The sequence below is a fragment of the Kocuria sp. HSID16901 genome (assembly GCF_003989425.1).
GTDB lineage: Bacteria > Actinomycetota > Actinomycetes > Actinomycetales > Micrococcaceae > Rothia > Rothia massiliensis.
Window position 1 is genome coordinate 230,686 of sequence record NZ_RBLM01000004.1, and the last position, 57,671, is coordinate 288,356.

At 61.8% G+C, this 57,671-nt stretch carries 46 protein-coding genes, 1 tRNA gene and 2 riboswitches (2 of these 49 only partly in view); of the genes, 14 read left to right on the forward strand and 33 right to left on the reverse strand.

Annotated features, from left to right (window positions below):
• The 11 genes from D8M21_RS07670 to sdhC all read right to left on the reverse strand — a co-directional run.
• On the reverse strand, positions 1–963 hold the 5' portion of the coding sequence (locus D8M21_RS07670; RefSeq protein ID WP_048679607.1) for a thymidine phosphorylase. It extends 345 nt beyond the left edge of the window; only the first 963 of its 1,308 coding nucleotides appear in the window; the start codon lies at positions 961–963; its stop codon lies beyond the left edge, outside the window.
• On the reverse strand, positions 956–1,435 hold the full coding sequence (locus D8M21_RS07675; protein WP_048679609.1) for a cytidine deaminase: 480 nt from the start codon (positions 1,433–1,435) through the stop codon (positions 956–958). Before D8M21_RS07675 ends, D8M21_RS07670 begins: the two co-directional genes overlap by 8 nt.
• Before the next feature lie 4 nt (positions 1,436–1,439).
• Positions 1,440–2,750: an ABC transporter permease gene (locus D8M21_RS07680; protein ID WP_048679611.1), complete on the reverse strand. Its 1,311-nt coding sequence runs from the start codon at positions 2,748–2,750 to the stop codon at positions 1,440–1,442.
• Complete coding sequence (locus D8M21_RS07685) at positions 2,747–4,060, reverse strand: ABC transporter permease (RefSeq protein ID WP_048679613.1); 1,314 nt, start codon at positions 4,058–4,060, stop codon at positions 2,747–2,749. Before D8M21_RS07685 ends, D8M21_RS07680 begins: the two co-directional genes overlap by 4 nt.
• Positions 4,057–5,616: an ABC transporter ATP-binding protein gene (locus D8M21_RS07690; RefSeq protein ID WP_048679615.1), complete on the reverse strand. Its 1,560-nt coding sequence runs from the start codon at positions 5,614–5,616 to the stop codon at positions 4,057–4,059. The genes D8M21_RS07685 and D8M21_RS07690 overlap by 4 nt, the downstream gene beginning before the upstream one ends.
• Positions 5,617–5,631: 15 nt before the next feature.
• Positions 5,632–6,747 (reverse strand): BMP family lipoprotein, encoded by a 1,116-nt coding sequence (locus D8M21_RS07695; RefSeq protein ID WP_048679617.1) that lies wholly within the window; start codon positions 6,745–6,747, stop codon positions 5,632–5,634.
• Between the two features lie 139 nt (positions 6,748–6,886).
• Positions 6,887–8,104, reverse strand: coding sequence for an amidohydrolase (locus D8M21_RS07700; protein ID WP_048679619.1), 1,218 nt, complete (start codon positions 8,102–8,104; stop codon positions 6,887–6,889).
• A gap of 131 nt (positions 8,105–8,235) precedes the next feature.
• Positions 8,236–9,027 carry a succinate dehydrogenase iron-sulfur subunit gene (locus D8M21_RS07705; protein WP_048679620.1) on the reverse strand — a complete coding sequence of 264 codons (792 nt, stop codon included), beginning with the start codon at positions 9,025–9,027 and terminating at the stop codon, positions 8,236–8,238.
• The gene (gene sdhA, locus D8M21_RS07710) at positions 9,027–10,787 is read right to left on the reverse strand and encodes a succinate dehydrogenase flavoprotein subunit (RefSeq protein ID WP_048679623.1); all 1,761 of its coding nucleotides are present in this window, start codon (positions 10,785–10,787) and stop codon (positions 9,027–9,029) included. The genes D8M21_RS07705 and sdhA overlap by 1 nt, the downstream gene beginning before the upstream one ends.
• Positions 10,788–10,867: 80 nt before the next feature.
• The gene (locus D8M21_RS07715; protein ID WP_048679625.1) at positions 10,868–11,353 is read right to left on the reverse strand and encodes a succinate dehydrogenase hydrophobic membrane anchor subunit; all 486 of its coding nucleotides are present in this window, start codon (positions 11,351–11,353) and stop codon (positions 10,868–10,870) included.
• Positions 11,354–11,356: 3 nt separating this feature from the next.
• Positions 11,357–11,737 (reverse strand): succinate dehydrogenase, cytochrome b556 subunit, encoded by a 381-nt coding sequence (sdhC, locus tag D8M21_RS07720; protein ID WP_082156683.1) that lies wholly within the window; start codon positions 11,735–11,737, stop codon positions 11,357–11,359.
• 351 nt (positions 11,738–12,088) lie between these two features.
• On the opposite strand from sdhC, the gene D8M21_RS07725 reads away from it, so the two are divergent.
• Positions 12,089–13,198: a mannose-1-phosphate guanylyltransferase gene (locus D8M21_RS07725; RefSeq protein WP_048680067.1), complete on the forward strand. Its 1,110-nt coding sequence runs from the start codon at positions 12,089–12,091 to the stop codon at positions 13,196–13,198.
• A gap of 92 nt (positions 13,199–13,290) precedes the next feature.
• Here the strand turns inward: D8M21_RS07725 and D8M21_RS07730 are convergent, their stop codons facing one another.
• The 6 genes from D8M21_RS07730 to glyA form a co-directional block, all read right to left on the reverse strand.
• Positions 13,291–13,857 carry a 2'-5' RNA ligase family protein gene (locus D8M21_RS07730; RefSeq protein ID WP_082156684.1) on the reverse strand — a complete coding sequence of 189 codons (567 nt, stop codon included), beginning with the start codon at positions 13,855–13,857 and terminating at the stop codon, positions 13,291–13,293.
• Positions 13,858–13,870: 13 nt separating this feature from the next.
• Entirely contained in the window at positions 13,871–14,908 is a 1,038-nt protein-coding gene (gene trpS, locus D8M21_RS07735) for a tryptophan--tRNA ligase (protein ID WP_048679630.1), read from the reverse strand.
• Between the two features lie 57 nt (positions 14,909–14,965).
• Positions 14,966–15,835, reverse strand: a complete 870-nt coding sequence (locus D8M21_RS07740) for an exodeoxyribonuclease III (protein WP_048679633.1) — start codon at positions 15,833–15,835, stop codon at positions 14,966–14,968.
• A gap of 86 nt (positions 15,836–15,921) precedes the next feature.
• On the reverse strand, positions 15,922–16,458 hold the full coding sequence (locus D8M21_RS07745) for a hypothetical protein (protein WP_048679636.1): 537 nt from the start codon (positions 16,456–16,458) through the stop codon (positions 15,922–15,924).
• A 105-nt stretch (positions 16,459–16,563) separates the two neighbouring features.
• A complete protein-coding gene (locus D8M21_RS07750; protein ID WP_048680070.1) occupies positions 16,564–17,460 on the reverse strand; it encodes a bifunctional methylenetetrahydrofolate dehydrogenase/methenyltetrahydrofolate cyclohydrolase in 897 nt (298 codons plus the stop codon).
• Positions 17,461–17,504: 44 nt separating this feature from the next.
• Complete coding sequence (gene glyA / locus D8M21_RS07755; RefSeq protein ID WP_048679639.1) at positions 17,505–18,791, reverse strand: serine hydroxymethyltransferase; 1,287 nt, start codon at positions 18,789–18,791, stop codon at positions 17,505–17,507.
• A 333-nt stretch (positions 18,792–19,124) separates the two neighbouring features.
• On the opposite strand from glyA, the gene D8M21_RS07760 reads away from it, so the two are divergent.
• Positions 19,125–22,328 carry a beta-phosphoglucomutase family hydrolase gene (locus D8M21_RS07760; protein WP_126855768.1) on the forward strand — a complete coding sequence of 1,068 codons (3,204 nt, stop codon included), beginning with the start codon at positions 19,125–19,127 and terminating at the stop codon, positions 22,326–22,328.
• A gap of 24 nt (positions 22,329–22,352) precedes the next feature.
• Here D8M21_RS07760 and D8M21_RS07765 read toward each other — a convergent pair whose 3' ends face one another.
• The 4 genes from D8M21_RS07765 to purN form a co-directional block, all read right to left on the reverse strand.
• Positions 22,353–23,327: a bile acid:sodium symporter family protein gene (locus D8M21_RS07765; protein ID WP_048679645.1), complete on the reverse strand. Its 975-nt coding sequence runs from the start codon at positions 23,325–23,327 to the stop codon at positions 22,353–22,355.
• 32 nt (positions 23,328–23,359) lie between these two features.
• Entirely contained in the window at positions 23,360–23,896 is a 537-nt protein-coding gene (locus D8M21_RS07770; RefSeq protein WP_048680073.1) for a gluconokinase, read from the reverse strand.
• A 90-nt stretch (positions 23,897–23,986) separates the two neighbouring features.
• Positions 23,987–25,597, reverse strand: a complete 1,611-nt coding sequence (gene purH, locus D8M21_RS07775) for a bifunctional phosphoribosylaminoimidazolecarboxamide formyltransferase/IMP cyclohydrolase (protein WP_048679647.1) — start codon at positions 25,595–25,597, stop codon at positions 23,987–23,989.
• Positions 25,598–25,645: 48 nt separating this feature from the next.
• Entirely contained in the window at positions 25,646–26,215 is a 570-nt protein-coding gene (gene purN, locus D8M21_RS07780; RefSeq protein WP_082156700.1) for a phosphoribosylglycinamide formyltransferase, read from the reverse strand.
• A gap of 38 nt (positions 26,216–26,253) precedes the next feature.
• On the opposite strand from purN, the gene D8M21_RS07785 reads away from it, so the two are divergent.
• The gene (locus D8M21_RS07785) at positions 26,254–26,679 is read left to right on the forward strand and encodes a hypothetical protein (protein WP_048679652.1); all 426 of its coding nucleotides are present in this window, start codon (positions 26,254–26,256) and stop codon (positions 26,677–26,679) included.
• Between the two features lie 42 nt (positions 26,680–26,721).
• On the opposite strand, the gene D8M21_RS07790 is transcribed toward D8M21_RS07785, so the two are convergent.
• A complete protein-coding gene (locus D8M21_RS07790; RefSeq protein WP_126855769.1) occupies positions 26,722–28,557 on the reverse strand; it encodes a cell division protein PerM in 1,836 nt (611 codons plus the stop codon).
• 153 nt (positions 28,558–28,710) lie between these two features.
• Between D8M21_RS07790 and D8M21_RS07795 the strand changes: the two genes are divergently transcribed.
• Positions 28,711–30,027: a glycosyltransferase family 4 protein gene (locus D8M21_RS07795; RefSeq protein ID WP_065424233.1), complete on the forward strand. Its 1,317-nt coding sequence runs from the start codon at positions 28,711–28,713 to the stop codon at positions 30,025–30,027.
• 25 nt (positions 30,028–30,052) lie between these two features.
• Here D8M21_RS07795 and D8M21_RS07800 read toward each other — a convergent pair whose 3' ends face one another.
• Both D8M21_RS07800 and D8M21_RS07805 read right to left on the reverse strand, forming a co-directional pair.
• Positions 30,053–30,493, reverse strand: coding sequence for a type II toxin-antitoxin system VapC family toxin (locus D8M21_RS07800; RefSeq protein WP_048679662.1), 441 nt, complete (start codon positions 30,491–30,493; stop codon positions 30,053–30,055).
• On the reverse strand, positions 30,490–30,741 hold the full coding sequence (locus D8M21_RS07805; RefSeq protein ID WP_152692736.1) for a hypothetical protein: 252 nt from the start codon (positions 30,739–30,741) through the stop codon (positions 30,490–30,492). The genes D8M21_RS07800 and D8M21_RS07805 overlap by 4 nt, the downstream gene beginning before the upstream one ends.
• Positions 30,705–30,835: riboswitch (SAM riboswitch) on the reverse strand. (Overlaps the previous gene by 37 nt.)
• An 81-nt stretch (positions 30,836–30,916) precedes the next feature.
• On the opposite strand from D8M21_RS07805, the gene D8M21_RS07810 reads away from it, so the two are divergent.
• The 8 genes from D8M21_RS07810 (at position 30,917) to D8M21_RS07845 (ending at position 45,306) form a co-directional block, all read left to right on the forward strand.
• Positions 30,917–34,603, forward strand: a complete 3,687-nt coding sequence (locus D8M21_RS07810; protein ID WP_048679663.1) for a DEAD/DEAH box helicase — start codon at positions 30,917–30,919, stop codon at positions 34,601–34,603.
• Between the two features lie 222 nt (positions 34,604–34,825).
• Positions 34,826–36,979 (forward strand): choline BCCT transporter BetT, encoded by a 2,154-nt coding sequence (gene betT / locus D8M21_RS07815; RefSeq protein ID WP_065424234.1) that lies wholly within the window; start codon positions 34,826–34,828, stop codon positions 36,977–36,979.
• Positions 36,976–38,451 (forward strand): aldehyde dehydrogenase family protein, encoded by a 1,476-nt coding sequence (locus D8M21_RS07820; RefSeq protein ID WP_048679666.1) that lies wholly within the window; start codon positions 36,976–36,978, stop codon positions 38,449–38,451. The genes betT and D8M21_RS07820 overlap by 4 nt, the downstream gene beginning before the upstream one ends.
• A 24-nt stretch (positions 38,452–38,475) precedes the next feature.
• Positions 38,476–40,071, forward strand: a complete 1,596-nt coding sequence (locus D8M21_RS07825) for a GMC family oxidoreductase (RefSeq protein WP_048679668.1) — start codon at positions 38,476–38,478, stop codon at positions 40,069–40,071.
• A 94-nt stretch (positions 40,072–40,165) separates the two neighbouring features.
• Positions 40,166–41,002 carry an aldo/keto reductase gene (locus D8M21_RS07830; RefSeq protein WP_126855770.1) on the forward strand — a complete coding sequence of 279 codons (837 nt, stop codon included), beginning with the start codon at positions 40,166–40,168 and terminating at the stop codon, positions 41,000–41,002.
• 213 nt (positions 41,003–41,215) lie between these two features.
• Positions 41,216–42,625 carry a TY-Chap domain-containing protein gene (locus tag D8M21_RS07835; RefSeq protein ID WP_048679673.1) on the forward strand — a complete coding sequence of 470 codons (1,410 nt, stop codon included), beginning with the start codon at positions 41,216–41,218 and terminating at the stop codon, positions 42,623–42,625.
• 38 nt (positions 42,626–42,663) lie between these two features.
• Positions 42,664–43,923 (forward strand): MFS transporter, encoded by a 1,260-nt coding sequence (locus D8M21_RS07840; RefSeq protein WP_048679676.1) that lies wholly within the window; start codon positions 42,664–42,666, stop codon positions 43,921–43,923.
• A gap of 210 nt (positions 43,924–44,133) precedes the next feature.
• The gene (locus tag D8M21_RS07845; RefSeq protein WP_126855771.1) at positions 44,134–45,306 is read left to right on the forward strand and encodes a VIT1/CCC1 transporter family protein; all 1,173 of its coding nucleotides are present in this window, start codon (positions 44,134–44,136) and stop codon (positions 45,304–45,306) included.
• 247 nt (positions 45,307–45,553) lie between these two features.
• Here the strand turns inward: D8M21_RS07845 and sucD are convergent, their stop codons facing one another.
• The 4 genes from sucD to D8M21_RS07865 all read right to left on the reverse strand — a co-directional run bounded on the left by sucD (position 45,554) and on the right by D8M21_RS07865 (position 52,030).
• The gene (gene sucD, locus D8M21_RS07850) at positions 45,554–46,471 is read right to left on the reverse strand and encodes a succinate--CoA ligase subunit alpha (protein ID WP_048679679.1); all 918 of its coding nucleotides are present in this window, start codon (positions 46,469–46,471) and stop codon (positions 45,554–45,556) included.
• 35 nt (positions 46,472–46,506) lie between these two features.
• Positions 46,507–47,676 carry an ADP-forming succinate--CoA ligase subunit beta gene (gene sucC, locus D8M21_RS07855; RefSeq protein ID WP_048680084.1) on the reverse strand — a complete coding sequence of 390 codons (1,170 nt, stop codon included), beginning with the start codon at positions 47,674–47,676 and terminating at the stop codon, positions 46,507–46,509.
• A 268-nt stretch (positions 47,677–47,944) separates the two neighbouring features.
• Positions 47,945–49,366, reverse strand: a complete 1,422-nt coding sequence (locus D8M21_RS07860; RefSeq protein WP_065424235.1) for an MFS transporter — start codon at positions 49,364–49,366, stop codon at positions 47,945–47,947.
• Positions 49,367–49,480: 114 nt separating this feature from the next.
• On the reverse strand, positions 49,481–52,030 hold the full coding sequence (locus D8M21_RS07865) for a UvrD-helicase domain-containing protein (RefSeq protein ID WP_048679681.1): 2,550 nt from the start codon (positions 52,028–52,030) through the stop codon (positions 49,481–49,483).
• An 86-nt stretch (positions 52,031–52,116) separates the two neighbouring features.
• On the opposite strand from D8M21_RS07865, the gene D8M21_RS07870 reads away from it, so the two are divergent.
• Positions 52,117–52,821, forward strand: coding sequence for a hypothetical protein (locus tag D8M21_RS07870; RefSeq protein WP_126855772.1), 705 nt, complete (start codon positions 52,117–52,119; stop codon positions 52,819–52,821).
• A 22-nt stretch (positions 52,822–52,843) separates the two neighbouring features.
• On the opposite strand, the gene D8M21_RS07875 is transcribed toward D8M21_RS07870, so the two are convergent.
• Together D8M21_RS07875 and D8M21_RS07880 are read right to left on the reverse strand one after the other, a co-directional pair.
• Positions 52,844–54,409 (reverse strand): DHA2 family efflux MFS transporter permease subunit, encoded by a 1,566-nt coding sequence (locus tag D8M21_RS07875; protein WP_065424236.1) that lies wholly within the window; start codon positions 54,407–54,409, stop codon positions 52,844–52,846.
• A 194-nt stretch (positions 54,410–54,603) separates the two neighbouring features.
• Positions 54,604–54,676, reverse strand: a tRNA-Arg gene (locus tag D8M21_RS07880).
• A gap of 42 nt (positions 54,677–54,718) precedes the next feature.
• Between D8M21_RS07880 and D8M21_RS07885 the strand changes: the two genes are divergently transcribed.
• Positions 54,719–55,612 (forward strand): DUF4031 domain-containing protein, encoded by an 894-nt coding sequence (locus D8M21_RS07885; RefSeq protein WP_048679686.1) that lies wholly within the window; start codon positions 54,719–54,721, stop codon positions 55,610–55,612.
• Here D8M21_RS07885 and D8M21_RS07890 read toward each other — a convergent pair.
• The 3 genes from D8M21_RS07890 to D8M21_RS07900 form a co-directional block, all read right to left on the reverse strand.
• A complete protein-coding gene (locus D8M21_RS07890) occupies positions 55,609–55,836 on the reverse strand; it encodes a hypothetical protein (RefSeq protein ID WP_048680097.1) in 228 nt (75 codons plus the stop codon). The two genes, D8M21_RS07885 and D8M21_RS07890, sit on opposite strands and share 4 nt — an antisense overlap.
• Before the next feature lie 339 nt (positions 55,837–56,175).
• Entirely contained in the window at positions 56,176–56,796 is a 621-nt protein-coding gene (locus D8M21_RS07895; protein ID WP_048679688.1) for a C40 family peptidase, read from the reverse strand.
• An 8-nt stretch (positions 56,797–56,804) separates the two neighbouring features.
• Positions 56,805–56,956: riboswitch (cyclic di-AMP (ydaO/yuaA leader) on the reverse strand.
• Positions 56,957–57,394: 438 nt separating this feature from the next.
• Positions 57,395–57,671, reverse strand: the end of a protein-coding gene (locus D8M21_RS07900; protein WP_048679689.1) for a thymidine kinase. The gene runs 347 nt beyond the window's last position; the window shows 277 of its 624 coding nt (coding positions 348–624); its start codon lies off the right edge, out of view; its stop codon occupies positions 57,395–57,397.

Genomic DNA, 57,671 nt, shown 5'->3' on the forward strand with positions numbered 1-57,671 from the left:
GTCTCCCCCTTGGGACCGAATCATGTCACGGTAAACATCCATGGCCCGGCCGTCTACGAGTGCATCGGCGGGATCCTCGTCCACTCCCGACGCGCTCAACATCTCCCGGGCCAAGGCAACCGTGAGCTCGACGACGTCGTCCGGACCGCCACCTGCCAAGACGTCCACGGATTCTTCGACCTCGATCGCGTTACCGACGGTCAGTCCGAGCGGCGTGGACATGTCGGTCAGCAAAGCTGTGGTTTTGACGCCCGCCTCATGTCCGAGGTCGACCATGGTTTGGGCGAGTTCCCGGGCCGTGGCCTCGTCCTTCATGAACGCCCCGGAACCCACCTTGACGTCGAGGACGAGGGAATCCGTCCCCTCAGCGATCTTCTTGGACATGATCGACGACGCGATCAACGGAATGGCCTCGACGGTCCCCGTAACATCGCGGAGCGCGTAGAGCTTCTTGTCTGCGGGAGCGAGTCCCGCACCGGCCGCGCAAATCACCGCGCCCACGCTGCCGAGCAGGGAAATCATGCGTTCGTTGCTCATCGACGCCTGCCACCCTGGAATGGATTCCAGTTTGTCGAGCGTTCCACCCGTGTGCCCTAAGCCACGGCCCGACAATTGCGGGACGGCTACCCCATAGGCGGCAACGAGCGGTGCCAACGGGAGCGTGATCTTGTCCCCTACTCCTCCCGTGGAGTGTTTGTCGGCGGTGGCAATCTTTTGGCCCGGCCCAATGATGGACGAGAAGTCCAACCTCTCGCCGCTGGCGATCATGGCCTGGGTCCAGCGGGCGATTTCCTCGCGGTTCATGCCGTTGAGGTAAATCGCCATAGCCAAGGACGACATCTGTTCATCCGCGACGGCTCCACGCGTGTACGCGTCTACGACCCAGTCGATCTGCTCGCCGGTGAGGCCGAGACGATCTCTCTTAGCTCGGATGACGTCCACGACGTCGAATCGTTCACTCATGGTGACCCCTTGTCTGTACTGATGACTCTTGGCTCTGATCTCGCAGGTTCTGTAGGGCGTTTCCTCCGACGTCCGCGGCTCCGAAGGCTTGCGGAAGCACCTCGTCCATCGTGCGAGGACCCAATGGCGTCATGATTTGCAGATTTGGCGCCCGGTGTTCATTGAGCAATTGACGGCACCTGCCGCACGGCATGATGACCTCGCCGTCACCATTGACACACACGAATTCGCTGAGTGAACCACCTCCGGTGCGGAAGAGGTCTGACACCAAGGAACATTCCGCACACAAGGTGACCCCGTACGATGCATTTTCGATATTCGCGCCGGTGACGAGGCGGCCGTCGGACGTCCTCGCCGCGGCACCGACACGGTATCGCGAATACGGGCTATAGGAATGCTCCAAGGCTTCGCGGGCAGCGAGCATGAGGGGCTCCCACGGAGCCTCTCCGTTCGTGTGGTTCGTGGTGGTCATGCTGCTATTCCTTGACATAGGGGATGCCGCTGGCCGCGGGGCCGCGTGAACGCCCCACCAATCCGGTGACGGCGGCGATGGTGACCAGGTACGGGAGCATCGCGAGGAATTGGCTCGGCACGGTGGTTCCCAGTAGGGACAACACGGACTGCAGGTTGGTCGCGAAACCGAACAAGAGCGCGGCGAACAATGCCCCGAAGGGTCGCCACCGGCCGAAGATCAACGCCGCCAAAGCGATATATCCCTGACCTGCGGTCATGTCCTTATTGAAGCTCGAGACCGAAACCAGCGTAAAGAACGCACCGCCCAACCCGGCAACAGCACCAGCGAGCAAGACGTTGAAGAATCGCAGGCGATTGACCGAAACGCCCAGGGTATCGGCTGCCTTGGGATGCTCCCCCACGGCGCGGGTCCGCAGTCCCCAGCGGGTTTTGGTGAGACCGAACCAGATGAGGAAGACGACCACGTACATCAGGTAAACGATGACGGATTGGTCGAAGAGTACGGGCCCGATCACCGGAATCTTGGAGAGCACCGGGATCGCGAAGCTCGGAAGGTGCTCCGGAGCGTTCAGCCCGACGTCGGTGCGCGAAAGCACCGTGGAATAGAGGAAGCCGGTGAGCCCCGAGACCAGCACGTTGATGACGACGCCCACGATCACCTGATTCACCAGGTATTTGATGGAGAAGGACGCGAGGATCAGAGAGACCAGCATGGAACCGATCATCGCTGCGATCAGCCCGACCCACGCATTATGCGAGACGGTCCCGGCGATGGCGGCCGCGAACGCGCCGAACAGCAGCTGCCCCTCGATCGCGATATTGACGACGCCGGATCGCTCACACAGCAATCCGGACATCGAACCGAAAATCAGCGGCACGGCCAGGGTCAAGGAGCCACCAAGCAGACCCGGAAGGGACAGGCTGTTGCCGTCCGCGTGGCTAACGGCCCACACCAGCATCGCCACGATAAATGCGAACCAAAAGACGACGGCGGCCCACCTGGATACGGGGCGTCCCCGGAAGCTGACCAGCCACGCATAAACGGCAATCAGCACCATGACGGCCACGAGGATCCAGCCCGTCGCGGAAGCAACAAGGTCGATGTCGGCCAAACGGATCACATCGTGCTTATCCGAGAGCCGGAACGTGACCGTGGCTGAGGTCGAACGAAGTCCACACACCAGCAGGGCAAGTGCCGCCAGGACCGTGAAGATGATCGCGTGACGCCAGTTACGGACCACTGCGGTCGCCGGTGCCGGGGACATGACGTCGCCGGAGGAAGACGAAACGGGAGCGTTGACGGAAGTGCTCATTGTGCGGCTCCTGCCTTCTGAGGTGCCGGACGACGCTTCGTGCTAGCCGCTTTCCGGGGATCCGGGAGGCGGAAAATCGCACGAACCAGCGGCGGAGCGGCAATAAACAAGACGATCAGGGACTGAACGACCAAAACGATGTTGATATTGGTGCCGGTGTTGGTCTGCATGGCCACGCCACCGGCCCGGAAGGCACCGTAGAGCAATCCCGCCCAGAAGGTGCCCCAGGGGTTGGAGCGCCCGAGCAAGGCGACCGTAATCGCGTCGAATCCGAAGGAGGCGGCGATATCACCGGTAAGAATTTTCTCGGTGCCCGAAACCTGCGAAACCCCAGCCATCCCGGACAGTCCACCGGACATGAGCATGACCACGATGTATCCCATCGTGACGTTAATGCCGGCCGACTTCGCGGCCTTCGGGTTGGAACCCACTGCGCGCAACCGGAAGCCGATCGTCGAGCGGTTGATCATCCACGAGACGAGGAGAACGGCGAGGATGGCCAGAACGAAGCCCCAATGTAACCGGAACCCGTCGCCAAATAGCTTCGGGAATTGGGCGCTGGAGTCGATCTGCGGGGAGATCGGGTTGGTGGATCCCGGCCGCTGGAACCCCGGCGTCGTCAACAGGTAGAGAATAAAGTTCAGGGCCACGTAATTGAGCATGATGCACAGGATCACTTCGTGGGCCCCCGTTTTGGCCTTGAGCAGACCCACGAGTCCGCCCCACAAGGCACCCCCGACGATGCCGCCAACGATCACCAACAAGAGGTGGATGGCCATCGGCAGGTGCCAGCTGAATCCGATATAACCCGCGATGATGGCGCCGACGATGATTTGCCCTTGGGCACCGATGTTGAACAGCCCGGATCGGAAGGAGATCGCCACGCCGAGACCCGCAAAGATCAGCGGCGTCGCGATGGTCAAGGTTTCGGTCAACGGGTAGATCTTCTGCGTGAAATCTTTGCCGTGGGGGTTAAAAATCGCCCCTTCGAAGAGCGCGACGTACGCCGCACTGGCAGATTTCCAGGCGGCCACGAAGGTGTCGCTGGGTCGAGCAAAGAAGTAATTCATGCGGGTCAGGACGCGCTGATCGGTGAAGATGATCAACAGGCCACCCACGATCAGTGCGGCAATGAGGGCCGCGGCCGAGAGAACGAGCGGCGACGACGTAATGCGGTATGCCAGGGAAGGCTTTTCGGGGCCACTGGACCACGGCGGCGTGACGGGTGCAGGCGAGGCATCGGCGGCGGAGACGGCGGCAAGGCCGTCCGCCGGTGGCTGCACGGACTGCGGTGACTCGGTGGAGCTCATACGGTCTCTCCTTCGGCGGCTTCCGCCGGTGCTCGGTGCGAGGATTCTGCGTAGGCCTCGTCGGCCGTCGCCCCGGCCATCATCATGCCGAGGACTTCCCGTGGGATGTCTGGGTCCACGATGCCCATCAAACGCCCGTGGTGGAATACGGCGATCCGGTCCGCGAGGGCGTAGATCTCGTCCAACTCCGTGGACACGAGGATCACCGGCGTTCCGGCGTCGCGTTGCGCAACGATCCTCTGGTGGATCAGCTCGATGGATCCCACGTCCACGCCGCGGGTGGGCTGGGAAGCCACAAACAGCGAGAGGCGATGGGACAATTCTCGCGCCACAACCACCTTTTGCTGGTTGCCGCCGGAGAGCGTCTCGACCGGATCGGAAATACTATTCAGACGGATATCGAAGTCGGCGACTTTGTGGCGGGCGTTCTCCTGGATGGAGCGACGCTTCAGCTGCGGGCCACGGGAGAATTCCTGGTCATCGAACTGGTTCAACACCAGGTTTTCTTCGACGCTGAAGGATCCCACCAAGCCGTCGTCGAGCCGGTCCTCGGGAACAAAACCCACACCGGACCGGATGATCTTCTTCGTGGACCGCCCGAGCAGATTCTTCCCGTTGAGGCTCACCGTTCCGGTGGCTTTGGGGTGCAATCCCATGATGGTCTCGGTGAATTCGGTTTGTCCGTTGCCTTGAACGCCCGCTATAGCGAGGATTTCGCCGCCGCGAACCTGGAGGTTGACGTCGTCGAGGACCTTGACCCCGGAGGGAGAGACCAGCGAGAGGCCCTCAACGGAGAATTCGGATTCATTGAGCACCGGGGCGGATTTGTCGACCACCAGGTTGACGTCGTGCCCGACCATCATCGATGCCAGCTCCGTGGTCGACGCCGTGGGTTCAACGGTCCCGACAACCTTGCCTCGGCGAATCACGGTAATTTCGTCGGAAACCGCCCTGACTTCACGCAATTTATGGGAGATGAACAGCAGGGACCTACCGTCCGAACGAAGCTGGTCCATGATCGAGATCAATTCATCAGTCTCGGCCGGAGTCAGCACGGCGGTGGGCTCGTCCAAGATCAAAATCTCGGCGTCGCGCACCAGGGCCTTGATGATTTCGACGCGCTGTTGCACGCCGACGGGCAGGTCCTCGACGACGGCGTCGGGATCCACATGGAAACCGTAACGATCTGAGATCTCGCGGATTTTGCGACGAGTGGCTTCGAGGTTAAGGGACGCGCCTTTGGTCTCCTCGGCGCCCAGAGCAACATTCTCGGCAACGGTAAACACCGGAACCAGCATGAAGTGCTGGTGCACCATGCCGATACCTGCGGCCATCGCGTCCCCCGGTCCGGAGAAATGGACGGGCTTTCCATCCAGCAGGATCTCACCCTCGCTGGGTTCATACAGCCCGTAGATCACGTTCATGAGGGTGGACTTTCCCGCACCGTTCTCGCCCAGGAGGCAATGAACGGTTCCGGGTTCGACGACGAGGTCGATGGAATCATTCGCGGTGAAGGAGCCAAAGCGCTTGGTCACCGAGCGGAGTTCGAGTTTCATTCTCGGCCTTCCTCGTTACTTCTTCACCGGGCTGGCCTTGGAAGAGACCGTAATTTTGCCGTCGATGATCTGTTGCTTGAGATCCTTGACCTCGTTCTGGAGCTCGGCGGGCACGCTGCCCTCCTGATCGTGATACGGGGCCAGACCGACGCCGTCGTTCTGCAAGGTTCCCACGTACGGCTGGTTCGTGAACTTGCCTTCCATGTCGTCCTTATATGAGCTCTCGACGGCGTCGCCCATCTTCTTGATGACGGAGGTCAGCACATACTCTTGCCCGCTCGCGAGGGTTTCGTAGCCATCCGAGTCGACCCAGATGATGCGTGCTGGGTTCTTCGGCTCATCCGAGTTGAAACCGTTCACGGCATCCACCGCACCGTTACCGACGGGGCCGGCCACTGGCATGACGATGTCGGCTCCCTCATTGAGGAAGTTCTGAGTGGTGGTTTTTCCCTTGCCGGTGTCCTCGAAGTCACCGGTGAATGTTCCGGTTTGCTTGGCGACGTCCCATCCGAGCAGCTTGACGTCCTTGTGCTTCTGCTCGTTGTAGTACTTGACGCCGTCGGCGAATCCGTCCATGAAGATCGTGACGGTAGGAATTTCCATGCCACCAAACGTGGCGATTTTGCCGGTTTTGGTGGAGCCGGCCGCCAGATACCCGGCAAGGAAGGCTGCCTGGGAGGTGTCGTAGATGATCGGGCGCACATTGGGCAGATCGATCGAGTTGTCGTCGACGGTGGCAAAGTGCATCTCCGGGTGCGCCTGCGCCGCGGATTTGGTCGCATCGGCGATGTTAAAGCCCACTGTGACGGTGAGTCCGCAACCGCCTTGAACCATCGAATTCACATTGGGTTCGTAATCGGTGACGGCTTGGGACTCAGCTTGTTTGGTCTGGATGCCGTAGTCGTCCTTGGCCTTCAGGAGTCCTTCATAGGAATTCTGGTTGAAGGAACGGTCATCGAATCCACCCGAATCCGAGACGATACACCCGGTGTAGTCCGAGCGATCGTTGGCGATATCGGCGTCCTTATCTGGAGCCGGTGCACAACCGGTGAGGATCAGCGCGGACGCGCTGACGAGGGCCCCCGTCACCGCGACGGTGCGACGGGGTGCCAAAAATCGAAGGGCGGGCATGAATTACCTCCGGGGGCGCCGATCCGGAAGGGTCTCATGCCTCTGCCCGGATAGGTCGCGAGTGATATGCGGTACGAACCCTAGTCTAAACCGTCACACCACGAACCGGAGACCCCATCCACAGCAGTCCGGATAACGCCTAGCCACCACGGTGAGTCAGGTTGATCGCCCGGAGAGCAGTGGCGGCCATAACGCGGATTCCGCACTCAATGGCGCGCTCGTCGGCAATAAAATCGGCCTGGTGCAGGTCGTACGTAGGCCCGCCAGGTGTCCTCGTTCCCAACCGCATCATGGAGCCCGGGACTTCTTGGAGCATCCAGGCAAAGTCTTCCCCGCCCATGGACTGTTCCATGAGCACCACGGAATCTTCCCCGAGTTCTGCGCGAGCGGCATTTTCCAGCAGGGTGGTTTCCTCTTCGGTGTTCACGACGGGAGGCACCCCCGGAACGTGCTCCAGTTCGACCGACACTCCATATGGAGCAGAAACCTGTTCCACGACTTCGTCGAGAAGCTCTCCTGCGCGGTACCACGCGTCGGCATCGAGGCACCTCATGGTTCCGGCCATATAGCCGGTGGACGGGATCGCATTCGGAGCCACGCCCGCCTCGATCTGCCCCCATACCACCAAGACGCCGGAACGAACATCGAGGTTGCGAGACAGTACGGCCGGAACGTTGATCGCGATCTGCCCCATCGCGTAAATGAGGTCCTCCGTCAGGTGCGGTCGGGAGGTGTGTCCACCACGACCACTGACCTTCAGCTTGATCGTGTCGGTCGCGGAGGTTATGGCTCCAATGCGGGTCCCGACCTTTCCGACGTCGACCTTCGGCTCACAGTGCAGGGCAAAGGCGCGCGGCACTCCCTCGAGGGCACCTTCCTTGATGACGGACAGTGCGCCTCCAGGAAGCTGCTCTTCGGCGGGCTGGAAGATCACCCGCACCGTACCGGCCAGAGGCGCCGAGGAATCGATATCCGCCAAGGTGAGTGCCACACCCAGCATGACCGTTTGGTGGATATCGTGACCGCAGGCGTGCATGACGTCTTCGTTCTGCGATGCGAACTCCAGGCCGGTTTTCTCATGAATCGGCAACGCGTCGATGTCGGCGCGCAAAGCGACGGCGAGGGGGCCATGTCCGATATCGACATAGCATCCCGTTCGACTAAACCGAACCGGTTTGAGACCTGCCCGTTCGAGCCGCGTCATGATGCGTTCCGTCGTCTTGTGCTCACGGTACGAAAGCTCGGGGTGACGATGCACGTCACGCCTGAAGGCGATGAGTTCCTCGACGAACTTACCGACCAATGGGGTCACGTGAAGCGGACTACCGGATATTGAAGAAGACGGACTTTTAGCCATAAGAGCGACCATAGCGCCCCCGAATGAATTCGTCGGCACGTTGCAATCGTGTTAAAACATGACGACGCCGCCCGCTCCCCCGAAAATCCAGGGGATGGGGCGGCGTCGTCGGCCCGGGAACCGATCAGCGATCAGAACGCGCGGGCGAGAACTGCCTGCTTGACTTCGGCGATGGCCTTCGTGATCTGAATGCCACGGGGGCACGCCTCGGTGCAGTTGAAGGTGGTCCGGCAGCGCCAGACGCCTTCCTTGTCGTTGAGAATTTCCAAACGCATGTCACCGGCGTCGTCACGCGAGTCGAAGATGAACCGGTGGGCATTGACGATCGCGGCCGGACCGAAGTACTGACCGTCGGTCCAGAACACGGGGCACGACGACGTGCACGCGGCGCACAAAATGCACTTGGTGGTGTCGTCGAAACGCTCCCGGTCTTCCTGCGACTGGTACCGTTCGCGCTCGGGCTCATGGCCTTCGTTCATGAGGAAGGGCATGATCTCACGGTAGGACTGGAAGAACGGTTCCATGTCCACAATGAGGTCCTTCTCGCACGGAAGGCCCTTGATGGCCTCGACCGTGACCGGCTTTTCGAGGTCCAGGTCCTTCAACAAGGTCTTGCACGCGAGGCGGTTGCGGCCGTTGATGCGCATGGCATCGGATCCGCACACGCCGTGGGCGCAGGAGCGGCGGAACGACAACGAACCGTCGATTTCCCACTTGACCTTGTGCAACGCGTCCAAGACGCGGTCGGTGCCGAACATCTCGAGCTCGAATTCGTCCCAGTACGCCTCGTCAGAGACCTCGGGATTGTAGCGACGGACCTTCAGGGTCATGTTGTACTTAGGGATCTCTCCCCCGCCGCCGGACTCGCCCGGAAGATCAACCTTCGATGCGGGCTCTGCCGCATCCATTTCCTGAGTAGTCATTAGTACTTACGCTCCATCGGCTCGTAGCGGGTGAAGATCACCGGCTTGGTCTCGAGGCGGATGCCGGCGACGCTGTCGGTCTCGGCGCTCTCATCCAGGTAGGCCATCGAATGCTTCATGAACTTTTCGTCATCGCGATCGGGGAAGTCTTCGCGGAAGTGACCACCGCGGGACTCTTCACGATGCAGGGCTGCCACGGACATGACCTTGGCCAGCTCGAGGAGGAAGCCAAGCTCAACGGCTTCCAGCAGGTCGAGGTTGAAACGCTTGCCCTGATCCTGAATGGCGATACGGGTGTAACGATCCTGCAGGTCCGCAATCTTGTCGAGCGCGTTGTGGATCGTTTCTGCGGTACGGAACACCTGCATGTCCGCATCCATGACGTCCTGCAGCTCCTTGCGGAGCACACCCACCTTCTCCTCGCCGTGGCCGCTACGGACCATGTTCAGGAGATCTTCGGTGCGCTTCGTCGCGTCCTCGGCGATCGGCAAGAATTCGGCCGTCGCTGCGTATTCCGCGGCACGGATACCTGCGCGCTTACCGAACACGTTGATGTCCAGCAAGGAGTTGGTGCCCAGGCGGTTGGACCCGTGAACCGACACGCAAGCAACCTCGCCGGCGGCGTAGAGGCCAGGAACGGTGACTTCCGAGTTCTGGTACACCTCGGCATCGATGTTGGTCGGGATGCCGCCCATCGCGTAGTGCGCGGTCGGGAAGACCGGAACCGGTTCGGTGTAGGGCTCCACACCGAGGTAGGTACGAGCGAACTCCGTGATGTCAGGGAGCTTCGCGTCGATGTGTGCCGGCTCGAGGTGCGTGAGGTCCAAAAGGACGTAATCCTTGTTGGGTCCGCAACCGCGGCCTTCGCGCACCTCATTAGCCATCGAACGGGCCACGATGTCGCGCGGGGCGAGGTCCTTAATGGTCGGCGCATACCGTTCCATGAAGCGTTCGCCCTCGGAGTTGCGGAGAATACCGCCCTCACCACGGGCCGCCTCCGACACCAAAATGCCGAGTCCGGCCAAACCGGTCGGGTGGAACTGCACGAACTCCATGTCCTCGAGCGGAAGACCGTTACGGAACGCAATCGCCATTCCGTCACCGGTGAGGGTGTGGGCATTCGAGGTGGTCTTGAAGATCTTGCCGCAACCGCCGGAAGCGAAAACAATCGACTTGGCCTGGAAGACGTGGAGGTCACCGGTAGCCAGGTCGTAGGTCACGACGCCGGCCGGGCGACGCTGACCGTCCACCTCGGTCATGATCAGGTCCAGCACGTAGTACTCGTTGAAGAACTCGACGTTGTGCTTGACGCAGTTCTGGTAGAGGGTCTGGAGGATCATGTGCCCGGTGCGGTCGGCCGCATAGCAGGCACGACGGACCGGCGACTTGCCGTGATCACGCGTGTGTCCACCGAATCGACGCTGGTCGATACGACCTTCGGGCGTGCGGTTGAAGGGAAGGCCCATCTTTTCCAGGTCCAACACGGCGTCGATGGCTTCCTTGGCCATGACCTCGGCAGCGTCCTGGTCAACCAGGTAGTCGCCGCCCTTAATCGTGTCGAAGGTGTGCCATTCCCAGTTGTCTTCCTCGACATTGGCAAGGGCCGCACACATGCCACCCTGGGCCGCACCCGTATGGGACCGGGTCGGATAGATCTTGGTCAGAACCGCGGTGCGAGCTCGCTGGCCAGATTCGATGGCCGCGCGCATACCGGCCCCGCCGGCACCGACGATGAGCACATCGTACTTGTGAAGCTGCATACTTGGATGCTCTTTCCTCTTTGAATCGAAAGGTTGGGGCCGTGATCAGAACGGCCTCGACGTCGGGCGTCCGGCAGAGACTATTTCGCCGGGCAGAAGGACGGGACCAGTGAAGGATCCGCGCCGCTGGGGCAAGGTGAGAAGGTGAAAATCACCAAGGTGCCGACCAGAAGAATGAATCCGGCCGCCAAGAACAGCAGGGTCTTGAGCCAGAAGCGCGTCTTGTCCTTTTCGGCGTAGTCGTCGATCACGGTGCGCACGCCGTTGGTGCCGTGCAACATCGCGAGCCACAACATGATCAAGTCCCAGACCTGCCAGAACGGGTTAGCCCATTTGCCTCCAACAAAGCCAAAGTCGATGGCATGGACCCCGTCGCCCACCATGAGATTGACGAAGAGGTGGCCAAAGATCAGGACGATCAGGATGACGCCAGAAACGCGCATGTACAACCATGCGAACATCTCGAAGTTATTGCGCTTGGAACTGGACCGGTTGTACTTGACGCCGTTGACACTGTTGTCGTGACTGCGCGGAGCGGCGATCCGAGTCTTCAAGGGAGTTGACATGGGTCAGTGACCTCCAAAAACGATCGCGAGATGGCGGATGGCGAAGGGAACGATCGCGATGACCCACAGGATCAATACGCCCCACAGCATGGCCTTTTGGTTCTTAGCGCCGTTCTTCCAGAAGTCGATCAGGATGATGCGCAAGCCGTTGAAGGCGTGGTACACGATAGCCGCGACCAGGCCGGCTTCACCGAGACCCATGATGGGGTTCTTATACGTCGCGATAACGGCGTTGTAGGCCTCCGGAGACACGCGCACGAGTGCGGTATCCAAGACGTGGACCAACAAGAAAAAGAAAATTGCAATGCCCGTGACCCGGTGGGCCACCCAGGACCACATGCCTTGGCTACCTCGATAGACGGTGCCTTTGGACGTATTCGGCACTGAATAACCTCCTGATGTATCAAGTGGAGGGCCGCGGCGTCGGTCTTCCGCCGGCGGGGGCCCACATAGTACTGCCACTGTGCAGATCGGGCAGGCCCCGACGTGTCATAAGTGAGCGAGTTCAAAGCTCAGATTACCAGCCGTAGAGCACGTTGGTGACACCATGTCGATCCCCGAAATAACGCGCTGACACGGGCAATTACGATACTTTTTTATCCACTATTCCGACGCTTCCCACTCTTTGCGCCGGTCCCGGCGATGGAGGGTTGGCCGAGTTCGGGTCATTTTGCCCTAAAGTCGGCGCGGCAGGCCGAACGAACTATGACGAAATCAACGGTTACGATGGGGACGATGAAAACTCACAGCGCACATTTCTACCCGTTCATTCCGGCAGGGGGTGTTGGGTCTCGCCTCTGGCCGCTTTCGCGGGCTGACGCGCCCAAGTTCCTCCTCGATCTCACCGGCTCGGGACATTCCCTGTTGCGCTCCACGTATGACCGTTTGATCGATCTAAGCTCCGACTCTGTGATGGTCATCACGGGTCGCACTCATGCTCAGGCTGTCAAACAACAACTCCCGGAATGCACGGATACCGATCTCGTCCTCGAGCCGTCGCCCAAGGATTCCGGCGCGGCGATCGGCCTCGCGAGCGCCATTATTTCCCTGCGCGATCCCGAGGCCATCATCGGTTCCTTCGCCGCCGACCACGTCGTGGAGCCCACCGAGGAATTTCACCGCGTCGTTGAGGAAGCCGTCGTCACGGCTGCTTCCGGCCGGATTGTCACCATCGGCATCACTCCCACGTCGCCATCCACGGGCTTTGGATACATCCGCGCTAGCGAAAACCTCAACATCGAGGAAGCTCCCTCGGCCCTCAAGGTCGAGGATTTCGTGGAGAAGCCCGACGAGGACACCGCGCGAGCTTACGTGCGCAGCGGGCACTACACCTGGAACGCCGGCATGTTCGTCGCCCCCGCGCAGCTTCTCTTGAAGCATCTTCAAGCCAATCAGCCCGAACTGCACGACGGCATCATGGAGATCGCTCGCGCGTGGGACACGGATCAGCGCGATGAGGCCATGGATCGAGTCTGGCCGAGCCTGCCGAAGATCGCGATCGACTACGCTGTGGCCGAGCCCGCCGCCGCTGCCGGCGACGTCGCCATGGTTCCTGCGTCTTTCACTTGGGACGACGTCGGCGACTTTGCCGCCATCAGTCGGCTCAATCGCGCGGTCAATGTGGACGAGGTCGCCGTCATTGGCAAAAACAAGCGCGTGATGACAGACAATGCCTCAGGGATCGTCGCTTCGGACACCAGCCGCATCGTGGCCCTGATCGGTGTAGAAGACATCGTGGTGGTAGACACCCCGGATGCCCTCCTCGTGACTACGCAAGAGCACGCGCAACGGGTGAAGAACGCCGTTAACTCCCTCAAAGAGAACGGCGAGACGGACGTTCTGTAGCGCACCGCGTCCCCGGTAAGGGGGCTACACCAGAGCACGACGGCGTCGGTTCCTCAGCTGGGACCGACGCCGTCGCCGTTTCCCCGGCGATGTCAGTCGAAACTGATATTTCCCAGGTGGGTCCAGCCCTCTTCGTCGCTGAGGAAAGCACACGCTCGATGGACCGTGAAATGTGCCTCGAAAGCATCAAAGGCTCGGAAGGCGGCTTCCAACAGTTGCCGCCTTTCGTTCTGGACGATCGTCATGTGTGGATGGAACATGAACGGTGACGCACTGTTCCGAATGCGGCGGCATTGCTCATGCAGGTGGTTCAGGAAGTCACTGCCGCGAGCCAGGGCCAGATACACGACGTCGCTGATCGGACGGAACGTGCCGGTCCCGGACAGCGCTATCTCCGCCGGTCCCCTACCCCGCAACTCAGATCGCATCTCACGCAGGAACCGGTTGGCCTCCACATACGGCTTCTCCCCGAGTTCCGAGATGAAGACGGTGATGTGCGGCGGGTATCCCTCGGCAGCGCCATGCTGACGCCGCCAGTTCATGACGGCGTCTTGTACGTCGTCGGGAACCTCCAGAATGAGGCTCAGATAGCTCTTACCGGGCAGGATCGTCGGGCTCACGCTCACCGCGCGGCTCAGCGGACTCTCCGAAGCACCCATGAGTCGAATGAGACTACGCCCGGGGCGCGAGAAAGCCCATGTGCTCGTAAGCTGAGGCGACCGTGGGTCCGGCAATTTCGCGCGCTTTCTCCGCACCAATGGCCAAGAGCCGATCCAGTTCCGCGGGATCGTTCATGATCTCGAGGGTCCGTTCGCGAATCGGGCCCAAGGTATCGACCACGATTTCCGCGAGCGCGACCTTCAGGTGCCCGTACATCTTTCCTTCGAATTCGGTCTCGATCTCTTCGATGCTCTGCCCCGTCAGAGAAGAGTAGATGCTCAAGAGGTTGGACACACCGGGCTTAGAGTCCCGGTCAAACCGAATTTCCGAGCCATCGTCCGTCACGGCTGACTTGATCTTCTTGGCCATCTTCTTGGGTTCGTCCAAGAGCCAGATGGCGCCGTTATCCGAGGGACCAGATTTGGACATCTTGGCGGTGGGGTTCTGGAGGTCGTAGATCTTGGCCGTGGACTTCATGATCTTGGCTTCGGGGACCACGAAGGTTTCCCCAAATCGCTGATTGAAGCGCTGCGCCAGATTGCGCGTCAATTCCAGGTGCTGCCTCTGGTCTTCGCCCACGGGGACCTGGTCCGTTTGATACAAGAGGATGTCGGCCGCCATCAGCATCGGGTAAGCGTACAAACCTGCAGAGGTGTTATCCGCACCCTGCTTGGCCGATTTGTCCTTGAATTGGGTCATACGCCGGGCCTCACCGTCACCGGTAATGCAGGTGAGTAACCACGCGAGTTGCGAATGCTCCGGAACGTGAGACTGCACAAAGAACGGCGTGCTCGTCGGGTCAATCCCCGAGGCGATGTACTGCGCGGCGGTCTTTCGGGTCCGCTCCGCGAGCTGGGCCGGATCTTGCGGAACGGTAATCGCGTGCAGGTCGGGAATGAAGTAAATGCACTCATGATCCGACTGCATATCGACCCAGTTACGGACGGCACCCAAATAATTGCCGAGGTGCATGGAGTCCGCGGACGGCTGCGCACCGGAAAATACACGGGGAGCCCCCGTGGAGGCGTTTGGGATCGTGCGTTCGGTCATGCTCTTCTTTCTCTTCCAACGGCCGTCTTTCCCCACTCGGGGTCTCGGGCGATCGTCCTAAAACTGGTAGTCAACGACCAACGGCGCGTGGTCGGAGAATCGGGTGTCGTAGCTGGGCGCACGGTCCACGACGGCGTTCTGCGCGGCGTCTGCCATCGCCGGAGTAGCCATGTGATAGTCGATCCGCCATCCGGCGTCGTTATCAAAAGCTTGTCCGCGGTAGGACCACCAGGTGTACGGCCCGGGGACCTCGCCCGCCAACCCTCGGGCAACGTCTCGATACCCCAGATCACCGAAGAAGCGGTCGAAATAGGCGCGCTCCTCCGGGAGGAATCCGGCGTTTTTGACGTTGCCTTTCCAATTCTTGATGTCGAGCTCCGTGTGTCCGACGTTCAGATCGCCCACGATGAGGGCGTGATCCGAGTGTTGCGCCACTTCAGGGAGGCGCTGAAGCATGACATCGAGGAAACGGTATTTGTCGTCCTGACGTTCGGTCCCGACCTCGCCCGAGTGAACGTATGCGGAAACCACAGTGAGCGTCTGTCCGTTGGCGAGTTCGTAATCCGCCTCGACCCAGCGACCGGATGTCGCAAAGTATTCTTCACCGATGTGATCGCGTGTGGCAATCGGCTGGCCTGAGAGCCTCGACGGCCGATCTTTGGAATCCTTCCGCGTGGCGATGGCGACCCCCGCGCGCCCCTTCGCGGCAGCTTCCGCGTGGAGAATGTGCCAGTCGTCTTCGCCCAGCAGCTGACGAAGATTCTTATCTGGAGCCCGGACTTCCTGAAGACACAGAATGTCGAGGTCTCGCCCGTCGAGCCACTGCCCCATGGTCTGCTTCTTCTTGGGGTTGAAGGCAGCCCGAATTCCGTTGACGTTCACGGTCGCGATGCGGAGGCTGTTCGCGTCACGGGTATTTTCTGCCATAGGGTGCACGCCTTCCTCAAGTTGTTGATGGTCGCCACCGCAACCGGCGGTACGCTCTCGTACCCTACCCGACGGCGGCGAAGGACCTAGTCGACGACGGTCCCGTCGACGGTCGTTTCGGAACGAACCATGCCCATGCCGTTCTTGGCGGTGAAGTTAATGGTGTCGATCGCGCGATTCACGACCTCGGGATCAGACTGTTCGCCCTTTTCCAGCTCTTCTTTGAGGACTTTGTTCTGCACGAGAACAATCTGGAAGGAATGCGCGAGCTTCTGGTCACGCATGGAATCTGTAGCCGGAGCCGCCGAAGTTCCCGCGGATGGCGCCCTCAACTGAGCATCTGCCAGATCGCTCTGCAATTTGCGGACCGCAGACTTACCGAATCGCAGAGTTCCCCGGACGAGGAACAATGCATACACGGCGAGAGCCAACCACCCGAAAGCAATCGCGGCAAGAATCCACCCAAGAACGGACTGCTCATTGGCAGCCTGAATCACAGCGAAAACGAAGATCAGAACCATGACCGCCATACCGATCACAGTGGCCCAGAAGGCGCGTCCTGTGGTCGAAGTTGAGGGCGTGACATTGCCGGCGCGTGGATCTGAACTACCAATAGATTGCATAGATTCCATTGTACAAGGGGCGATGCGGCCGGATCGTCTCGTGGATCCGGCCGCGGGTCAGCTGGTGTCTAGAATCTGGTCAAGACGAAGCTTGGAGTGGGCCCGTCAGGCAGCCGCGCGCTCCGCAGCTTCGACAACGTTCACAAGGAGCATCGCGCGAGTCATCGGCCCAACGCCGCCCGGATTCGGCGAATACCACGCTGACTTAGCGGCGGCGTCGGGATGGATATCTCCCGTGAGCTTCTTTTTGCCGGTTTCAGGATCTAGGACCCGGGAAACACCGACGTCCAGCACGATGGCCCCGTCCGTAACCTGCTCGGGCCTGACGGCATGGGGAACTCCGATCGCGGCGACGATGATGTCCGCGCGACGAAGTACCTCGTCCAGGTTCTTGGTTCCCGTGTGCGCCACCGTCACCGTAGCGTTAATGTCGCGACGCGCCAGCAACAAGCTGAGCGGCCGGCCCACCGTAATCCCTCGTCCGAGAACGACGACGTCCTTGCCCACGAGATTGATACCGTGACGGTGCATCAGCTCGATGATCCCGTTTGGCGTACAGGGCAAGGGAGAATCCATCTCCCCATACACGTTGAGCACCAACTTGCCGAGGTTGGTGGGATGCAGACCATCCGCGTCCTTCAGCGGATCGATGAGCTCCAGAATGCGGCCGGTGTCCAGGTGTTCCGGAAGCGGAAGTTGGACGATGTATCCGGTGCATGCCGGGTCATCATTGAGCTCCTGAATCACCCGCTCGAGCTCCTCCTGGGAGACATCCTCAGGAAGATCTCGCCGGATCGACGCAATTCCAACTTCCGCGCAGTCCCGATGCTTGCCTGCAACGTAGGAGCGCGAACCGGGGTCGTCCCCCACCAGAACCGTGCCAAGGCCCGGCGTGATGCCCTTGGCCTTGAGGGCGTCGACGCGGTCTCGAAGCTCTGTCTTGATGGCCGCAGCCGTAGCCGTTCCGTCGAGTATCCGCGCCTGGTGGTTCTGTTCCGTCATCGTGGTCTTTCCGGTCGTCGCTTCGTGGGTCTGAGGTTCCGCAGTTACCACTGCTCGAGGCCCTCGTAGAGCGGGAACTCGCCGGCGAGCTTCTCTACGCGGCTCCGGAGGGAAGCGACGTCGGCGTTCGGCTTAAGCGCCGTCGCAATGATGTCCGCGACTTCCGTAAATTCTTCGCGACCAAAACCGCGAGTGGCCAGCGCAGGCGTACCGATACGCAGGCCCGAGGTGGTCATGGGCGGGCGAGGGTCATTGGGTACAGCGTTGCGATTCACCGTGATCCCCGCCTCGTGGAGGATGTCCTCGGCCTGCTTTCCGTCGAGCTCCGATTCACGAAGGTCCACGAGCACCAGGTGGACGTCGGTGCCACCGGTGAGCACCGAAATTCCGTGCTCGGCCACGTCGGGCTCCGACAACCGCTCCGCAAGCACCTGGGCGCCTTCGATGGTTCGCTGCTGACGATCCTTGAACTCCGGACTTGCGGCGATCTTGAAGGCCACGGCCTTGCCTGCGATCACGTGCATGAGCGGTCCGCCCTGTTGGCCGGGGAAAACCGCCGAGTCAATCTTCTTCTTGAGCTCCTCGACGCAGAGGATCACACCGGAACGCGGCCCCGCGAGCGTCTTGTGCACGGTCGAGGAGACGACGTGAGCATGCGGTACCGGGTTGGCGTGCAATCCGGCCGCGACGAGGCCCGCAAAGTGCGCCATGTCCACCCAAAGGTAGGCGCCGACCTCATCGGCAATCTCGCGGAATCGCTTGAAATCCTGCTCGCGGGGGTACGCAGACCATCCGGCAACAATGACCTTGGGCTTTGCCTCGAGGGCAACCTCACGGACCTTGTCCATGTCCAAGCGCCCGGTGGCCGGGTCCACCTCGTACGCGGCGATGTTGTACAGCTTTCCGGAGACGTTGAGCTTCATGCCATGCGTCAAATGGCCGCCGTGAGCCAAGGACAAGCCCATCAAAGTATCGCCGGGCTGCATGAGGGCCATCATGACGGCGGCATTCGCCTGCGCACCGGAATGCGGCTGAACGTTGGCGTGCTCGGCCCCGAAAAGCTTCTTGGCGCGTTCCCGGGCCAAATCCTCGATGACGTCCACGTGTTCGCATCCGCCGTAGTATCGACGGCCCGGGTAACCCTCCGCGTATTTATTCGTCAGGACGGATCCCTGAGCTTCCAAGACGGCTCTGGGAGCGAAATTCTCGGAGGCGATCATCTCCAGGGTATTGCGCTGGCGACCCAGCTCCGCGGTGATGGCCTCGGCGATCTCGGGATCGAACTCGCTCAGCGATCGATTGTTGACATCCTGCGTGGAAGGGTTCGTCATTGCTCTCCTGGTGACCTGAGCACACGCCGACCGACGTGGCACGCGAAAAGATTCTCCTCAAGTCTAAGACATCGTGAGAATCCTCTGGGGCTTCACGTCACATGACGGTGGATGAGATCAAGCCATACGTGAACGTTGCCGGAAATTCAGCCTCCGAAGCGGACCCGCGGCATACCGAACGTGTTTAATGGGGGCCTGAGCCAACCCGAAAGGTCTTTTGCCTTGATGAATTCCTTGAGCCCGCTCGGCACTAGCGATCCATTGAACTTACGATCGGGATCGCCTTACAGGCCCGATTCGAGAACGACTCGTGAAAATCGCTCGGACCTCAGCATGTCCATCCCACAAAAAGCCGTCATTTTCGACATGGACGGCGTCGTCACGGATACCGCGTCGGTCCATTCCAGCGCGTGGAAGCAGCTCTTCGACGCGATTCTGACCGATCAGCGCTTGGAGCCAGCCTCGGGATACTCCGCCGAGGATATCGATCGGAGCGAATTCAGCATCGCCACCGACTACCGCGAGTATGTGGACGGGCGAGCCCGCGAAGACGGCGTCCGCACCCTCCTCGCCGCACGTCACGCGGCGCTTCCCGAAGGCTCCGAGGCAGATTCTGCCGGTGCGTGGACCGTCCAAGGGCAGGCGCGGCTGAAGAATGACTACTTCACCTCAGAGCTGGAAGAACACGGCGTGACCGTTTTCAACGGCACCGTGGACTTGATCCTCCGCCTCCAGCGCAGCGGCATCCCGACCGCGCTCGTCACTGCCTCTCGCAATTCCCGGCCGGTGCTGGAGGCCGCGGAACTCGACGGGGTCTTCGACGTCATCATTGATGGCTCCTACGCGTTGGAGCATGGCATCCCCGGGAAGCCAGCCCCCGACATGTTCCTCGCCGCCGCCCAGCAGCTCGGGATCGATCCCTCAGAAGCCGCCGTGATCGAAGACGCCGTCTCGGGTGTTCAAGCGGCGCGCGCGGGCGGGTTTGGCCTCGTCGTCGGCATCAACCGGCATGGCGAACGAGAAGACCTCGAGCGAGCCGGGGCCGACGTCGTCCACAACGACGTCGCCGAGCTGGACTTGGGCGCCCAGCGGGATGACTCCTGGAAGCTCATTTTCCACGGCTTTGATCCGAAACAGGAAGGTCACCGCGAAGCGCTGCTGACCTTGGCCAATGGCTACATGGGTGTTCGCGGGTGCCGCCCGGAACGAAGTGACGACGGCATCCACTACCCCGGCACTTACGTCGCAGGCCTGTTCAACCGTGTGGTCTCGCACATCAATGGACGCGACCTCGAGCACGAGTCGATGGTCAACCTGCCGAATTTCCAATTCTTCGACATCCGCCTTCGCGGTGGCGATTGGTGGTCCGAAGGCGGCATGAAGCCTCTCGACGAGATCACGGAGCTGGACCTACGCCACGGCGTACTGACGCGCACGTGCACCCTGATTGAGGTACCCGACTCCGAGTCGGAAGACCCGGATCACCATCTTCGACGCGTCAAAGTCACCCAGCGGCGCCTTGTCTCGATGGCCGACCGGCACCTGGCCGCGATGGAAACCACCATCACCCCCGTTGGCTGGAGCGGGCGTATCCATGTGCGCAGCGGAATCGACCCGAACGTCACCAATAACAATGTGCGGGAATACAAGGATCTCGCCCGTCACCACCTCGTGGTCGACGGTTCCACGACCCTTCCAGATGAAACTCTGGTCAATGTGGTGCGGACCAACCAATCGGATCACCAGGTTTCGGTCGCCCAACGCACCAACGTGCGCGCCGCGGTGAGCACCCGCCTCGAACGCGAGGTCCGCCCCGGCGGCATCGAGATGCGCCGCTACCGTGTGAATGGCGAGGATGGTCAGTCGATCACTTTCGACACGACCACGGCGATGGTGACTTCACGCGACGCCGCGATCGCCTCCTCTCTCCTGGGCGCCGTCGAAACGCTCAATCGTTCCGAGGGCGGATTCGAGGGCCTCTACACGGCACATGAAAAAGCATGGTCCCGCCTCTGGGCACGGTTTGCCGTGGATATCGATGCGGACGTCGACACGATGCTGGCGCTGCGGCTTCACATTTTCCACATCGTGCAGACCCTAAGCCCCAACATGGAACTCAACGACGCCGGTGTCACGGCACGCGGTCTGCACGGCGAAGGGTATCGAGGTCATATCTTCTGGGATGAAATCTTCATTCTGCCGCTCATCACCCTTCGCATGCCGTCCGTGACTCGCTCGCTCTTGCAGTACCGGTGGAACCGTCTTCCCGCTGCACGCCATAAAGCCGCCGAATTCGGCGCACAGGGAGCCATGTTCCCTTGGCAGTCCGGTTCCGACGGACGCGAAGAGACACCGGTCGAGCTGTACAACCCGCATTCGGACCGTTGGATGCCGGATAATTCCTGGCGCCAATTCCACGTGGGCCTAGCGATTGGGTTCAACGCGTGGCAGTACTACACGGCCACGGGCGATACCGATTGGCTCGCTCAACACGGCGCCGAGCTGATGATCGAAATCTCGCGCTTTTTCTCGTCCCTGATCAGCTACGACGAGGCCGACGAACGGTTCCACATTGAGGGCGCCATGGGCCCGGACGAATATCACGACGGCTACCCCGGTTCCGTGGATGGCGGTGGACTCAAGGACAACGCCTACACGAATATCTTGGCCGCGTGGTTGTTCCGCCACACCTCGGAAATCTTCGACGAATTGCCCGAGCACCTGGCATTCCAGGTGGCCTCGTCCAACTCCGTCAACGAGGCCGAGTTGGAGTCGTGGAAGCACATGGCCTCCCGCCTAGCCGTGCCATTCAACCGTGACGGCACCATCAGCCAATTCGACGGTTACGACGACCTTCAAGAGATCGACTGGGATCACTACCGCCGCAAATACGGCAACATCGGGCGCATGGATTTGATCCTCGAATCCGAAGGCGACGCAACCAATAATTACAAGCTCTCCAAGCAGGCGGACACCCTCATGCTGGTGTATCTGTTCGGCCAACATGGCCTCAAAGAAGAGCTATCGCTGCTGGGATACGACGTCTCCCTGGCCAAAATTGAGGAGACCATCGCCTTCTACCTGCCGCGCACCTCCAACGGCTCGACGCTCTCCCGTGTGGTGACGGCGTCCATCATGTCCCGGGTGGATCCCCGCCATTCGTGGAGCGTGTACCAAGATGCCCTCATGGCCGACTTGGATGACACCCAGGGAGGTACGACTCAAGAAGGCATCCATCTGGGCGCGATGTGCGGAACCCTGGACGTCGTTCAGCGGGCCTACGCAGGCGTGCAGGTTCTGACGGACTGCATCCAGCTTGACCCGTCGATGCCCGAAGAGCTCCGCTCGGTCGGCTTCGAGGTTCAATACCACGGCCAGTTGCTGGACGTCTTCCTCGACTCCACCCGGATCCGCGTGGCAGCGCGCTCCGAGCGGGCGAGCGACGTCAAGGTGCGAATCGGCGGAAACGACACGGTTTTGCGGGGCGGAGACTCGTGCGAGTACTTGCTGGAGGACCTCCGCACTCAGACTCGCTGAACCACCACGTGCGGTGTCTGGGCTTTAGCGCTCAGACACCGCACGACGCCGCAGGACGGCCGCGAGCAGCGCTCCGGATACGTTGTGCCACACCGAGAAAACGGCTCCGGGGAGGGCCGCCTCAGGAGTGAAGTACGTGTGTGCAAGCGACGTCGCTAGGCCAGAATTCTGCATCCCCACCTCAATGGCCGTGGTGCGTCGCGCAGACGGTACCAACCGGAATATCGCCGCAGCGCCGTAGCCCAGGGCGTACCCCAAGCCGTTATGCAAGATCACAGCCACAAGGACCAGCAATCCAGCAGAGACGATGGCGGCCGCCGAGCCAGAGACGACGATCGCGACGATGACCGAGATCGCCACGACCGAGGCCCAGGGAAGTGCGGCCGTGACTCGGTTGACAAACCTCGGCATCAGCCAGCGAATCAGCAGGCCCAGGATGACGGGCGCGAGCACGACCTGCAGAATCGACATCATCATGCTGGCTCCGCTCACTGACATGCGTTCACCGGCAAGCAACACCGCAAGCACGGGCGTGACGAACGGGGCTATCAGAGTAGAGATCGTCGTCATCGCGACGGACAGGGCGACGTCGCCCTTGGCCAGGTACGAGACGACATTGGACGCCGTGCCGCCCGGACAACACCCGACCAGAATCACGCCGATGGCCAATTCGGGCGGCAGCTGCAACGCCCAAGAGACGAACCAGCCCAGGAACGGCATGATGACGAACTGCGCGACGACCCCGATGACCACCGGAATGGGGCGACGCGCGACCATGCCGAAATCCGGAAACGTCAAGGTCAAGCCCATCCCAAACATGATGAATCCCAGAAGCGGGTTGACCCACCCCGTGAGCCCCGCGAAAGCGCCCGGAACGAGGAAGCCAAGGACTCCCGCCGCGAGGATCAGCAACGGAAAAATCGTCACGGCGTAGAAGGCGCCATGTTCCTCGGCGGACTGATTTTTCGGACGGCGGCTGGAGCTTTGGGTCGAATTCATAACTTATCTCTACCAGTCAGGCGCCTCTTCCGTCACGGCGTCCCTCGCTCGATGACGGATTCGCATTCGGCCACAATGTGATCCACGGTTCCCGCGACTTCGACCGTCGCCCCAGGCTCGTCTCGGTGCAATCCCTCCAACGTCTCGAGCTGAGATCGTAAGAGTGCCGGAGGCATAAAGTGTTCGTGTCGGCCTTCTAACCTACGCGCCAGCGTCTCTTCCGAACCGGAGAGGTGCAGGAAGAAAGCACTGGGCGCCTCGGCCAGAATTGAGGACCGATACGCACGTTTGAGCGCGGAACACGCCATAACCATTCCCTCAGACGTCACCTCAGCCTCCCCGAGGCGCTTCCCGACGATGCTCAACCACGGTCTGCGGTCGTCGTCGTTCAACGGCTCTCCCCCGGCCATTTTGTCGATGTTGGCTCGCGGGTGCAGTGAGTCGGCGTCGACGAATGCGACTCCGAGACGGCGAGCGAGAACGGAACCGATGGTCGTCTTCCCCGTGCCCGAAACGCCCATGACGACGATCAGCGGAGGCTTGCGGTCGACGGTTAGCTCGTGAGACATAGCCCCATTGTGCCCACGCCGGAACTCACGCACGACGCCGCCTGCCTCCGAGACGAAGGCAGGCGGCGTCATTATGCGTTGGGTTCCGGATCAGTGGAAGAAGTGACGGGCCCCGGTGGTGTACATCGTGACGCCCGCTTGGCGTGCGGCTTCGATGACTTCCTCGTCACGGATCGACCCGCCGGGCTGAACAACGGCTCGGACGCCGGCGTCCAACAAGACCTGCAGACCATCAGCGAACGGGAAGAACGCATCCGACGAGGCGACCGAACCCCGTGCGCGCTCGGCGCCGTCCTCGCCCAAGGAATTGGCGCGTTCGACGGAAAGCTTGCACGAGTCCACCCGGTTAACCTGGCCCATGCCGATTCCCACGGCGGCGCCGTCGTTCGCCAGGAGGATGGCGTTGGACTTAGCTGCCCGCAACGAACGCCAGGCGAAAGCAAGATCGTTCAGGGTCTGCTCGTCGGCGGCCTCACCCGCGACGAGGGTCCAGTTGCCGGGATCGTCGCCCTCGGCCTGGAGCCGGTCGCTCTGCTGGAACAGCGCGCCCCCGGAGACCTGACGGTACTCGATGGAGCCTCGCTCGAAACCTTCCGGCAACACGAGGATACGGAGATTCTTCTTGGTCTGGAGTAGCTCAAGGGCCTCGGCGGTGTACGCGGGGGCGATGATGACCTCGGTGAAGATCCCCTTGACCGTCTGCGCCATCCCAAGCGTGACCTCGCGATTGGCCGCGATGACGCCACCATAGGCGGAGAGCGGATCGCAGGCGTGAGCCTTGCGATGGGCGTCAGCGATGGGGTCGTCCGCTCCCGGCGAGGCCACGGCGATGCCGCAGGGGTTATTGTGCTTGATGATCGCGACGGCGGGATCTTCGAAGTCGTACGCGGCGCGAAGCGCGGCGTCCCCGTCAACGTAGTTGTTGTACGACATCTCCTTTCCGCCGAGCTGTTCTGCCTGGGCGATGCCCGGGGCGGAAGCCGGATCGACGTACAAGGCGCCGCGCTGATGGGGGTTCTCGCCATACCGCAATGAAGCGGAGCGTTCGAAACCGAGTCCGGCGTAGGGGGGCCAGAATTGCGCGTCCGGGTCCTGCACGAATTGCTGCTGGGTCCAGGTCGCCACGGCCGTGTCGTACGCGGCGGTGTGGGCGAAGGCTCCAGCAGCCAGCCGACGGCGGGCCGCCAGGTCAAAACCGCCGCCACGAGCCGCGGCGAGAACATCGTCGTATTGTTGGGGATCCACCACCACCGAGACGGAATGGTGGTTTTTGGCGGCGGCGCGGACCATCGAAGGGCCACCGATGTCGATCTTTTCGATCACGTCTTCCTCGCCCGCACCGGAGGCGACCGTGTCGACGAACGGATACAGGTTCACGATGACGAGGTCGAAGGGCTCGATTCCGAGGTCCGACAACTGTTCAACGTGGTCCTGCTTGCGGCGATCAGCCAGGACGCCCGCGTGGATTTTGGGGTGCAGGGTCTTGACACGGCCTTCGAGGCATTCGGGGAATTCGGTGATCTCGGAGACCTCAGTGACCGGAACACCCGCGTCGCGGATCGTGCTTGCGGTCGACCCCGTGGAGACAATGCTGACTCCGGACTCATGAAGCCCTCGAGCCAGATCCTCCAAGCCGGTCTTGTCGAAAACGGAAATCAATGCTCTGGTGAACGGGATGCGATCCAGATCGGTCTGGGACACGGAAACTCCAACTCGTCGATGACGGCGCTCATCCGCCGCTGGCCCCATTCAGTCTATTAGGCCCTCAGAGAGTTTCTTAATTGTGGTCACCAAGAGTGACCTCTCCTGAACTTTGATTCGCTCGTGAAGGGCGGATTCGTCATCCCCCTCGAGCACGGGAACGGCAGCCTGATCCAGGATGGGACCCGTATCGACCCCGGCATCGACGACATGTACCGTCACCCCCGTGATCTTGACGCCGTACGCCAGGGCATCGCGCACACCGTGTGCGCCGGGGAAAGAGGGCAGCAACGCCGGATGCGTGTTGATGATGCGGCCGGCGAAGCGGTTCACCAGGTCCGCATCGACGATGCGCATGAAGCCGGCAAAAATGATGTAGTCCGGGGATTCATCGCCGATTCGCTGCTCCAAGGCGCGATTCCACGCCTCACGCGTTGCGTAATCCTTCGGAGACACAACGAAGGTCGCGATGCCGTGTTTCTCGGCTCGTTCCAAGCCTTTGCAGGGCTTATCGGCGCCGACGGCAGCGACCTCAACGTTCAGGAATCCTGCCGCGACGGCGTCGAGGATGGACTGAAGATTGGTCCCGGATCCGGAGACCATAACCACTATGCGCATGGGCATACTCTACTCAGTGCCCCGGTAGAGTTGGGATCATGACCTCACCGAACGGCGAAGCGAATCCGGAGAATATCAAGCGGCACGAGTCGCTCGTGTATCGATCGCGACTCATGATTGCGTTTTCGGTCGCCGGTTTCATGGGGACGGTCCTTTCCGTCACACCCGTAGGACAGTGGGCACTCGTGATCTCGATGGTTCTTCTCGCACTCGGCGTCGTGTGGACGATCCTCACCATGGTCTCGCTCACGAAAACGAGAGGCCCTTGGGTGGGGCACGTCGTCCTCGTTCTCGTCTTGCTGGCGAACCTGTACTTCATCGCCAATTCCGGGATTAACTTGGCGCTCTGGAACGTGACCAGCGACTATCGCGATTGTGTGCAGAATTCCCTGACGATTTCCTCGAGCGGACAGTGCCAGTCGGATCTCTACGACACCCTCATGAGTCGGATCCTCGGTCGCTAGCGTCCTCCCACCAGCTGGCGTGGGAAGCCCCAACCCCTGAAACTACCGGTCGCCCTCGTCCGTCGTCCGCCGAGACTTGCGCCGAGGACGCGCGACCACCGGACGACCCCCGGGCACCTCGCGAGGTTTCCGGTCGTCGGCCCACGGTGCGACATGTCGACGCGGTGCGGATGAGGATCCTGTGTTGTCGTCTCGCTCGCTCCGCGGAGACTCCTCGGTCTTCGGCTGGGACGGGGAAGACTCCGTAGCCGGCGGGACGTACCGCGTGGAGCCGCCCCGTGGCCTCGGCGGGAGAGGGCCCTTGCCATCACTGCCGCGGCGAGGTTCTTGACTCGATGCCCCATCCGCCCGGCTAGCCCCGGAGGACGTCTTGCCGAGGGCGGCAATCGATCTGGACGCACCGGCGTCACGTGAACGGTTCGGGGTGCGTTCCGCGTCGGCCGTCGTGGCCCCGGGCTTCTCGGAAGAAGCACCGGCAGAGGGCTTCCGCGAGGAATCTTTGGCTGAGGAATCCTTGGCCTCGTTTTTCACGGATCTTCCCCGGGACGTCGGGCCGTGTTCCGACTCGGTTCCCGAGGTCCGGACGGTTGATGTTGCCCGGCCCTCTTTTTTGCGCGGGGGCCGTTCCACACTAATGGGCTCCACCGTTGGGTCTCGTTCAATCCATGGGCCCAATAGTTGACCCACCAGGGTACCCACCGCGACCGTGATGCCGGCCCACACACCGGTCAGCCAAGGGTGCGGACCAACATCGGTAAACCGTCCAATGCCGAGAGAACCATGCGCCAGCGCCGCCAAGAGGCAGATCACGATGCACACCAACAGGCCGATTCCCAGGGCTACGCATAACCCCGACAGGATGGCTGCCAGCCACCGCCAGGAAAGACGCAAGGTGAACCATTCATCGAGGTGATTTTCGCCGTCACGAATGAAATACCAACCGGCGAGGGCTCCCGCAAGGACGGGCAAGACCAGGACGGAGTATCCCCACACTCCCGGATCCGCGGGTACGGCACCGAGGACCGGCAGGCTTGGGAGCGCTCCGGTGGTGGTTGCCGCGGGTGAGATCACGGTGCCTGCACCCAAGGAGAATCCAGCGCCCGTACCCCAGGCCATTCCGAAAATGATGAGGTTGGGCAACAGTGCCAATTGCAAGAGAGTCACCGCGAGGTCACCGACCCCACCCGCGTGAAGGCCCTGGTACAGCGAAACGATGCGGTTCCAGTGGACGAAAATCGACAGGCCCGTCAAGAGCGCGCCGGCGCCCACGAGTCCAACGACGGCAACCCAGGCGGCTCGAATCAAGGAGACGACGTAGGCGCCCGTCCACCGGGAATATTGGCTGTACTTTTCGGAAAGTTTTTCCGGGTCGATACCGACCAGGCGCAACCACGACCCGGCCACACGATGCCCGCCCCAGAGCATCCCGAGAATCACCACCCACAACGGAATGAGAGTCGCGGCAACCGGTTCGGTTCTGACGGCGGAGTTACTGGTCACGAGGCTGACGACCAGGCCGATGACGCCGTACGTCACCGCGGCCGCCAGGATGGCCTGCCAGAACTGTCCCTCGTAGGAAGCTCGCGCCAATCGCTTTCCCGCGCGACGGGTGAAGAGCACGAGGACCACAGTCAGGCCCAAGGGAGTAAGACTCGAGACGCCTTGAACCGGCGAAGAGGAGTCCCCGCTGGGTATGTTCAAGTGGACGCCGACGCCGTGTCCGGCAAGCCACAATTGCCCGGACCCTCCCAGCACAGCTCCCACCGAGCCGGGCATGCCCAAGGTGAACCACCCGAGGAGCACGATCACGGCCACGAACAGCAGCGAGCCGATCGCGGTCAAGAGAATCTCGGTCACGGCCTGCAACCAAAGCGGCATCGGCAGTGACTGGGGAAGCGAGGGTCTACGAGGCGTCTTGATCATCGCGATTCATCATCTCACGTGGCCCGCGTTTTGGCTTTTCATTCGCCGTTCAACCGACCGTTACTTGTTGATGAACGCCCCGTATCCCCGGCGCGGTTGTATGGGTGTGTGCGAATCCTTATGGTTGCCGAATCGTTTGTTCCTCACCTCAGCGGCGTCACAACCTCGCTGTTGCGAAGCGCCGAGAATCTGAGACGCCGCGGCCACGAAGTCATGTTCTTGGCTCCGTCTGGGCGCGGCTTCAAGCCTTCGGACTGGTCCCCCACCGTGCTACCCAGCCTCCCAAGGGCGGTTCACGACGACGCATTTCCCGCGTCCCGCCAAACCCCTGAATCTTGCCCCATCTCGTTGGCACCGGGGCAAACCTACGAAGAGGTCGAGGGCACCCCCACCGTCCGTATGCCGTCCCTCCCCTTGGCGGGCTACCCTACCCTGCGCTTTTCCATGGGAACCGTGGCGGCAGTACGACGCCTCATGGCCGACTACCGTCCCGACGTCGTGCACATTGCCTCGCCGTTTGTTCTCGGGGCCCGCGCCGTCACAGCGGCCCATTCCTTGGGAATCCCCTCGGTCGCCGTCTATCAGACCGATGTCGCGGCCTATACACACCGGTACGGAATGCCGTGGCTAAAGGCCTACGCCAATAAGCGCATTGCCTCGATCCACACCACGGCGACCATGACGTTGGCGCCGTCGCACTCGTCCATGGACTACTTGGAATCACTTGAGGTGCCTCGTGTCTTCAAGTGGGGCCGCGGCGTCGATACCGAGCTGTTCCACCCCCGCCGTCGCTCGGAAGCGGTTCGGCAAAAACTCGGGGCCGATTCGGGCGATATCCTCGTGGGCTTTGTGGGGCGCCTCGCTTCGGAGAAGCAGGTCGAGGATCTGCGGGTCATCCAGTCGTTGCCGGGAGTAAAGCTCGTCATCATCGGGGGCGGCCCCGAACTCTCCCGGCTCAAGACGACGCTTCACCAAGCAATCTTTACGGGGCAGCTCACGGGGGAAAGTCTCGCGGAGCACGTCGCGAGCCTGGATGTGTTCACCCACCCCGGGGAATTCGAGACCTTTGGCCAAACACTGCAGGAAGCGATGGCCTCGGGCGTGGCCACCGTGGCCGTAGGCAAGGGCGGACCCCTAGACATCATTGACGACGGCGTCACCGGCCGCCTGTACGAACCCGGACAACTCGGCATGCTTCGCACGATCGTGGAGTCGCTCCGAGACCCCGAGGCGCGTGCGCCCCTCAGCACCAACGGCCGCCAGGCCATGGAAGCCCGATCATGGGGTGCAGCCTCGCTCAAATTGGAGGGGTATTACGACAGGGCGATCGAATTTCATCGAAGCCGACAGCTCCGCCGGTGGCGTGATGAGCGTGGTGCCCAACGGCGAGGACCGGGTCGTGCGGCCTCACGCCATCGCGTGTGACACGCCCGTCAGGGGACGGCTATCCCTAGGCTTCGCGCCACGGGTCCTGGGCGTCCACGCCCCAGGACCGGAAAACGTCGGCCTTGGCGGACACGACCGTGAGGCCATGCACCTCGGCGGTTGCCGCGATCAGCCCCTCGACGGCCGCCCCGGTCCACGACGTCGAGGAGCGTTGTCCCAGACGCAAAATGGACTCGGGACTCGACCGCCCAGCCCACGCCCGGGCCACGGCAGGGTCGACATCCAGCACATGATCTTCGAACCGCTCCACGAGCTCGTCGAGCCATCGATCGGTCTCCCTGTGGGGATACAGTCCTTTGAGCTCACCCAAGGAGAGGGCCGAGAGAAACAGCGTCCGGTGCGACCGACGGCGCAAAAAGGCCACCACGGTGGGGTTAGGGCGTGTGCGGCGAATTTCGGCGAGGACGTCGGAGTCAAGCAGCAGACCGCGGGTGCCAGGACTCATGCGGCCTGGTCTGCGGCGAGCGCGACGATCGGTTCACCGGCGCTCGTGGGTGCCAGGAGAAAGTTGAGGAATTCAGTCCGCGCGGAATCGACTCGCGCGTAATCTTGAATGCTCATCGCGTGGTATCCGTGCGAGACGGGAACCGCCGCGGAGAAATCGGAACGGGAATTCGGGGTGGCCATAGCCATCAGCGCTGTCGCGCGATCCTTTCGATGCTCTTGTCTATACCAAGCAACAGTGCCGCTCATGCGGCGAATATAGACCGCTTCGTCATCCGAACCACCCGTGAACATGGGGTTGGTGCCCAACCAAGTCGGAGCTTGGCAGTTGGGTCTCTTGAAGCTGTTTCCCAGCGTACCCAAGAAATTGTCGCGATGAAAAGTCTTCCCTCGAAGAATTTCTGCGGGGTATAGATTGGAAGTTATGCCATTTCCCGCTCAGCAGATGCCGGTCTCTGTCGCGCACATCATCAAAGCCGTGGGCCATAACGCCTTTGGCCGGGGAGAACGGTACTACCGTGCGGGCAAAGTGCTCTCTGCGGCCTATGACCCAGACAGCCTGACGTTCTCGTCCAAGGTCTCCGGCAGCGAGCGGAAATCCTATTCACAGACCGTCATCTTTCCGGAAAAGCAAGCCCCGCATTCGGCACCCTTCCACTCCTTCTGCTCGTGCCCCGTGGGCACCAACTGCAAACACGTGGTCGCCGCCCTGCTCGGGTGGTTTCACGAAGGCGGTTGGGGCGATCCCACGGAGGACCGTCCTTTGCGCTCCGCGTCGCCCGCCGAACCTTCGGGGTCACACAACACGTCCGGCCAAGAGGTTCCCGATGCCGTCCGCCGTTGGTCGGAGGCCAGCGGTGTCGAGATCCCGGACTCGGCTCTCCAGACGTTCACTGACTTCTCTGGCCGCAAAGAGGCCACCTCCCATCGAGCACTGGGCGACATGCAGTCTTCATGGCGCCGTCAGATGACCCGGGCCCTTCAGTCGCAACGCGCTTATGGATCGGGTCAGCATCACCGTGTTCCGGCGGCCTTGGACCTTGATGTGGAGGTCCCCCGGCACCGAGGATACGGCCGCCCGACGGAGGACGTCGTCGCTCCCGTCCACCTGACGGCACGCCCCCTTAAGCTCGGCACGCGAGGCCGCTGGATTAAGGGCGGGCTCCATTGGAACGTCTTCGCCGGAGACACGGTTCACGAGCCCAGCATCCCGGAGGAACATTCGGAGTGGTTCCGTGAGTTCTATTCCGTGGTCCACCCCGACCAGGGAATGTACGCCTCCACGCGCGACTACGTTCGTTTGGATCAGGTGAGCTCATCCCTGCTGTGGGACCTGTTGGAACGAGCTTCCTCCCTGGGGATAGCAATTCTGGTGCGCGAACGCCCCGTCGTCATTGGGTTGGCACCGGAATCGACCCTCGATTTACGCATCGAACGAACGGACGATGAGGGGCTGAAAGTTTCACCGGGATTCCGGTTCGCGGCGAGCCCCGAGTCCGATGACGCCTCGACGGCCTGGGTTCCCGCTTCCTCGGCTTTTCCCTTAGGCCGTCAGCACGACCCCCAGGCGTATTTCGCCCTCGGCGGCGCCCTTCATGCGGAGTACACCCGGGACGCCGAGGGCACCGGATCATGGGGCGGCACACGACCTTCCCCTATCCCCCAGCTAGCTCACGACGCCGCCGAACAACCCTGGATTACAGAAGACACCGAGCTCCTCTTCTTCCCGTTGGCCGAACGGCCCACCCACCTCGCGCGCTCGATTGCGGAAGACGGCGAGATGTCCATACCCGCCAGCGAGATCCGTGACTTTGCGGAAGACTTCTACCCCCAGGTGGCCCGCCGCACCCCCATCTTCGCCGACGACGACGCCGCACCTGCCCTGCCCGAGGTCCTCTCCCCAGAACTGATCCTCGAGGTCGAATTCTTTTCTCCCGGACGTCACGACGACCGCCTCTTCCCGGCCGCCGTGGACTGGTACTGGCTCTACCCACAATCCCACGTCAAATGGCCGAACGACGTCGCCGAGGACCCCGATGCCGCTGCGGAGGGCGAAGAATGGACCCGGGTTCCCATCGGCGTTGGCCATCCCGATCCCTACCGTGAAATTCGCGATACCGAACGTGAGCATGACGTCATTTCCGAAGTGCGACGGGCTCTTCCGGTCACTCCGCTGCATTCGACCGAGCTGTCCGGATGGGAAAGCCACGACCTCGTCGAAAAGGTGATCCCCACCGTCGAAGAGATCCCAGGGACTCGTGTGGTGGTTCGGGGCGACATTCCGGAGTTCACATCCTTGGACGGCGACGCCGAGGTGCAGGTTTCGGTCGAGTCCACCGGCGATCGGGACTGGTTCGATCTGGGGGTGACCGTGAAAGCGGGAGCCTGGTACGTGCCGTTTGTGGACATCTTCCGTGCCCTCGACGCCGGCCAGAAGCACCTTCTCTTGGGCGATGGCTCCTACTTCCGGCTCGATCGCCCCGAGTTTACGAAGCTCCGAGACCTGATCTCTGAGGCGCGGCAGCTTCAGGATGAATCGGCCGCCTTGCGCATCAACCGCCACCAGGCCGGGCTGTGGGAAGATCTCGAAGAACTCGCCACCGACGTGCACGTGGCCGACGAATGGCGAGAATCCGTCCAGTCTCTCTTGGAACTCGAGGACCTTCCCCAGGTCGCCCTCCCCGAAGATCTCACGGCGACCTTGCGGCCCTACCAACTCGAGGGCTACCAGTGGTTGTCGTTTCTGTACGACCACCGACTCGGCGGAGTACTCGCCGACGACATGGGCCTCGGCAAGACGGTACAAACCATCGCAATGTTCTTGCACGCTTTCGAGGTGCACCGCACCGAACGCTCCGAATCCGCGACGCGCCCTCGTTTCCTCGTGGTCGCACCAACATCGGTCGCACCCAACTGGGCGCGGGAGATTCAACGCTTCGCGCCCTCGCTCAGCGTCGAACTCATCACGGAAACCTCCGCCAAAAGCCGCCGTTCGGTGGGCGATCGCGCAAACGGAGCCGACGTCGTCATCACCTCCTACGCCTTGATGCGGCTCGACGAAGCGGAATACCGCGATTTGGGGCTAACTGGGCTCGTGCTCGACGAGGCACAGTTCATCAAGAACGCAAAGACCAAAGCCCACCGGATAGCCCGGGACCTCCCGGCGCGGTTTAAGCTCGTGGTCACCGGTACTCCCATGGAAAACGACCTCATGGAACTCTGGTCTATGTTCTCGATCGCGGCGCCGGGTTTGTTCCCCTCCGCCCGAAAATTCCGAGACTCCTACGCCAAACCGATCACCAGCGGTGAGAGCCCCGAAGCCCTCCCGCGCTTGCGCCAACGGGTGCGCCCGCTCATGATGCGACGCACCAAGGAGCTGGTGGCTGCGGAATTGCCGGAAAAGCAGGAACACCGCATCGATGTGCCGCTCTCCGAGGCCCATCGGAAGGTCTACGACACTCGTCTACAGCGGGAACGACAAAAGCTTCTCGGTCTCCTCCAGGACATGGACAAGAATCGCTTTACGATCTTCCAGTCTTTGACGATGCTCCGCAGGCTTTCCCTTGCGGCGGGACTGGTCGATGAGGAGCACGCGGACGTGGAATCCGCCAAGCTGACGTATTTGCGGGATAACCTCCCCGAAATCATCCAGGACGGCCATCGCGCGTTGGTTTTCAGTCAGTTCACCTCCTTCTTGACACTGATTGCCGAGGTCCTCAAGGAGGAAGGCATTCCGTATGTCTACCTCGACGGCACGACCCGTGATCGCGGTTCCGTGGTGGATGCCTTCAACGCCGGCGAGGCACCAATCTTCCTCATCAGCCTCAAGGCCGGCGGATTCGGTTTGAACCTCACGGCAGCGGATTACTGCTTCATCATGGATCCGTGGTGGAACCCGGCGGCCGAAGCACAGGCCGTGGACCGAGCCCACCGCATCGGACAGGACCGCAATGTCATGGTGTATCGCCTCGTATCCGCCGGAACGATCGAGGAAAAGGTCATGGACCTGAAGTCATCCAAGGCGGAACTTTTCCAGGCCGTCATGGACGAGGGGCAGATTTTTTCCTCGGCGATCGGCGCGGAGGAAATCCACCAGTTGATCGAGGGGTAATTCCTCCTCGCCGTAAACACCGCGACATCTCAATGTTTAACCTTGTCAGGGGTGTTATATCGTGAATGAGACTGCTTCTTAGCTCAACGAACCAACGTCGACGCTCAGATAGGACCCATGAACGATCCCAGCACAACTGCATCCACTACCGTCTCAAGACCCAGTTCAGATGATCTGAAGGAAACTCATGACCCCGGGGCGGATCCCCACCCCCCAACGGGCATGAACAAATACGCCACCATGAAGACCAACTGGAAAGTCTTTGGCGGAGCAGCGCTGGGCATTCTGGCGATTTCCGTGTGGGCGCTACTCGCCCCGGATTCGGCAAGCACGGTTTTGGGTGCCGTCGTGGCATGGGTATCGAAAAACTTCGGGTGGTTTTACGTTCTCACCGGCACCGTGGTGCTCGTGTTCGTGGTGCTCGTTGCCCTGGGCAAGACGGGAACCATCCGCCTCGGCCCGGATCACTCTCGGCCGCAATTCTCGCTCTTCTCGTGGGCCGCAATGTTGTTTGCCGCCGGTATCGGCGTCGACTTGATGTTCTACTCCGTGCTGGAACCGGTCACCCAATATTATGGGCCGCCGCAGGGCTCGAGTGAGACGGCGGAGGCAGCCCGCCAAGCCGTCGTCTGGACCCTGTTCCATTACGGCTTGACCGGATGGGGCATGTACGCCCTGATGGGACTAGCCTTCGGTTACTTTGCCTACCGATTCAATCTGCCGCTGTCGATCCGGTCCGCGCTGTACCCCATCATTGGCAAGCGCATTAAGGGTGCCGCGGGCGACGCCGTCGACATCGCGGCCCTGCTCGGCACGATCTTCGGTGTGGCCACCTCGCTGGGTATCGGCGTCGTGCAGATCAACTTCGGCCTGCACTTCCTGTTCAATCTGCCTCAGGGCGTCGCGGTGCAGGCGGGGCTCATTGTCGTCTCGGTCCTACTCGCGACGGCATCGGCCGTGTCCGGCGTGGACAAGGGCATTCGTCGCCTGTCCGAGCTGAATATTTACCTCGCGATTGCCCTCCTCTTGTACATCCTCGTATTCGGCGACACCGCATTCTTGCTCAACGGTCTCGTGACCAACTTGGGCGACTATGTGAGCCGCTTCCCCGGCATGACGATGGATGCAATGGCCTTCGATCATCCCGATGACTGGATGAATACGTGGACCATCTTCTTCTGGGCCTGGTGGGTGGCGTGGTCGCCCTTTGTGGGACTCTTCCTGGCCCGCATCTCGCGTGGTCGCACGATCCGCCAATTCGTGATCGGGACCTTGACCATTCCGTTCATCTTCATCTTGGTCTGGATCTCCGTCTTCGGGAACTCCGCGTTGCACCTAATCTTCGAGCAGGGAAACGCGGCGTTCGGCCAATCGATCATGAACAATTCCGAAGAAGCCTTCTACACCTTGTTGGCCCAGTATCCCGGCGCGACGGCGGCGGCCGCGGTCGCAACATTCACCGGCCTGCTGTTCTACGTGACCAGCGCCGACTCCGGAGCCCTCGTGATGTCGAACTTCGCATCCACGATCGAGGATCCCAACGAAGACGGCCCCCGATGGATGCGCATTTTCTGGGCGGCCGCCACAGGTCTACTGACCCTAGCCATGTTGATGATCGGCGGTATTACGACGCTGCAGTCGGCGACGATTGTCTTTGGACTGCCGTTTGCGATCGTGTTGTATCTGGTGATGTTTGGGCTGTGGAAGGCACTTCGGGTCGAACGAGCCGACATGGATTCCCGACTGGCCGCGTACGCCGGCGTGCAGGCGGCGAACCGAGCGGCCTCGATCGAACCCGCCGGCAAGACCCGGAATTGGCGTCAGCGCCTGGCTCGCTCGGTCACATATCCCGGCCGTCGAGCCGCTCGACGGTACGTTCAGACCGTGGTCTCCCCCGCCCTGGAAGAGGTGGGCGAAGCCTTGCTGACCGAAGGCGTCACCGCGGAGGTCGTCCACGGTTTGGACCCCTCCAGCGATATTCCGTATGTGACCTTGACGGAGCACATGGACGGCGAGCGCGACTTCATCTACCAGGTGTACCCCATTGCTTGCCCCACTCCGCGCTACCTGTTGAGCCCCTCCAGCACGGAGGACACCTACTACCGTTTCGAACCCTTCGCCCTGACGGGTTCGCGCGGGTACGACGTCTACGGCTACACCAAGGAACAGCTCATTCACGACGTCCTGGACAACCACGAGCGCCACCAAGAGTTCATCCGCTTGAGCGGACCGAGTATCGAGGACACCGGATCCACCGAAATCATCGGTTCTTCGGTGGCTATCACGGATTGGTCGATGGATTTCCCGTCGACGGAAAGCACCCCACAGTCCGAAGACCTTTCGGACGACGCAACTGCAAAGGAAGGTTCTCAGTGAGCAACACGCTGTATATCGACGGACAGTGGGTCCCCGCCGAAGAGGGCGGCACCCGAACCATTATCTGCCCGGCCGACGGGTCCGAGGTCGGCACCGTCGCGGAGGCGACCGCCGCGGACACCGAGAAGGCAATAGCCGCCGCACGCAAGGCCTTCGACGAGGGCGCTTGGTCGGCATCCGCTCCCGAACGTGGCGACTTCCTGCTCGCCGTCGCCCAGAAATTGCGTGACCGCAAGGACGAATTCGCCCGCGCAGAGTCACTGGATACCGGTAAGCGCCTCGTCGAATCCGAATTGGACATGGACGACATCGCTGCGTGCTTCCAGTACTACGGCAAGACTGCCGCGCAGGAAGCGGGCCGCGTGGTGGACGCTGGCGACCCCGCGGTCTCCTCACGCATCGTCACCGAACCCGTGGGCGTTTGCGGCATGATCACCCCGTGGAACTACCCCTTGTTGCAGGTGGCCTGGAAGGTTGCCCCGGCGCTCGCGGCCGGTAACACCTTCATTTTGAAGCCCGCCGAGCTGACCCCGCACACCGCGATCCTGCTCATGGACATTCTGGATGAGCTCGGTCTACCGGCCGGCGTCGCCAACCTCGTGTTGGGTGCCGGCGCGGAGGCCGGTGCGCCGCTCTCCAGCCACCCGGATGTGGACCTCATTTCCTTCACCGGCGGTCTCGTGACCGGTCGGACCATCGCGCGGACCGCGGCGGATTCGGTCAAGAAGATCGCGTTGGAACTGGGCGGCAAGAACCCCAACGTCATCTTCGCCGATGCCGACTTCGACGCCGCCGTGGACAACGCCCTCAACGGCGCTTTCGTACACTCCGGTCAGGTGTGTTCGGCAGGTGCCCGCATCGTCGTGGAAGAGTCCATCGCCGAGAAGTTCACGGCCGAACTCGTGCGTCGTGCGGAAAATATTCGCATCGGCGGTCCTTTCGACGAAAACGCCGAGACCGGGGCCCTGATTTCGGAGCGGCACCGCGAGAAGGTTGCGGCGTACGTGGAGGCGGGTGTGGCCGAAGGTGCCCGCGTGCGTTGCGGCGGCGAGGCAGCCACGGAGGGTGATCTGGCCAAGGGCTGGTTCTATAAGCCGACCGTGATGGACCAGGTCAAGCGCGGGATGTCGGTGGTCCGGGACGAAGCCTTCGGGCCGGTCGTGACCATCGAAACCTTCACCACGGAAGACGAAGCCGTCGCGACGGCCAATGACACGTTCTACGGTCTGGCCGGAGCAGTCTGGACCAATGACGCCGGGAAGGCCGATCGGGTGGCGGGTCGCCTCCGCCACGGAACGATCTGGATCAATGACTTCCACCCCTACCTCCCCCAGGCTGAGTGGGGCGGTATGAAGCAGTCCGGCATCGGTCGCGAACTGGGCCTCGAGGGCCTCGGCGAGTACCAGGAAACCAAGCACATCTACCACAACACGGCCCCCGCCGTGACCGGCTGGTTCAGCGACAACCGATAAGCATCCACGAAAGGACACCACGCTATGAACGAATCGCAAGAATTCGACTACATCATCGTCGGCGGCGGATCCTCCGGCGCCGCCACCGCCGCGCGGTTGAGCGAGAAGAATCCTGATGCTCAGGTAGCGCTCATCGAGGCCGGCCCCGACGACGCTGGCATCGACGAGGTCCTCAGCCTGAACCGTTGGATGGAGCTCCTCGAATCCGGCTACGACTGGGACTACCAGATCGAACCCCAGGAAAACGGCAACTCCTTCATGCGAATGGCCCGGGCCAAGGTCATGGGCGGTTGCTCGTCGCACAACTCATGCATCGCTTTCTGGGCGCCGCGCGAGGATCTCGACGAATGGGAGTCCGTCCACGGCGCTCAGGGCTGGAACTCCGAGACCGGCTACCGGCTCTACCAGCAGCTGGAGACCAATGAGGACGCGGGAACCGAGGGCGGTGAGCACCACGGCGATTCCGGTCCGGTGTCGCTCATGAACGTTCCGCCTCAGGATCCCTGCGGCGTCGCGCTCCTGGATGCGGCGGAACAGGCCGGGATCCCCCGCACGCGATTCAACTCGGGCACCACGGTTACCAACGGCGCCAACTTCTTCCAGATCAACCGCCGTGCGGACGGTACTCGCTCGTCGTCGTCGGTTTCCTACATCCACCCGATCCGCGAACGGGAAAATTTCCACCTACTGACGGGCACCCAGGTCAAGCGGGTGCTTCTCGACGACGACCGGCGGGCGACCGGCCTCGAGGTTGTGGATAACGCCTTCGGCACGCCCCGCGTGATTAGGGCCCGGCGCGAAATCGTGCTCTCCGCAGGAGCGATCGACACCCCGAAATTGTTGATGCTCTCCGGCATCGGCCCGGCCGGCCACTTGGCCGATGTCGGCATCGAAGCCGTCGTGGATTCCCCCGGAGTCGGCGCGAACCTCCAAGACCATCCCGAGGGCGTGATCCAGTGGGAGGCCAAGAAGCCGATGGTTTCCGACTCCACCCAGTGGTGGGAAATTGGCCTCTTCACTCAGGTGGACGCGGGCTTCGACGACGAGCTGCCCGGACGGCCGAACCTGATGATGCACTACGGCTCGGTCAACTTCGACATGCACACCCTCCGTCGGGGTTTCCCCACGTCAGAGAACGCATTCTGCCTCACCCCCAACGTGCCGCACGCACGCTCGCGCGGCACCGTGCGCCTGCGTTCCCTCGACTTCCGCGACAAGCCCAAGGTGGATCCCAAGTACTTCACCGATGAGCAGGGATACGACATGTCGGTGATGATCGAGGGCATTCGTACGGCCCGGAAAATCGCCTCGCAGCCTGCCCTGGACGAATGGCGCGGCAAGGAATTGTTCCCGGGCGAGGACCTCACCTCCGATGAAGAATTGGCCGACTACATCCGCGACACTCACAACACGGTGTACCACCCCGTGGGGACCGTCCGGATGGGCGCAGACGATGATGCCATGTCTCCGCTCAACGCCCGCCTGCAGGTCAAGGGCATTGACGGCCTCCGCGTCGCCGACGCCTCCGTGATGCCGGAGATCGTTTCGGTCAACCCGAACATCACCTGCTTCATGATCGGCGAGCGCGCCGCGGAACTCATCACCGAGGACAACGCGTAAAAACACGATTCGCGAACGGGCGGGCAGGGAATACTCCCTCCCGCCCGTTTGTTATGCACCCCGAAACAGTCACGCTGAGCAGAGGAAGTTTTATATGACTAAGTCACCGAACGTCACTTTCAACGATGGTCAGCAGATTCCGCAGCTGGGCTACGGTGTGTGGCAGGTTGAGGACGATGTCGCGGAGAAGGTCGTCGGTCAGGCACTCGATGCCGGATTCCGCCACATCGACACCGCCAAAATTTACGGCAACGAGGCAGGCGTCGGCCGCGGAATTGCGGGTTCCGACGTCGACGAGAACGAGATCTTCGTGACCACCAAGTTGTGGAACGACGACCAGGGTTACGAGTCCACTTTGAAGGCCTTCGACCAGTCCGCTGAGCGTTTGGGCTTGTCCAAGCCGGTGGATCTGTACCTCATCCACTGGGCGCAGCCGGATAACAACCTGTACCTGGACACGTGGAAGGCCATGATCGAGCTGCAGAAGCAGGGCAAGGTCGTCTCGATTGGCGTTTCGAACTTCCCCGAAGAGCAGCTTCGCGAAATCATCCGCGAGACCGGCGTGACGCCGGCGATCCATCAGATCGAGTTGCACCCGTACTTCAACCAGTCGAAGATGCGCCAGGTCAATGAGGAACTCGGTATCAAGACCGAGGCGTGGTCCCCGCTGGGACAGGGTGGCGATGTCCTCAAGGAGAAGGTCATCGGCGATATCGCCGAGCGTCACGGCGCCACCGCCGGACAGGTTGTCATCGCGTGGCACCTGGCCATCGGCAACGTCGTGATTCCCAAGTCGGTCACCCCGGAACGCATCGTCGAGAATTTTGAAGCCCTCAACGTTCGACTCACCGATGACGACGTCGAGGCCATCAACGGCCTGACCAAGGCGGACGGCCGCATCGGTAACGATCCGGTAGAAACCATGAAATAGGCCACCGGCCAACCGCACGACGGCGTTTCTCCCCCACGGGGAGAGGCGCCGTCGTCGCGTGGGACCCGAATCTGCCCGCGCCGCATCAGGTAACATCCGCCTCCAGTGTTGGCACGGCGCATCGACGGTGCCTACGCTCGTCAGTATCGAAGGGAACGCACGGCACGGAGTCGCGGCATCGCACACGGTAGCTCGTGACGAAGGCAAGGGGACATGGACGGCACAGACTGCGAGGCGTACACGGTCTTTCGCGAAAGCTACCGGTCCCTCATCGACGACCTAGCCGAAGCCGGATGGACCCGCTCCGAAACCCGGTATCGGCTCGTCACCCTGTATCCCGATATCCCCCGCGATTTCTTGGATCGCTTCCTGGCCGAACATCCGGAGCAATTCCTGCACACCGCGGATGAGGCGCTCAACGGGACATTACTCGCGGCCGGGGTGTGGCTCGCGGTCAATCACCTCCTCGACTTGGGCGAAGATCGCGGCTTCATCGCGACCTATGGAGACCAGGCCGTCGTTCAGGACGTCTCGCGCTACTTGGAATCCGCCGGAGTCAGCGACGACCACACCGCCATGATCTTGGGCCGGATCGGTGCGACGCTTGCGTTCCTCACCCAATACCCGCATACGAGCCTCACGAGCGCGGACTACCAGTCTTTCCGCGCAGACCCTCCGCAGGAACTCCGCGAGGTGTTTGGCCTGATTCGGCAGGATTGGCCGGCAAGCCCGCGTTATCTGAGCTCGCAATTTGGTGACGGTTCGTGGTCCCGGGCACTCGTTTCCATGGGTTTGGCCCCCGCCCAACGGTTCGCCCCGGACGGCACCGACCGCATACCCGATTTCACGGAAGATCGTTTTCGCAGCGCCATCGCGGACTTCCTGACGTACTGCATTCGTAATAATCGCAAGCCTTTAGCGTTGCTCTACGGCCGATGGTCCGCCGACACCGCTCGGCACACGACCCCTCGTCCCACGCTGGGGACGCTGCGCCACCGTTTCGGAGCGTGGCACCTTGCCTTGGCACAGGGTCGCCGCCTCATCAACGACGAAGCCCCAGGAGCGGGCGACCCTCGGTACGAAGAGCACTGGGTCGGTCCATGGGGCTCCAGCAGCCGAGAGCCACGGAGCGAGGCCGGTTCGTGGTCTCCTCAACACTGGGTGGAGCGCGGGATCGGCGTCGTCGAAACCGTGGTGCAAGAGGCCAGCGGCGACGAAAACTCGTGGGCCGAGCTGGTCGCCGAAATCTCCGAAGCCATCCGGACTCTCCCGTGGAAGCACTTCTTGACCGTCGAATACGATACGGGCAATACCGGCGGAGATTCCCCCTACGCCCAAGCTTTCACGGGACCGGGTGGCGTTACCGCAACCCTTGTTTCGGAGCAATTTCTCCCGGCTGTCCTCTGGCCGCTCGACGAAGAATATTTGGTCGACGCCGGGTGGCGCCCACCCCATGCCGAACAACTCCACTGGGAACGCACGCAGCTCAGTCTCGACGATTCCGCGACCGAAATCGTCGATGCCCTCCGCTATGGCCGCGACTGCTCGGACCCCTACCGGTTCCGCTGGGGCTCTGGGGCGATGTACGACCGCGCGTTCCCGGCGACGATTCCAACCATCTAAAAATATTCCCCTTCCCCACCATCAGGAGATGATCGCTGGTGTCCACTTCACCGGACACAGGCACGAACGGTACGCCTTGGCAGGGTTACCGCCGAGGCACCCCGGAATTCACGCGGATGCTGGTCGCGATGTTCTGCGCGGGTGTCGCAACCTTCGCCCCGCTATATTCGCCTCAGGCGGTACTGCCCTCCATCGCGTCGGATCTGAATCGCGACGTCGCCACGGTGGCCCTCACGGTCTCCTGCGCGACCTTTGGCCTCGCGATCTTCGCCCTCCCCTGGACGTACGTTGCGGACCGATGGGGCAAGACGCGAGCCATGACCATTGCGATCACCGCGGCAAGCATTCTCGGGCTCATCATTCCCTGGACGCCGGATTTCTCCCTCCTGCTCGTCTTGCGGTTTATCCAAGGCGCCGCGTTGGCCGGGCTCGCCGGCGTCGCCGTCGCGTACATCGCCGAGGAAACGATGGCCCTCCACTCGGGGGCCGCCACGGGCCTTTACGTCGCGGGAACGACCATCGGCGGATTGGCCGGACGGCTGGTTTCGGGGCCGATCGCTCAGCTCACGGGGAACTGGCGCATTGCCGTCGCGAGCGTGGCCGTTCTTGCCGTCGCCGCCGCCATCGCTTTCCTCCTTCTGCTCCCCCGGGCCCGTCGATTCGTTCCGGTGCCGCCGCACGGCGCCCTTCGATCCACTGCACGCCGCATCGGCCGTCACCTCACCCACTCAGGAATGATCAGCCTCTTTCTCTTGGCGTTCACGCTGATGGGCGCTTTTGTGACGGTTTATAACTACGTGGGATTCAAACTCGAGGTTCCTCCGTATTCCCTATCCGAGATCGCCATTTCGCTGCTTTTCCTGGCATATCTTTCCGGAACCTTCACCTCGGGAATTGCCGGGCGTTTATCGGCCCGATTCGGTCGGTTGCTGACGATTCTCGTCTCGATGGCCGTCATGATCTTGGGTATTTGGCTGACGACGGCGTCGCCACTTCCGGTAGTAGTTCTCGGCCTCGTCCTGCTGACCATGGGCTTTTTCGCGGCCCATTCGACGGCATCGGCATGGACTGGCCTCCTGGCGGGCGACGGCAAGGCTCAGGGCACGGCACTGTACAACCTGTTCTATTACGCGGGATCGGCGATCGTCGGCTGGCTCGGCGGGTTCTTCTTTATTTCCGGTGGGTGGTCGCTCACCGGGTTGTTCTGCATCGCGGTTGTGGCCTTGGGCGCATTGTTAACGGGGACGGTGCTTCGTCGCGAAGAATCCGCTAAAGTGGTCCGGAACGAAGGGGAGTAGTTCCCACCGATGCCTCAGGGCATCACAGCGAAATGTCGACACACTGGAGATCCCCTCCCGGCATTTCACCCGCTCAGAGGGCGCCGTACGCGGCGTGTTCCTGCGGGCGAGCGAGACCTTCGGCCTGACGACCCATTACGGGACACGATTCAAGGGCCGAAGTCTCCGCGGTGAATTCATCGCGCGGCTCGGCCCGGAGGAGATACCCCCATGAACCCTGAGCCGATGAACCCCCGCCCTGCCGAGGATCTGCCTTCCCGCCACGAGGCCGATACGTTACGAGATCCCTCCCGGGCCCCCTCTACCGCCGCACAACGACGCCGCTGGCGTCGGTACCTTGCCGATGAAATCTCCGAGGAGACGGTCTACCGCTACCTTGCCGAACGTGAAGAAGGCCGGGACGCGGAAATTCTCTTCGAAATGGCCGGCGCCGAAAAACGTCACCAGCAACACTGGCGCGATCTTCTCGGGGCGGATGCGACACCGGATCCTCGCCCCTCGATCTCGTCTCTGACCCTTCAATTCATGGCCAAGCATTTCGGGAGCGTTTTCGTCTTGGCCCTTGCCCAGCGCGCAGAAGGCCGCTCCCCTTACGACGAAGATCCGGATGCGACCGACTCGATGGCAGCTGACGAAGCTGTACACGAAGAGGTGGTCCGCGCCCTCGCCACCAACGGCAGGGAAAAGCTCTCCGGTAATTTCCGCGCGGCGGTCTTTGGTGCCAACGATGGTCTCGTCTCGAACGTTGCCCTCATCATGGGTGTGGGGGCTGCCGGCGCGAGCCCGCACATGGTGTTGTTGAGCGGCGTCGCAGGCCTCCTCGCCGGAGCACTGAGCATGGGCGCGGGTGAGTTCGTCTCCGTACGTTCGCAACGCGAGCTCCTGGACGCGTCCCGCCCCACCCAGGTCACCCTCGACGTCGCACCCGACCTAGATATCGACCGTAACGAGGTCGAATTGATCTACCGTGCGCGCGGCATGAGCGAGGAAGCTGCTCACCACCGCGCCCTGGAGCGGTTTGGATACTACGAATGCGACTGCGATCCCTCGTTGTCGCACCGTGATGACGAAGACGCCGCAGAGGACGGAGCGGAGAACGTCGCTTTGGGCACCGACCTGGGGGCTGCGGCCTCGAGTTTCTGCTTCTTCGCCTCAGGCGCGATCATCCCGATTCTCCCGTACATCTTTGGAATGTCGGGCTACCCCGGGATGATCCTGTCCTTGTTCTTGGTGGGCATTGCCCTCCTGGGAACCGGCGCCGTGGTCGGTCTGCTCTCGGGAGCCTCTCCCCTCAAGCGAGGCCTACGCCAGCTATTGATCGGATATGGCGCGGCGTTGGCGACATACCTCCTCGGGCTCCTCTTTGGGACCTCGACGGCCTGACGCCTCTGGGCCTAGATGGAGAACGTGGGTGGGCCCACCACGATGTCGTCATTTCCAAAGTGTGGCGCCACCGGCCCCAGCAACGTAAATTCGTACCGCAAAGGCGTGGGGCCGGTGGTCGTCGCGGTATATTGCCCGACGATGTCCGTGTCGACCGTTGAGGACAACGCGATCCGGTTGAGCCTATTAACGCAAGGATCGCCCGGGCCGTAATGGCCCGGGCGATCCGACGACTCGACGCAGGGTTTTACCGAGCGGAGAAGATCTCTCGCATCAACTGTGCTGCCTCAGAGGGAGTCTTGCCGACCTTCACGCCGGCAGCCTCGAGGGCCTCCTTCTTGGCTTCAGCCGTTCCGGAAGAGCCCGAGACGATGGCGCCCGCGTGGCCCATGGTCTTACCCTCGGGAGCCGTGAAGCCTGCGACATAGCCGACGACCGGCTTGGTCACGTGGGCCTTGATGTAGTCGGCCGCGCGCTCCTCAGCGTCGCCGCCAATCTCACCAATCATCACGATGGCTTCGGTGTCGGGGTCCGCTTCGAAGGCCTCCAGGGCATCGATGTGGGTCGTACCAATCACGGGGTCACCGCCGATGCCGATGGCGGTGGTGAATCCGATGTCACGGAGTTCGAACATCATCTGGTAGGTCAAGGTACCCGACTTGGAGACGAGCCCGATCTTGCCGGAACCGGTGATGTTTGCGGGCGTAATACCCACCAGGGACTCACCGGGGGTGATGATGCCGGGGCAGTTCGGCCCGATGATGCGGGTCTTGGGCTTGCCGTCCGAGCCGGTGTTGGCCTTGGCATGAGCCCAGAACTCGGCCGAATCCTGTACCGGGATACCCTCGGTGATCACGACGACGAGCGGGACCTCGGCGTCAATGGCTTCGATCACAGCGTCCTTGGTGAAAGCCGGGGGCACGAAGACGATCGACACGTTGGCGCCGGTCTCCTGCACAGCTTCGGACACCTTCCCGAAAACGGGCAGTTCGACGTCAGAGCCGTCCTGAGCCTTGTGAGAGACGGTGGTGCCGGCCTTGCGTGCGTTCACACCGCCGACAACCTGGGTTCCGGCAGCCAGCATGCGCGCAGTGTGCTTGGTGCCCTCGCCGCCGGTGATGCCCTGAACGATGACCTTGGAGTCTTTGTTCAAAAAGATAGACATTTTTTCCTCTATATCTTGAGATGTATCGGCGGTGCTTAGGAAGCCTGGTGAGCGAGCTCGGCGGCCTTGTCGGCACCCGAGTCCATGGTCTTCGCCTGAGTGACCAACGGGTGGTTTGCCTCATCCAAGATGCGGCGTCCCTCTTCCACGTTGTTGCCATCGAGACGGACAACCAGCGGCTTGGTGGCCTGGTCACCAAGGATCTCGAGGGCCTTGACGATGCCGTTCGCGACGGCGTCGCACGCAGTGATGCCGCCGAACACGTTCACGAACACCGACTTGACCTGCTCATCGCCGAGGATCACGTCGAGGCCATTCGCCATGACCTCTGCGGACGCGCCACCACCGATGTCGAGGAAGTTGGCCGGCTTGACGTTGCCGTGCTTCTCTCCGGCGTAGGCCACGACGTCGAGCGTCGACATCACGAGGCCTGCACCGTTACCGATGATTCCGACCTCACCGTCGAGCTTGACGTAGTTGAGGTCGTTTTCCTTGGCCTTGGCCTCCAGGGGATCGGCTGCGGACTTGTCTTCGAGTCCGGCGTGATCCTCGTGACGGAATTCGGCGTTGTCATCCAGGGAAACCTTGCCGTCGAGGGCGAGGATTTCGCCGTCGCCGGTCTTGACCAGCGGGTTGACCTCGACCAGGGTCGCGTCTTCCTTGTCGTAAACCTCACCGAGCTTGACGAGGACATCAGCGACCTTGCCACGCAACTCCTCCGGGAAACCGGCGGCAGCAACGATCTCGGCAGCCTTCTCGGCGTCCAGGCCCTTGGCCGGGTCGACCTCGACGCGGGCGAGCGCATCGGGGCGCTCCACCGCGAGCTGCTCGATTTCCATGCCGCCTTCCACCGAGCACATCGCCAGGTAGGAGCGGTTGGCGCGGTCCAGCAGAACCGAGAAGTAGTATTCCTCGGCAATGTCCGCACCCTGAGCGATCATCACGCGGTGAACGGTGTGACCCTTGATATCCATGCCCAGGATCTGGGAAGCGTACTCGTAAGCCTCATCGGCGGTCTTCGCGACCTTGACGCCGCCCGCCTTACCGCGGCCGCCTACCTTAACCTGAGCCTTGACGACGGTGACGCCGCCGATCTTCTCGGCGGCAGCTTTAGCTTCTTCGGGAGTTTCGGCAACGATCCCTTGAAGTACGGGTACACCGTGCTTCTCGAAGAGATCGCGTGCCTGGAATTCAAACAGGTCCACGGATATGTGTCCTTCTTCGTCGAAGTCGTGCCGGCTGAACCGTTCAGCCCATCCGGCCTGATAATCGTGGAGCGCCAGCCTCCGCCGTGACCCTGAGATCAACGCGGGAGACAGGGCTCCCCTCGTGTGACTCTAACTCAGATGGTCGCGAGCACCCTAACTGCGGCACCGTATTTCGACGTGGCAGAACCGCATCGGGGAACATTTCACGTGCAATTCGCCCAAAGTGCACGAAATGGGCCCCTCAGCCCAGTGCCAGTCCCCCTCGTCAGCTGGCGCTAGTCTCCCCGTAGCTGGCCTCCTCGCGACGGCGGTTCTCCGGTTCCGTCGGGTCGACGTCGTCGATGTCCACGCTCGAGTGGTCCTTCGACCAGAGCACCGCCAGCAGTGCCAGAAGTGAAGCGCCCATGAGAATGTAGGCCGGCCACATCGTATTTCCGGTCGTGGAGATGAGCCACGTGTTGACCGCGCTCATGGGACCACCGAAGAGCGCATTGCCGATGTTGAACACCAGGGCAAATCCGCTGAAGCGTATGGCCGTGGGGTACAGCTCCGAAACTGCCGAAGGCAACGCGCCGTCGTTGAGCGAGAGGAATGCCCCCATCATGACGAGCGCGGCCACGACGAAGACGTAGTGCCCGGTCCCCATGACCATGAACGCGGGGATACTCAACACCAAGAAGGTGCTCGAGGCCAAGATCAAGGTGTTTCGACGCCCGATCCGATCCGCAATACGTCCGGTCAGGAACACGAACCCGATGTAGGTCACCAGGGAAATCGTGGTGGCGAGCTGGGATGCCGCGGCGTCGTAATGAAGATTCTCGGAGAGGTACGTCGGCATAAAGGTCAGCACCACATAGAAACCGACGGCGTTGAGTAGCACGATCCCGAAGCCCTGAATGAGTTCGGGAAAATTCTTGGTGACCAGCTGCAGGGTCGGCGACGGCGGCTTCTGGCCACGCTGGACCATCTCCATCTGGCGCGTGGTGTGAGCATGAAAAGCAGGAGTGTCGTCGATCTTGCGACGGATGTACAGCCCAATGAGTCCCAAAGGCCCCGCCACCAGGAAGGGAAGCCGCCAGCCCCACGACTCCATCGCGGAGTCCTCCAACAGGCCGTAAAGGATCGTGGCCGCCAGCGACCCCAAGAGCAATCCCGAGGCGGTGGAGGCCGGAACTATCGCGGCGTAACGGCCTCGTTTGCCACGTGGGGCGAATTCGGACAACAGGGCTGATGCGCCCGCGTACTCACCCGCGGCGGAGAATCCTTGGACCAGGCGAAGCACCAGCAAAACGATTGGCGCGGCCATTCCGATGGTCGAGGCGCCGGGAAGGCAACCGATCAGGAACGTGGCGCCGGTCATGAGAATGATCGACCACGCCAGGGTTTGGGTGCGTCCGTATTTGTCGCCCCAATGACCCCAAAAGAATGCGCCAAACGGCCGTATCAGGAAGCTCACGGCAAAGAGCGCGAAGGTCATGAAGAGGGATTTATCGGTGTCACCAGGGAAGAATTCGGCCGCGATCGTCACGGCCAAATAGCTGTAGGCACCGTAGTCGAACCATTCCACGAAGTTTCCGAGGAAACTGGAAACCACTGCTTTACGTCGTTGGTCGGCGGGAGGAGATCCCGCCCCCGTTTGCTCGGATGAGGTCTCGTTCTGGTCGGCATGGACCGAATTCGAGGGCATAGAAATCCTTCTGTGGTGTGGTTTGCACTACACCCTAGCGGGGATTTCCCCTAGTCACAGCCCATTGGTGCTGATCGCGAAAGAATATTCGACCGTTCAGGACGACGTCGTCCCCTAGCCCTCCACCTTTTTCAGCGGCGCATAGCGCAACAACAAACGTTTTTCCTCGTTGGCAAACCGCACCTTGGCCACGGTCTTATCGCCCCCACCTTCCAGGGCCACCACACGGCCACGTCCGAAGCTCTTGTGCTCCACGGTGTCTCCCACCGATAACGAAGGGATCTCTTTGGTTTGTTGGACGCGGGAAGCTTTGGTCGCCCGAGTCCCGAGCTGGGGAGAGCCCTCGATGCCTTGGCCATAACCGGCGTCGTGGCTTGCTGTGGCAGTCCGCGAGGATCCTCCGCTGCCCCGGCCTCCCCACGACGAGGAATCGGCCCAAGAGCTCCTGCCGCCACGGGCGCCTCCCCCAGAGAACCCACCGGCTCCGTACACCGCCGAGCCGAATCCTGTACCGAATCCCGCAGAACCCACCCGTTTCCACTCGATGAGGTGCTCGGGAATTTCCTCCAGGAAGGGCGAGGGCGGGTTGAACTGCCCTTGGCCCCACATTGAACGCGATTCCGCACGCGTCAGGTACAACCGTTTCATCGCGCGTGTGAGGCCCACATAGGCGATGCGGCGCTCCTCGCTCATTTCGTCGTCGTTGGTCAGGGCCCGCTGGTGCGGGAAAATTCCATGCTCCATACCCGTCAAGAAAACCACGGGGAATTCCAGGCCCTTGGCGGTGTGGAGGGTCATCAGGGTCACGACCCCCTCGGCGCGCGCTTCGGCCACCTCACGGGCGACCTGAGCCGCAGAGACCCCGCCCTCTTCTTCTTCGCCCTGCTTGGGTCGATTCGGAATTTGGTCCGCGTCCGCAACCAAGGAAACGTGCTCCAGGAATTCGCCAAGGCCGGCCTCCGGATGATCACGCTCGAATTCACGAACCACGGCCACGAGTTCGGCGAGGTTCTCCACGCGAGACTCGTCTTGGGGGTCCTCCGAGGTGCGGAGCGCTTCCAGGTACCCCGATTGTTCCAGCACGGCCTCGAGGGAGGTCGCGGCGGTTTCGGTTGCGGCAATCTGCGCGAGGTCATCCATGAGCGTCACGAAGGCGGTCACCTTTTTGGCTCCCGCCGCAGCGAGCCCTGGAGCGTCATTGGCTTGGCGCGCTGCGGCCATGAACGACGAGCCGTCCCTCGACGCGAGATTCGCGATGGCCCCTTCCGAGCGTGCACCGATGCCGCGCTTGGGTTCGTTCAGAATTCTTCGCACGCTGATGTCGTCGTCGGGATTCATCAAGGCACGCAGGTAGGAGAGGGCGTCTTTGATTTCTTTTCGCTCGTAGAAGCGCGTTCCCCCGACCACGCGATACGGGAGACCGACCCGCATGAGGATTTCTTCGAGCGAGCGGGACTGGGCATTGGTCCGGTAGAACACCGCGACGTCGCCTGGCGCCACACCGTCTTCATCACGCAGCCGGTCAATTTCTTCCGCGATGAACCGCGCCTCCGCGTGCTCATTTTCGGCGACGTAGCCGACGATCGGCACGCCGTCGCCCGAGGCCGTCCACAGTTTTTTCTCTCGGCGGTTCGGGTTACGTTCGATCACAGCGTTGGCCGCGCTGAGAATGGTCTGTGTTGAACGGTAATTCTGTTCCAACAAGATGGTCCGCGCTTGTGGGTAGTCGCGTTCGAAGTCCGTGATGTTGCGGATATCGGCACCGCGGAAGGCGTAAATGGACTGATCCGAATCGCCGACGACGGTCAGCTCCGCGGGTTCGACGGCCGAAGGGTAAGGGTTCTCCCCGCCCTGCGGGCTCGCATCGTGGCCGGTGAGTTCGCGCACCAGTGAGTATTGGGCGTGATTGGTGTCCTGGTACTCGTCGACCAAAATATGACGGAACCGGCGCCGATAGTAATCGGCGACCTGGGGGAAAGCCCTCAGCATGAAGACCGTCTGCGCAATAAGGTCGTCAAAATCGAGAGCATGAGCTGCCCGGAGTCGCCGCGTGTATTCGCTGTACACGCGGGCGACGGTGGATTCCCAGGGGTCGGTGCTCGATGCCGACGAGGCATTGTCTTCGGCGTCAACCAGCTCGTTCTTGAGGGTCGAGATTCGGTTCTGCAAAGCCTTGGGGGCGAAGCGCTTAACATCCAGTTCGAATTCCTTGGCAATCAACGTGATCAATCGCAAGGAATCTGCGGAGTCGTAAATGGAGAATGACGACTTCAAGCCGAGGGTCTGAGCCTCGCGCCGCAACACACGAACGCAGAAGCTGTGGAACGTAGAAATCCACATTTTTTCGGCTCGGGGGCCCACGAGTTCAACCACGCGTTCGCGCATTTCCGCCGCGGCTTTATTGGTAAACGTAATCGCGAGGATCTCCCCTTGATGGGCACGCCCCGTTGCCAAGAGGTAAGCGATCCGATGCGTCAGAACCCTTGTTTTCCCCGAACCAGCCCCAGCCACGATGAGCAGCGGCGAACCGGAATGGGTCACCGCCTCCGCCTGATGCTCGTTGAGGCCCTCCACGAGGGATCCGGGATCGTGCGATTCAGCTCCCGGTCCGTCGGACGGGGAGCTGGGCGGTGTAAAAAACGAAGAGTCGCGCAGAAAATCCATACTGTTCCCCAGTCTAAGCGAACAAAGTTTCGATTCAGCCCCCCCCCCGCCCCAGAGGAAGCGAACCTCAGGTCCATAATGGAGCTATGGGTATGTCGAAGGGCCAAAAGCAACGCCTCTATGGAAATTCCGCCGCGCCGTCGACGGCGCCCTCAGGGCCTTCGCGGCGTAGGGCACTCTCGTCCTCCCCCACGGGTCCGTCTCACCATCACGACGCCGAGTGGGCGTCCATTGCTCGGCCGGATCCACAGAAGTCCTCGTCCGGAATGATCGTGGTAGTTCTGTTCGTCATCGCTACGCTCATGTTCGCGGCGCTTCACGCATGGATGGTGCCGCAGCTGGGGGCACAGTCCCACGTTTCGCTCCCCGAGCTCCAGCCCTTCAGTTTCCCCAACGACGCCGCCACCATCTCTCAGGCTCTCGGCGAAGACGGACGAAGCGCGTACACGGGCCTTCACTGGTCCTGGGGACTCTTCACCCCGATATTTATCGCGCTCGCATGGTGTGCGATGATCGGCCGATCAATGCCTCGAGGTGCCACTCGGTGGGCCCTATGGTCCGCTCCCCTGGCCTATCTCGTCACCTTTCTCGCGGGGAATGTCGCTATCGACGCCGCCCTCGCCTCCCCCGAGGGTTCGGCGCCGGTCTGGGCTTCGATTCTCGTCATCATCCGGTGGATCGTCTTGCTCGCCATGCTCGTGGAGGCGGGATGGCTGGCCGTCCGGCTGGTCCGCGGCAAGTTCGACGCCTTTTCCCGCGGGGAGCTGGAGGGCCAGCAGCCCCTCCGGTGAAGTTCTCGAGGACGCTGGAGCCTTACCGTGTTTTAGCCATCGCGCGGCCCCGGAAACACGCGGCCATCACGGCCGCCACCAAAATTGCCGCCGCAGGCAGAAGGATGGACTCGCCCATGGCCTGGGCGTAGCCATCCCGCAACATCTCCGGCAACTGAGTTTGGCCGGCGGATGCCTCCCCCGAATGGGAAGAACCGGAGAGCATCGGAAGATTCGCGGCGATGCGGCTCTCCATCATCATCGAGATGAGCGAGGTTCCGAGCACGGCACCGACCTGGCGGGTGGTGTTGAAGATGCCGGAGCCCGCGCCGGATTGGCTCGGTTTGAGATCGCGCGTCGTCGTGATGGAGATCGGTGCCCACATGCAGGCGCCACCGACACCCATCATCACCGAAGGCAGCAACAGGAGCCAGATTTCAGTGTCCGGGGATATCAACCACCAGTAGCCCACCAGGCCCACCACGTTCATGAGGAGTCCGAATACGGCGATAAACGGCGCCCGACGGGCGGTCAGGATCTTGCCCACCACCGGAGCCAGAACGCCAGAGATGATAGCCATGGGTGCGGTCATCAGGGCGGCCTGGGTCGGAGTCATGCCCCTCACGAGCTGGTAGAAGAGCATCAGCGGCAAGGCGAAGGAGACGATCATCAAGCCGACCATGCTGATGGCCGCGTTGCCGAGGGAGAAGTTCCGGTCGCGGAAGAGCCCGAGCGGGACCAAGGGCTCGGATTTCGTGATCTTCTGCCAGACCACAAACAAGGCGAGCAGGACGACGCCGGCAATGATCAGTTCCGGAACCGTGATCGGCCCCCAAATGGCTCCCCAATCGTGTCCTTGGCCTTCCTGAATGCCAAAGACAATCAGGAACATGGCCAGAGCACTCAGAATCACGCCGAGGAAGTCCATCCGTCGCGTGTGGACGGGGAATCTCGGCAGCTTCTGCCAGGCCCGGATAAACGCGAATATTCCCACCGGAATGTTCACGAAGAAGATCCATTCCCAGCTCAGGGTATCCACGAGCACGCCACCCAAGATCGGTCCGACGAGGCTCGCGACCCCGGCCGTCGCGCCCCACACGCCCATCGCGGCACCGCGTCGTTCCGCGGGGAACAAGCGCGTGATGATGGCCATCGTTTGCGGCGTCATGATGGCGGCGCCCAAGCCCTGGAACACGCGGGCAATAATCAACATCTCGATACTGCCGGAGAGTCCGCACCACAGCGAGGCTAATGTAAAGAGCACCAAGCCGATCAGATACATGCGTCCGGGCCCAAAACGATCGCCCATGCGCCCTGTGATGAGCAACGGCACCGCATAGGCCAGCAAATACGCACTCGTGACCCAAACCGTCTGGTTGATGTCGGCACCGAAGTTTTCCATGATCGCGGGCATCGCCGTGGAGACGATCGTGCCGTCCACCAGAATCATGAAGAAGCCGATGACGATGGCCCACAACGCGCCCCAAGCGCTCTGGTCTTCGACGGCCGGACGCGTATCCGTAATGTGGTGCTGCCCCGTCCCCGTCTGGTCGCCCCCGGACGAGTCGTTCGTGGCAGATGCGTGCCTCGGTGTGTATTCGGAGTTCATGGCGTCAACTTTCGTATGTCGTGAGGGACCGCAAGAATCCACGACGCCGCAGCGTCCTCGATCAGGAAGACTCACGATCCAGCTCGGCGTGGCAGAGCTGGATCGGTCTGTTAAACGGGGGAAAACATCCCGGGATTGAGGGTGAAATGAAGAGGATGATGACAGTCACGTGCGCGAGATGCGCGGCACGAAAGTGCCCCCGAGTGGATTCGAACCACCGACACCGGCTTTAGGAGAGCCGTGCTCTATCCCCTGAGCTACGAGGGCGCACCGACACATTCTACAGGGTTCACGTGCCATGCTGGGTTCATGACCGTTTGGATCGATCAACCCTTGTGGCCCGCGCACGGGACCATGTTCGCACACATGGTCTCGGATTCCCGCCTTTCGGAGCTGCACGACGTCGCCGAACGCACCGGCCTGAGTCCTCGGGCCTTTGACCAAGATCACTACGACGTCCCCGAGCATCTTGTCGCCGAGGCGGTGGCCCAAGGCGCCATTCACGTGACGCCCCATGAACTCGTCCGACGCTTGATCGCCTCACCGCTGCGCATTCCTGCTAAGGAACGCCCCGCCAAGATCAGGGCTCGCCTGCTTCGCAATTGGGAAGAATGGGCACCTGACCACCCCGAGCTTGGCCGGCGGGTGCTGGATCGATGGGAATCTCCGGATCGGGGGTACCACTCCTCCGTCCACCTCGGTGAGGTATTGGAACATGTGTCGACCCTCGAACGTCAGAGTTCCCTGGATGCGGCGTCGCGACGAATCCTCCGTGCGACGGCTTGGTACCACGACGCCGTTTATAACGGAAAGCCCGGTCACGACGAGTCCCAGAGCGCTCAGCTCTGCGCCTCGGATCTCGCCGGCGTTCTACCCCCAGACGAGGTGCGCCGAGCCTCCGAGCTCATCATGGCCACGAGCGACCACACGCAAGACCGCCCTGATCCACTCTGGCCGTACTTCCACGACGCCGACCTCGGCATCCTCGCCGCCGCATCCCCGCGGTATGACCGCTACGCTGCCGCCGTGAGAACCGAATACTCTCATGTTCCAGGACCAGAGTTTCGTGCCGCTCGAGCCACGATCCTCGAGGGATTTCTTGCTCAGCCGTTCATTTACCTGACGGCGCCCGCCCGCGAATCCTGGGAAGAACGGGCACGGGAGAATATTTCCGCCGAGGTCCGGCGCCTCCGGGGTGCTTAGTCCCGCCTGCGGGTACGGCGCTTGTTGTACATGACCGCGCCGACAAGCCCGATCACGATCCCCACCCCTCCCACGATCGATACCCACATCGCCGGATTTCCGAGGAAGAGGGAGACGATCAGGCCAATCACGATTCCAGGTACAGCCCCGGAAACCATGCCGACCGCCATGGCTTGAAATTCTTGATCACTGCTACTGCGCGGGGGCTCAAACTGTGTGGGCATCTCCCCATGATAGAACCTGCCGGATGCGCCGCAGACACAAAAAACGCGACCCCCGCTGGTCGTCGGGGGTCGCGTCACGCGAAAGTGATCTCCGCACTGTCCGAATCGCGGGCCACCGGTTCATGACCGGAGCCTCGCGTGAGGAGGGAAACTTGCACTTCCACCATAAGCACACGAAACCCTCTGTGACGAGCCCTGCGGCACCGCCACGCCGAAGCATCTCGAACTGTGGACGACCCGCGGCTGGACAGAAAAAGTTTCGGGCACAAAAAAGGGGCGTCCGGGTTTCCCTCCCGGACGCCCCTCATGCCTCACAAGGTGAAACTTGAGATGCGGAAATTAGAGTCCCGGCATGCTGTAGTAGCCATCAACCGGCATCATGCCGCCGCCATCAACCGAGGTGATGGTGGTGCCCTGCGAGGGGTTGAGGGCCGAGATCATCTGGCCGTCACCGAGGTAGATGCCAACGTGAGCGTAGTTGTTGGTGAAGACGACGTCGCCCGGCTGCGGGTTCGAGGTCGGGGTGAGCTGGTTCTTCATCGAGTAGGTGTAGGAATCCAGCTGAATGCCGGACTGAGCAGCAACGTAGGAAACGAAGCCGGAGCAGTCCCAAGCCTTGAAGCCCTTGCCGCCCCAAACGTAGGCCCCGCCGAGGCCAGCCTTGGCGTCCTCAATGATCTTGGCGCGGCTACCGGTAGCTGCGGTCGAACCGGTCTCGCCACCGCCGCCACCGCTGTTGGAAGCGGAGTAGTCAACGGTCTGGACGTTGGTTGCCTGAGTGGTGGGGGCGTCGTAGGAAGCCGTGGTGGGTGCGCTGTAGGACGTCGAAGCAGCTTCGGCGAAAGCGTTAGCCGGAGCGACGGAGCCTGCGACGACGCCGGCAGCTGCAACTGCAATACCGGTGTTACGAACGACGTGGGACTGGGTTGCGGCGCGGTGACGCGCGATGTGCTTAGCCATAGTAAAAGTTTTCCTCCCTGTGCCTGCGAGGTGAGCTGTCGGGTTCGGATGGGAGACACCCGGTCGCTGGAGCGACTTAACCCCAAGGGCTCTTACGAGGAAGAACCCAGATAATGGGTCCCCCGCCTCTGCCATCGGACGTGTTTGGTTTTTTTGTTTCACCGGGTAGTGGCAGAGCTAGGCGTTCTATCCGGTGGTGCCGTCTCGACCAGTGATTGGCACGAGTACGAGCGTACACACCCCTCACCCAAATGTCACGTTTTGATCACGACGACGTCACCTGAACACGAATCGGAACGCTTCTCCGGCCTCAAAAAGGACGATTGTAGCCTCGCTCCAGAAGCGTGTCAGACCCCGTCGATCCCCGTCATGGCGGGGATCGGAGCATTACTTCGTTTGCCGATATTTCGTCGCCAAGACCGCCCGAAAAATTTTAAAGTGTCCTCACACACAGGTTCTTGCTGGGGTCGAAATTCGAGACATGAGGCACCCCGAGGCATCCCCAGCCAGACCCGTCAGATCACGAAATGATTAAGGTGAAGCGCGTCATGGTCAAGGTTTCGTGACGGCACAGGGAGTTTTCAGCGAGCCAACGGCACTATTCGCCGAGCTGCCCCTGGGTCTCCCGGAGGTAACAACTGGCGCACAGTGACTCATACGTCACGGCCTCGCCATCGATCGCAATCTGGCTACCGGCGAAGACGAAGTGGTCCCCGACTCGCCGTCCATTGAAGAGAGCCTTCCGGCCACAGCGGCAGATCGTCTTGAGCTCTTCCAAGGTGTGGGCAAGCTCCAACAAGCGACCCGATCCTGGGAAGGCCCGTGTCTGAAAGTCGGTGCGAATTCCGTATGCCAGCACGGGAACGTTGTCGAGC

Bases quoted from the DNA above. Each gene is read 5' to 3' on its own strand.
- D8M21_RS07675 (WP_048679609.1), bottom strand. From the start codon at position 1,435: ATGACCACCACGAACCACACGAACGGAGAGGCTCCGTGGGAGCCCCTC.
- D8M21_RS07680 (WP_048679611.1), bottom strand. From the start codon at position 2,750: ATGAGCACTTCCGTCAACGCTCCCGTTTCGTCTTCCTCCGGCGACGTC.
- D8M21_RS07685 (WP_048679613.1), bottom strand. From the start codon at position 4,060: ATGAGCTCCACCGAGTCACCGCAGTCCGTGCAGCCACCGGCGGACGGC.
- D8M21_RS07690 (WP_048679615.1), bottom strand. From the start codon at position 5,616: ATGAAACTCGAACTCCGCTCGGTGACCAAGCGCTTTGGCTCCTTCACC.
- D8M21_RS07695 (WP_048679617.1), bottom strand. From the start codon at position 6,747: ATGCCCGCCCTTCGATTTTTGGCACCCCGTCGCACCGTCGCGGTGACG.
- D8M21_RS07700 (WP_048679619.1), bottom strand. From the start codon at position 8,104: ATGGCTAAAAGTCCGTCTTCTTCAATATCCGGTAGTCCGCTTCACGTG.
- D8M21_RS07705 (WP_048679620.1), bottom strand. From the start codon at position 9,027: ATGACTACTCAGGAAATGGATGCGGCAGAGCCCGCATCGAAGGTTGAT.
- sdhA (WP_048679623.1), bottom strand. From the start codon at position 10,787: ATGCAGCTTCACAAGTACGATGTGCTCATCGTCGGTGCCGGCGGGGCC.
- D8M21_RS07715 (WP_048679625.1), bottom strand. From the start codon at position 11,353: ATGTCAACTCCCTTGAAGACTCGGATCGCCGCTCCGCGCAGTCACGAC.
- D8M21_RS07725 (WP_048680067.1), top strand. From the start codon at position 12,089: ATGAAAACTCACAGCGCACATTTCTACCCGTTCATTCCGGCAGGGGGT.
- D8M21_RS07730 (WP_082156684.1), bottom strand. From the start codon at position 13,857: ATGGGTGCTTCGGAGAGTCCGCTGAGCCGCGCGGTGAGCGTGAGCCCG.
- trpS (WP_048679630.1), bottom strand. From the start codon at position 14,908: ATGACCGAACGCACGATCCCAAACGCCTCCACGGGGGCTCCCCGTGTA.
- D8M21_RS07740 (WP_048679633.1), bottom strand. From the start codon at position 15,835: ATGGCAGAAAATACCCGTGACGCGAACAGCCTCCGCATCGCGACCGTG.
- D8M21_RS07745 (WP_048679636.1), bottom strand. From the start codon at position 16,458: ATGCAATCTATTGGTAGTTCAGATCCACGCGCCGGCAATGTCACGCCC.
- D8M21_RS07750 (WP_048680070.1), bottom strand. From the start codon at position 17,460: ATGACGGAACAGAACCACCAGGCGCGGATACTCGACGGAACGGCTACG.
- glyA (WP_048679639.1), bottom strand. From the start codon at position 18,791: ATGACGAACCCTTCCACGCAGGATGTCAACAATCGATCGCTGAGCGAG.
- D8M21_RS07760 (WP_126855768.1), top strand. From the start codon at position 19,125: ATGTCCATCCCACAAAAAGCCGTCATTTTCGACATGGACGGCGTCGTC.
- D8M21_RS07765 (WP_048679645.1), bottom strand. From the start codon at position 23,327: ATGAATTCGACCCAAAGCTCCAGCCGCCGTCCGAAAAATCAGTCCGCC.
- D8M21_RS07770 (WP_048680073.1), bottom strand. From the start codon at position 23,896: ATGTCTCACGAGCTAACCGTCGACCGCAAGCCTCCGCTGATCGTCGTC.
- purN (WP_082156700.1), bottom strand. From the start codon at position 26,215: ATGCGCATAGTGGTTATGGTCTCCGGATCCGGGACCAATCTTCAGTCC.
- D8M21_RS07785 (WP_048679652.1), top strand. From the start codon at position 26,254: ATGACCTCACCGAACGGCGAAGCGAATCCGGAGAATATCAAGCGGCAC.
- D8M21_RS07790 (WP_126855769.1), bottom strand. From the start codon at position 28,557: ATGCCGCTTTGGTTGCAGGCCGTGACCGAGATTCTCTTGACCGCGATC.
- D8M21_RS07800 (WP_048679662.1), bottom strand. From the start codon at position 30,493: ATGAGTCCTGGCACCCGCGGTCTGCTGCTTGACTCCGACGTCCTCGCC.
- D8M21_RS07805 (WP_152692736.1), bottom strand. From the start codon at position 30,741: ATGAGCGGCACTGTTGCTTGGTATAGACAAGAGCATCGAAAGGATCGC.
- D8M21_RS07810 (WP_048679663.1), top strand. From the start codon at position 30,917: ATGCCATTTCCCGCTCAGCAGATGCCGGTCTCTGTCGCGCACATCATC.
- betT (WP_065424234.1), top strand. From the start codon at position 34,826: ATGAACAAATACGCCACCATGAAGACCAACTGGAAAGTCTTTGGCGGA.
- D8M21_RS07825 (WP_048679668.1), top strand. From the start codon at position 38,476: ATGAACGAATCGCAAGAATTCGACTACATCATCGTCGGCGGCGGATCC.
- D8M21_RS07830 (WP_126855770.1), top strand. From the start codon at position 40,166: ATGACTAAGTCACCGAACGTCACTTTCAACGATGGTCAGCAGATTCCG.
- D8M21_RS07835 (WP_048679673.1), top strand. From the start codon at position 41,216: ATGGACGGCACAGACTGCGAGGCGTACACGGTCTTTCGCGAAAGCTAC.
- D8M21_RS07845 (WP_126855771.1), top strand. From the start codon at position 44,134: ATGAACCCTGAGCCGATGAACCCCCGCCCTGCCGAGGATCTGCCTTCC.
- sucD (WP_048679679.1), bottom strand. From the start codon at position 46,471: ATGTCTATCTTTTTGAACAAAGACTCCAAGGTCATCGTTCAGGGCATC.
- D8M21_RS07860 (WP_065424235.1), bottom strand. From the start codon at position 49,366: ATGCCCTCGAATTCGGTCCATGCCGACCAGAACGAGACCTCATCCGAG.
- D8M21_RS07865 (WP_048679681.1), bottom strand. From the start codon at position 52,030: ATGGATTTTCTGCGCGACTCTTCGTTTTTTACACCGCCCAGCTCCCCG.
- D8M21_RS07870 (WP_126855772.1), top strand. From the start codon at position 52,117: ATGGGTATGTCGAAGGGCCAAAAGCAACGCCTCTATGGAAATTCCGCC.
- D8M21_RS07875 (WP_065424236.1), bottom strand. From the start codon at position 54,409: ATGAACTCCGAATACACACCGAGGCACGCATCTGCCACGAACGACTCG.
- D8M21_RS07885 (WP_048679686.1), top strand. From the start codon at position 54,719: ATGACCGTTTGGATCGATCAACCCTTGTGGCCCGCGCACGGGACCATG.
- D8M21_RS07890 (WP_048680097.1), bottom strand. From the start codon at position 55,836: ATGCCCACACAGTTTGAGCCCCCGCGCAGTAGCAGTGATCAAGAATTT.
- D8M21_RS07895 (WP_048679688.1), bottom strand. From the start codon at position 56,796: ATGGCTAAGCACATCGCGCGTCACCGCGCCGCAACCCAGTCCCACGTC.